The sequence below is a fragment of the Oceanibaculum pacificum genome, from assembly GCF_001618175.1.
Classification (GTDB): domain Bacteria; phylum Pseudomonadota; class Alphaproteobacteria; order Oceanibaculales; family Oceanibaculaceae; genus Oceanibaculum; species Oceanibaculum pacificum.
Window position 1 is genome coordinate 1 of sequence record NZ_LPXN01000099.1, and the last position, 46755, is coordinate 46755.

General features: G+C 67.7%; 36 protein-coding genes and 1 tRNA gene. 27 read left to right on the forward strand and 10 right to left on the reverse strand.

Going from position 1 to position 46755, the window contains the following annotated elements:
* Positions 1-54: 54 nt before the first annotated feature.
* Complete coding sequence (gene serB / locus AUP43_RS08075; RefSeq protein WP_067554915.1) at positions 55-951, reverse strand: phosphoserine phosphatase SerB; 897 nt, start codon at positions 949-951, stop codon at positions 55-57.
* An 81-nt stretch (positions 952-1032) separates the two neighbouring features.
* On the opposite strand from serB, the gene miaA reads away from it, so the two are divergent.
* The 14 genes from miaA (at position 1033) to AUP43_RS19565 (ending at position 14616) form a co-directional block, all read left to right on the forward strand.
* Positions 1033-2022: a tRNA (adenosine(37)-N6)-dimethylallyltransferase MiaA gene (gene miaA / locus AUP43_RS08080; RefSeq protein ID WP_067554920.1), complete on the forward strand. Its 990-nt coding sequence runs from the start codon at positions 1033-1035 to the stop codon at positions 2020-2022.
* Positions 2023-2108: 86 nt separating this feature from the next.
* Positions 2109-3893, forward strand: a complete 1785-nt coding sequence (locus tag AUP43_RS08085) for an acetolactate synthase 3 large subunit (protein WP_232314932.1) — start codon at positions 2109-2111, stop codon at positions 3891-3893.
* An 80-nt stretch (positions 3894-3973) separates the two neighbouring features.
* Entirely contained in the window at positions 3974-4510 is a 537-nt protein-coding gene (gene ilvN, locus AUP43_RS08090; RefSeq protein ID WP_067554926.1) for an acetolactate synthase small subunit, read from the forward strand.
* A 64-nt stretch (positions 4511-4574) separates the two neighbouring features.
* Positions 4575-5594: a ketol-acid reductoisomerase gene (ilvC, locus tag AUP43_RS08095; protein ID WP_067554929.1), complete on the forward strand. Its 1020-nt coding sequence runs from the start codon at positions 4575-4577 to the stop codon at positions 5592-5594.
* 105 nt (positions 5595-5699) lie between these two features.
* Positions 5700-5999, forward strand: a complete 300-nt coding sequence (locus tag AUP43_RS08100; protein ID WP_067554934.1) for a type II toxin-antitoxin system HigB family toxin — start codon at positions 5700-5702, stop codon at positions 5997-5999.
* A gap of 10 nt (positions 6000-6009) precedes the next feature.
* The gene (locus AUP43_RS08105; protein ID WP_067554937.1) at positions 6010-6429 is read left to right on the forward strand and encodes a helix-turn-helix domain-containing protein; all 420 of its coding nucleotides are present in this window, start codon (positions 6010-6012) and stop codon (positions 6427-6429) included.
* Between the two features lie 296 nt (positions 6430-6725).
* Positions 6726-8279 carry a 2-isopropylmalate synthase gene (locus tag AUP43_RS08110; RefSeq protein ID WP_067554940.1) on the forward strand — a complete coding sequence of 518 codons (1554 nt, stop codon included), beginning with the start codon at positions 6726-6728 and terminating at the stop codon, positions 8277-8279.
* Positions 8280-8372: 93 nt separating this feature from the next.
* Positions 8373-9413, forward strand: coding sequence for a rod shape-determining protein (locus AUP43_RS08115; protein WP_067554943.1), 1041 nt, complete (start codon positions 8373-8375; stop codon positions 9411-9413).
* Between the two features lie 63 nt (positions 9414-9476).
* Positions 9477-10352, forward strand: a complete 876-nt coding sequence (gene mreC / locus AUP43_RS08120; RefSeq protein WP_067554946.1) for a rod shape-determining protein MreC — start codon at positions 9477-9479, stop codon at positions 10350-10352.
* Entirely contained in the window at positions 10349-10858 is a 510-nt protein-coding gene (gene mreD / locus AUP43_RS08125) for a rod shape-determining protein MreD (protein ID WP_067554950.1), read from the forward strand. Before mreC ends, mreD begins: the two co-directional genes overlap by 4 nt.
* Positions 10859-10865: 7 nt before the next feature.
* Positions 10866-12752 carry a penicillin-binding protein 2 gene (mrdA, locus tag AUP43_RS08130; protein ID WP_067554953.1) on the forward strand — a complete coding sequence of 629 codons (1887 nt, stop codon included), beginning with the start codon at positions 10866-10868 and terminating at the stop codon, positions 12750-12752.
* A 4-nt stretch (positions 12753-12756) separates the two neighbouring features.
* Complete coding sequence (rodA, locus tag AUP43_RS08135; protein ID WP_067554955.1) at positions 12757-13902, forward strand: rod shape-determining protein RodA; 1146 nt, start codon at positions 12757-12759, stop codon at positions 13900-13902.
* Positions 13903-14022: 120 nt separating this feature from the next.
* Positions 14023-14098 (forward strand) — tRNA-Lys (locus tag AUP43_RS08140).
* A gap of 392 nt (positions 14099-14490) precedes the next feature.
* Positions 14491-14616, forward strand: coding sequence for a hypothetical protein (locus AUP43_RS19565; protein WP_269746871.1), 126 nt, complete (start codon positions 14491-14493; stop codon positions 14614-14616).
* A gap of 82 nt (positions 14617-14698) precedes the next feature.
* Here AUP43_RS19565 and AUP43_RS08145 read toward each other — a convergent pair whose 3' ends face one another.
* The 8 genes from AUP43_RS08145 to AUP43_RS08180 all read right to left on the reverse strand — a co-directional run bounded on the left by AUP43_RS08145 (position 14699) and on the right by AUP43_RS08180 (position 27361).
* On the reverse strand, positions 14699-16081 hold the full coding sequence (locus AUP43_RS08145; RefSeq protein ID WP_084462649.1) for a TolC family outer membrane protein: 1383 nt from the start codon (positions 16079-16081) through the stop codon (positions 14699-14701).
* Between the two features lie 14 nt (positions 16082-16095).
* Positions 16096-19068, reverse strand: coding sequence for an NHLP bacteriocin export ABC transporter permease/ATPase subunit (locus AUP43_RS08150; RefSeq protein ID WP_067554958.1), 2973 nt, complete (start codon positions 19066-19068; stop codon positions 16096-16098).
* 1 nt (position 19069) lies between these two features.
* The gene (locus AUP43_RS08155; RefSeq protein WP_084462650.1) at positions 19070-21319 is read right to left on the reverse strand and encodes an NHLP family bacteriocin export ABC transporter peptidase/permease/ATPase subunit; all 2250 of its coding nucleotides are present in this window, start codon (positions 21317-21319) and stop codon (positions 19070-19072) included.
* 3 nt (positions 21320-21322) lie between these two features.
* Positions 21323-22579 carry an NHLP bacteriocin system secretion protein gene (locus AUP43_RS08160; protein ID WP_067554961.1) on the reverse strand — a complete coding sequence of 419 codons (1257 nt, stop codon included), beginning with the start codon at positions 22577-22579 and terminating at the stop codon, positions 21323-21325.
* Between the two features lie 198 nt (positions 22580-22777).
* Positions 22778-24682 (reverse strand): TRAP transporter permease, encoded by a 1905-nt coding sequence (locus tag AUP43_RS08165; RefSeq protein WP_084462651.1) that lies wholly within the window; start codon positions 24680-24682, stop codon positions 22778-22780.
* Positions 24679-25635: a TAXI family TRAP transporter solute-binding subunit gene (locus AUP43_RS08170; RefSeq protein ID WP_198154851.1), complete on the reverse strand. Its 957-nt coding sequence runs from the start codon at positions 25633-25635 to the stop codon at positions 24679-24681. Before AUP43_RS08170 ends, AUP43_RS08165 begins: the two co-directional genes overlap by 4 nt.
* Positions 25636-25665: 30 nt before the next feature.
* A complete protein-coding gene (locus AUP43_RS08175; RefSeq protein ID WP_067554967.1) occupies positions 25666-26007 on the reverse strand; it encodes an AtuA-related protein in 342 nt (113 codons plus the stop codon).
* Positions 26000-27361, reverse strand: coding sequence for an acyclic terpene utilization AtuA family protein (locus tag AUP43_RS08180; RefSeq protein ID WP_067554969.1), 1362 nt, complete (start codon positions 27359-27361; stop codon positions 26000-26002). The genes AUP43_RS08175 and AUP43_RS08180 overlap by 8 nt, the downstream gene beginning before the upstream one ends.
* 98 nt (positions 27362-27459) lie before the next feature.
* Here AUP43_RS08180 and AUP43_RS08185 point away from each other — a divergent pair, with 98 nt between their 5' ends.
* Entirely contained in the window at positions 27460-28362 is a 903-nt protein-coding gene (locus tag AUP43_RS08185) for a LysR family transcriptional regulator (protein WP_067554972.1), read from the forward strand.
* Here the strand turns inward: AUP43_RS08185 and AUP43_RS08190 are convergent, their stop codons facing one another.
* Positions 28363-29355 carry a S1 family peptidase gene (locus AUP43_RS08190; RefSeq protein WP_198154852.1) on the reverse strand — a complete coding sequence of 331 codons (993 nt, stop codon included), beginning with the start codon at positions 29353-29355 and terminating at the stop codon, positions 28363-28365. It abuts the gene before it with no gap.
* Between the two features lie 148 nt (positions 29356-29503).
* Here AUP43_RS08190 and AUP43_RS08195 point away from each other — a divergent pair, with 148 nt between their 5' ends.
* The 12 genes from AUP43_RS08195 (at position 29504) to AUP43_RS08250 (ending at position 46641) form a co-directional block, all read left to right on the forward strand.
* The gene (locus AUP43_RS08195; protein WP_157089276.1) at positions 29504-31033 is read left to right on the forward strand and encodes a VWA domain-containing protein; all 1530 of its coding nucleotides are present in this window, start codon (positions 29504-29506) and stop codon (positions 31031-31033) included.
* Positions 31024-32403: an SrfA family protein gene (locus tag AUP43_RS08200; protein WP_067554980.1), complete on the forward strand. Its 1380-nt coding sequence runs from the start codon at positions 31024-31026 to the stop codon at positions 32401-32403. The genes AUP43_RS08195 and AUP43_RS08200 overlap by 10 nt, the downstream gene beginning before the upstream one ends.
* 100 nt (positions 32404-32503) lie before the next feature.
* The gene (locus tag AUP43_RS08205; protein WP_067554984.1) at positions 32504-35494 is read left to right on the forward strand and encodes a virulence factor SrfB; all 2991 of its coding nucleotides are present in this window, start codon (positions 32504-32506) and stop codon (positions 35492-35494) included.
* Complete coding sequence (locus tag AUP43_RS08210) at positions 35448-38159, forward strand: virulence factor SrfC family protein (RefSeq protein ID WP_084462653.1); 2712 nt, start codon at positions 35448-35450, stop codon at positions 38157-38159. Before AUP43_RS08205 ends, AUP43_RS08210 begins: the two co-directional genes overlap by 47 nt.
* Positions 38159-39160 (forward strand): tetratricopeptide repeat protein, encoded by a 1002-nt coding sequence (locus AUP43_RS08215; RefSeq protein WP_067554990.1) that lies wholly within the window; start codon positions 38159-38161, stop codon positions 39158-39160. Before AUP43_RS08210 ends, AUP43_RS08215 begins: the two co-directional genes overlap by 1 nt.
* A gap of 14 nt (positions 39161-39174) precedes the next feature.
* Positions 39175-41133, forward strand: coding sequence for a vWA domain-containing protein (locus AUP43_RS08220; protein ID WP_067554993.1), 1959 nt, complete (start codon positions 39175-39177; stop codon positions 41131-41133).
* A complete protein-coding gene (locus AUP43_RS19570; RefSeq protein WP_157089277.1) occupies positions 41130-41828 on the forward strand; it encodes an ABC transporter ATP-binding protein in 699 nt (232 codons plus the stop codon). Before AUP43_RS08220 ends, AUP43_RS19570 begins: the two co-directional genes overlap by 4 nt.
* Positions 41829-41831: 3 nt before the next feature.
* Positions 41832-43043 (forward strand): ABC transporter permease, encoded by a 1212-nt coding sequence (locus AUP43_RS08230; RefSeq protein ID WP_067554996.1) that lies wholly within the window; start codon positions 41832-41834, stop codon positions 43041-43043.
* Positions 43033-44577, forward strand: coding sequence for a formylglycine-generating enzyme family protein (locus AUP43_RS08235; RefSeq protein ID WP_067554999.1), 1545 nt, complete (start codon positions 43033-43035; stop codon positions 44575-44577). Before AUP43_RS08230 ends, AUP43_RS08235 begins: the two co-directional genes overlap by 11 nt.
* A gap of 35 nt (positions 44578-44612) precedes the next feature.
* The gene (locus AUP43_RS08240; protein ID WP_198154853.1) at positions 44613-45329 is read left to right on the forward strand and encodes a hypothetical protein; all 717 of its coding nucleotides are present in this window, start codon (positions 44613-44615) and stop codon (positions 45327-45329) included.
* Positions 45329-45823, forward strand: coding sequence for a hypothetical protein (locus AUP43_RS08245; RefSeq protein WP_067555005.1), 495 nt, complete (start codon positions 45329-45331; stop codon positions 45821-45823). Before AUP43_RS08240 ends, AUP43_RS08245 begins: the two co-directional genes overlap by 1 nt.
* Positions 45824-45903: 80 nt before the next feature.
* Positions 45904-46641, forward strand: a complete 738-nt coding sequence (locus AUP43_RS08250) for a GntR family transcriptional regulator (protein ID WP_067555008.1) — start codon at positions 45904-45906, stop codon at positions 46639-46641.
* Positions 46642-46755 lie beyond the last annotated feature (114 nt).

Below are 46755 nucleotides of genomic sequence, written 5' to 3' on the forward strand. Positions count from 1 at the left end.
CCCTGGATTGCCGGGTCAAGCCCGGCAATGACAGGTGTGGGTGAAACGCCTCTCCTACCCCACCAACTCCCCCTTTCGATACCCTTGCAAATACAGCAGGGCCGTAAGGTCCGCGTAATCCAGCCGGAAGCGCGCTTCTGCGGCGACGATGGGTTTGGCGCGGAAGGCGACGCCGAGGCCGGCGGCTTTCAGCATGGCGAGGTCGTTGGCGCCGTCGCCCACCGTCACCGCCGCGTCGGGGGTGATGCCGAGGTCGGCGGAGAGTTCGGTCAAGGCCTGCAGCTTGGCGTCGCGGTCCAGGATCGGCTCGCCCACCGTGCCGGTCAGCGCGCCGTTTTCGATATTCAGCACATTGGCGCGGTCGAGGTGGAAGCCGCAGCGCTCGCGCACCCGGCCGGTGAACCAGGTGAAGCCACCGGAGACCAGCGCGGTGTGCGCGCCGTTCGCGCGCATGGTCTGCACCAGGGTGCGCGCACCCGGCGTCAGCTCCACGCCTTCATAGGTCTTGTCCAGCGCGTCGGCGGATAGGCCCTTCAGCATGGCGACGCGCTCGCGCAGCGCGGTGGCGAAATCGATCTCGCCATTCATCGAGCGCGCGGTGATGGCGGCGATCTTCTCCTTCAGGCCGGCATAGGCGGCCAGCTCGTCCAGCGTCTCGCTGGTGACGATGGTGGAATCCATGTCGGCGAGCAGCAGCTTCTTGCGCCGGCCCTGGGCGGGCTGCACGCCGAGATCGACCGGCGCGCCGTTCAGCTGCGCGCGGATCGCGGCCTCCGCCTCGGCCGGCTGGACGCCGTCGAAGCCGATATCGGCCGCCTCGCCGGGGGCCAGCCAGTCGGCCGGGGCCGGCTTGGCCCCGGCGGCGCGGAGGGCTGAAGCGGCGGCCTCCATCATGCTATCGTCCAGCGCCGGACGGGACGGGTTCGCGATCAGGGTCAGTACGAAAGACATGGGTTTCCTCGAAATGGGCACGCCGGTATCCAGCCTTCCGTTATCTAGCCCCCGGGACGACGCAGGAAAAGGGAAGAAGCGATGACGAAAGGTACCGGGGCTACCGTCGCGCGCCCGGCAAGGCCGGTGATCGTGATCGCCGGCCCCACCGCCAGCGGCAAATCCGGCCTGGCCGTTGCCATCGCGCGCGCCTTCCGGGGCGTCGTGATCAACGCCGATTCGATGCAAATCTACCGCGATCTGTGCCTGCTCACCGCGCGGCCCTCGGAAGCCGAGGAGGCGCAGGCGCCGCACCGTCTCTATGGCGTGCTGGACGGGGCGGAGGCCTGTTCGGCCGGGCGTTGGCGGGATTTGGCGCTGGCCGAGATCGACGCCGCCCACGCAGCCGGCCTGCTGCCGGTGCTGTGCGGCGGCACCGGGCTGTATCTCGCCACGCTGATGCGCGGCATCGCCCCGGTGCCCGCCGTGCCGGAATCGGCGCGGGAGGAGGCGACGGCGCTGCTGCGGCGGCTGGGCAACGCAGCCTTCCATGCCGCGCTGGCGGCGCGCGACCCGGTGATGGCGGGCCGCCTGCATCCCGGCAACACGCAGCGGCTGATCCGCGCCTGGGAGGTGCTGGCGGCCACCGGCCGCTCGCTGGCCGACTGGCAGCGGGCCGCACCCGTCGGCGGGGCGGCGCATCTGGATTTCCAGTCCTTCACCCTGCTGCCGCCGCGGGACGCGCTGTACGCCGCCTGCGACGGGCGGCTCCGGCGCATGGTGGAGGCGGGCGCGCTGGATGAGGTGGCGGCGCTGATGGCGCGCGGGCTGGCCCCCGCCCTGCCGGTGATGAAGGCGCTGGGTGTGCGGGAGCTGGCTGCCTATCTGGCCGGCGCGGTCGATCTTGACGCGGCGATCGACGCCGCGCAGCGCGAGACGCGGCGCTACGCCAAGCGGCAGGTAACCTGGTTCCGTCACCAGATGCCGGAGTCGGAGATTTTCGAGACCGGAGTCGGGGCGCAATATTCGACAAGCCCACCCGATGAAATCTTTTCGAAAATTCGTCAATCTGGGTTGACCGATGCGATTTGACGGTCTAGCTTCCGCCCTCCCAAGCCCTGTTAGCATGGCTGGCAGGTTGCTTTTTGCCTTTCGCCAAGGACCCGAGGATCATTTCGATGTCGACGGACAACACGACCCTAGAAACCCAGGAGGATATGAGCGGCGCCGCGATGGTGCTGCGCGCCCTTGAGGATCAGGGCGTCGAGGTTATCTTCGGCTATCCGGGCGGCGCGGTGCTGCCGATCTATGACGAGATCTTCAAGAACAACCGCATCCGCCACATCCTGGTGCGCCACGAGCAGGCCGCCGTGCACGCGGCGGAAGGCTATGCCCGCTCCACCGGCAAGGTCGGCGTGGTGCTGGTCACCTCCGGTCCCGGCGCCACCAATGCGGTGACCGGTCTGACCGACGCGCTGATGGATTCCATCCCGGTGGTCTGCCTGACCGGCCAGGTGCCGACGCATCTGATCGGCAACGACGCCTTCCAGGAGGCCGACACCACCGGCATCACCCGGCCGTGCACCAAGCACAATTACCTGGTGAAGAACGTCAACGACATGTCGCGCACCCTGCACGAGGCGTTCTATGTCGCGGCCAACGGGCGTCCCGGCCCGGTGGTGGTCGATCTGCCGAAGGACATCCTGTTCGCCAAGGGCACTTACGGCAAGCCGGACGGCAAGCTGCACAAGAGCTATCGCCCGCAGGTGCAGGGCGACACGGTGAAGATCGAGGAGGCGCTGCGCCTGCTGGCCGGCGCAAAGAAGCCGATCATCTATGGCGGCGGCGGCATCATCAATTCCGGCCCGAAAGCGTCGGAGCTGCTGACCAAGTTCGTGCGGATGTCGGGCTATCCCTGCACGCTGACCCTGATGGGCCTGGGCGCGGTGCCGGCTTCCGACCCGCATTTCCTGGGCATGCTGGGTATGCACGGCACCTACGAGGCGAATCTCGCCATGTATAATGCCGATGTCATGTTGTGCGTCGGCGCGCGCTTCGACGACCGGGTGACCGGCAAGCTGACCGAATTCTCGCCGAATTCGAAGAAGATCCACATCGACATCGACCCCTCCTCGATCAACAAGAATGTCCGCGTCGACGTGCCGCTGGTCGGTGACGTGACGGCGGTGCTGGAGGAGATCGTCGGCCGCTGGGAGCGCGAGAAAATCTCGCCCGACGGCAAGGCGCTGGCCGCCTGGTGGAAGCAGATCGATAATTGGAAGAGCCGCGATTCGCTGAAATTCGGTCCGTCGATCCAGACCATCAAGCCGCAGCACGCCATCAAGCGGCTGTATGAGCTGACGCGCGAGCGCGACACCTACATCACCACCGAGGTCGGCCAGCATCAGATGTGGGCCGCCCAGCATTTCCATTTCGAGCAGCCGAACCGGTGGATGACCTCCGGCGGGCTCGGCACCATGGGTTATGGCCTGCCGGCCGCCATGGGCGTGCAGATCGCGCATCCGGGCGCGCTGGTGATCGACATTGCCGGCGAGGCGTCGATCATGATGAACATCCAGGAGATGTCCACGCTGGCGCAGTATAATCTGCCGGTGAAGGTGTTCATCCTGAACAATCAATGGATGGGCATGGTGCGCCAGTGGCAGGAGCTGCTGCATGGCGGCCGCTATTCGGAGAGCTATTCCGAGGCGCTGCCCGATTTCGTGAAGCTGGCGGAAGCCTTCCAGGCGGTCGGCCTGCGCGCCGAGCGCCCCGACCAGCTGGACGACGTGATCAAGGAGATGCTGGCGGTCGACCGCCCGGTCATCGCCGATATCTGCGTCGACCAGAAGGAGAATTGCTTCCCGATGATCCCGTCGGGCGCTGCGCATTACGAGATGCTGCTGGGGCCGGAGGATCACGCCGCGCAGCCCACCTCGGAAGAGGGGATGGTCCTCGTCTAAGGCGCGCCTCGGTCGCGCCGCCTCATCCCGTCTTGCCGCCCCGCGAATCCGCGCCGGGCGCCCCATCCTGGAGCCTTGTCTTGGAAGCCATCGAACGCCATACCATCGCCGTGCTGGTCGATAACGAGCCGGGCGTGCTCGCCCGCGTGATCGGCCTGTTCTCCGGGCGCGGCTACAATATCGAAAGCCTCACCGTCTCCGAGGTCGATTCGGTGCATGGCCTGTCGCGCATCACCGTGGTCACCAGCGGCACGCCGATGATCATCCAGCAGATCAAGGCGCAGCTCGACCGGCTGGTGCCGGTGCACAAGGTCGCGGATCTGACCGCCGAGGGCGCGCATGTCGAGCGCGAGCTGGCGCTGATCAAGGTCTGCAACACCGGCGAGGAGCGTATCGAGGCGCTGCGCATCGCCGATACTTTTCGCGCCCGTGTGCTCGACAGCACGCTCTCCAGCTTCACCTTCGAGCTGACCGGCACCGCCGGCAAGCTGGACGCCTTCATCAAGCTGATGGCGGCTTTGGGCGAGGTGGAGGTGTCGCGCACCGGCGTGGTCGCCATCGCCCGCGGCAGCGACGTCTCAATGCCGATGCTGCGGGACAAGGCGGACGGTCTTTAACATATCCGGCGGCGACGCCGATCCAACCCAACCAAAATCGAATAGGTAGAAGGAAGTTCAAGCCATGCGGGTCTATTACGATCGCGACGCCGATGTGAACCTGATCAAGGACAAGAAGATCGTCATCGTCGGTTACGGCAGCCAGGGCCATGCCCACGCCAACAATCTGAAGGACAGCGGCGTGAAGAACGTCGTCGTCGCCCTGCGTGCCGGCTCCGCCACGGCGAAGAAGGCGGAGGCCGCCGGCTTCAAGGTGCAGACCCCGACCGAGGCGGTGAAGGATGCCGACGTGGTCATGATGCTGACCCCGGACGAGCTGCAGGCCGACATCTACAATGCCGAGCTGGCGCCGAACATGAAGAAGGGCGCGGCGATCTGCTTCGCGCACGGCCTGAACATCCATTTCAATCTGATCGAGGCGCGTTCCGACCTCGACGTGTTCATGATCGCGCCGAAGGGCCCGGGCCACACCGTGCGTTCGGAATATCAGCGCGGCGGCGGCGTGCCCTGCCTGGTCGCCATCGACAAGAACAATTCCGGTAACGCGCTGGAGATCGCGCTGTCCTACGCCTGCGCCATCGGCGGCGGCCGCGCCGGCATCATCGAGACCACCTTCAAGGAAGAGTGCGAGACCGATCTGTTCGGCGAGCAGGTCGTGCTCTGCGGCGGCCTGGTCGAGCTGATCCGCGCCGGCTTTGAGACGCTGGTGGAAGCCGGCTATGCGCCGGAGATGGCCTATTTCGAGTGTCTGCACGAGGTGAAGCTGATCGTCGACCTGATCTATGAGGGCGGCATCGCGAACATGAATTACTCGATCTCCAACACGGCCGAATATGGCGAATACGTCACTGGCCCGCGCATCATCACCGCCGAGACCAAGGCCGAGATGAAGCGCGTGCTGAACGACATCCAGTCGGGCATCTTCACCCGCAACTGGATGCTGGAGAACAAGGTCAACCAGACCTCCTTCAAGGCGACCCGCGCCAAGGCCGCCGCCCATCCGATCGAGGAAGTGGGCGAGAAGCTGCGCGCGATGATGCCGTGGATCGGCCAGAACCGCCTGGTCGACAAGACCAAGAACTGATCCCGCCTTCCAGGCGAGACGGCAAAGGCCCGGGAGCGATCCCGGGCCTTTCTCTTTTACCGGTCGGGCGTTGTTCCCATATTGGGAACCTGATAGAGTTGTGAGATGCGGATCATCGCGCTCAAAACCTTACGCCTGCATTGGCAACGGCATGGGCGCGGCGACAGCGAACAGCCGCTTCGGGCCTGGTATGGAATGGCGGCCGAGGCTGACTGGGCGACGCCGGCGGATGTAAAGACGGTCATCGGCAATGCCAGCGTGATCGGCGACAATCGGATCGTTTTCAACATTGCCGGAAACAAGTATCGGCTGATCGTGAAGTTCAACTACGCCTATCGCATCGGCTATGTACGTTTCGTCGGCACCCATGCGGAATATGATGCCATCGATGCAGAGAAGATTTAGTGAGGCGCGCATGTTCAAGCCCATCACGCCCATTCGAAACGAAACTGACTACGAGGCGACCCTTGCAGAGATTGAGGGGTTGATGGATGCCGCCTACGGCACCGAGGAGGGCGATCGGCTCGATGTTCTGACCACGCTGGTGGAAGCTTATGAGGCCAGGCATCATCGCGTCGATGCGCCGGATGCGGTCGAGGCCATCCGCTATCACATGGAGGCAAAGGGCTTGCAGCAGAGCGATCTGGCGCAGCTGGTCGGCTCCAAATCGCGGGCCTCGGAGATCCTCAATCGACGGCGGGCGCTCACCTTGCGCCAGGCCTGGATGCTGCATCGTAATTGGGGGCTTTCGGCGGGCAGTCTGATGAAGCCCTACGCCCTGGCCGTGCCTGCCGCCGCCCATAAAACCGTTGCGCGGGGCCGGTCTCCATCGTAGAGAATGAAGAGCGACGCGCCCCTTGTCGGCGCGACCGAGGAAAGGACCGCCAAGCCCGTGTCTCGTCCTGGCAATGAACGGATTGTCCGCCGGCCCCGAAAGGGCGCTGTGGCCATGCCCGCTCGCCAGACCGATATGCGCCCGTTTTTTGGCCTTTCCCTGCTGCTGGGTCTGATCCTCGGCCTCGCCGGGCTGCTTCGAATTATCGGCCCCTGAGCATTACTGCTGCATCGGTGCGACAGGTGTTCAGGGGATCAATCGAAGCACGCCATCCGGTCGATAAGAGGAATTGAACCATGAATGCCGCCACCGACACCAACCGCATCGTCATCTTCGACACCACCTTGCGCGACGGCGAGCAATCGCCCGGCGCGTCGATGAATCTGGAAGAGAAGCTGCAGATCGCCGCCTTGCTGGAAGAGATGGGCGTCGACGTCATCGAGGCCGGCTTCCCGATTGCCTCCAACGGCGATTTCGAGGCCGTGAACGAGGTCGCCAAGCGGGCCAAGACCGCGATCATCGCCGGCCTGGCGCGCGCCGGGCAGAAGGATATCGACCGCGCCGCCGAGGCGTTGAAGCCGGCCGCGCGGCCGCGCATCCACACCTTCATCTCCACCAGCCCGCTGCACATGAAATACAAGCTTCGGCAGGAACCGGACCAGGTGCACCAGGCGGTGGTCGACAGCGTTGCCTATGCGCGCCGCTTCACCGACGATGTGGAGTGGAGCTGCGAGGATGGCAGCCGCACCGAGCATGATTTCCTGTGCCGCTGCGTGGAAAGCGCCATCAAGGCCGGTGCGCGCACCATCAATGTGCCCGATACGGTCGGCTACACCGTGCCGGACGAATATGCCGCGCTGATCGAGATGCTGCTGAACCGGGTGCCGAACATCGACAAGGCGATCCTGTCGGTGCATTGCCACAACGATCTGGGCCTGGCTGTGGCCAATTCGCTGGCTGCCGTGAAGGCCGGCGCGCGCCAGGTGGAATGCACGATCAACGGGCTGGGCGAGCGGGCCGGCAACGCGGCGCTGGAAGAGATCGTCATGGCGCTGCGCACGCGCAACGATTCCATGCCGTTCCAGACCGGCATCGACACCACGATGATCACCCGCGCCTCCAAGCTGGTCTCCACCATCACCGGTTTCGCGGTGCAGCCGAACAAGGCCATCGTCGGCGCCAACGCCTTCGCGCATGAAAGCGGCATCCATCAGGACGGCATGCTGAAGAACGCGCAGACCTACGAGATCATGACGCCGGAATCGGTCGGGCTGAACAAGTCCAACATCGTCATGGGCAAGCATTCCGGCCGCAACGCCTTCCGCACCAAGCTTGCGGAGCTGGGCTTCGAGCTGGGCGACAACGCCCTGAACGACGCCTTCACCCGCTTCAAGGATCTGGCGGACAAGAAGAAGACCCTGTTCGACGAGGATATCGTTGCGCTGGTTGACGATGCGGTCGGCAAGCATAACGACCATATCCGCTTCGTCTCGCTGCAGGTCGCCTGTGGCTCCAAGGGGCCGCAGACGGCGGCGCTGGAGCTGACGGTGGATGGCGCGCCGCTGGCCGCCACCCAGCAGGGCAACGGGCCGGTCGATGCCGCCTTCAACGCCATCCAGGCGCTGTGCCCGCACGAAGCCAAGCTGCAGCTCTACCAGGTGCATGCCGTGACCGAGGGCACCGACGCCCAGGCCAAGGTGACGGTGCGGCTGGAAGAGAAGGGAAAAACAGTCAACGGACAGGGCGCGGACAGCGATACCATCGTTGCCTCCGTTAAGGCGTATATACATGCGCTGAATAAATTGCTGACGAAGCGCGAGAAGAAGGCGCCGGAGGCGCTTTCGGCTTGATCGACAGGCACGCATCGCGGCATTTAGAAGAGACCGGCGGGCGCGGGCCCGCCGGTTCCGTATCAATCCTCGATGTGAGAAAAGATAGTACCCATGTTCGCTAACCTCCTCGGCATGCTGTCCGCCGATATGGCGATCGACCTCGGCACCGCGAATACGCTGGTATATGTCAAGGGTCGCGGCATCGTCCTGAACGAGCCGTCGGTGGTCGCCATCGCCAATGTCCGCGGCAAGAAGCAGGTTCTGGCCGTCGGCGAGGAGGCGAAGCAGATGCTGGGACGAACGCCCGGCAACATCCAGGCGATCCGGCCGCTGCGCGATGGCGTGATCGCGGATTTCGAGATCGCCGAGGAAATGATCAAGCATTTCATCCGCAAGGTGCATAACCGGCGCAGCTTCGCCAGCCCGCAGGTCATCGTCTGCGTGCCGTCGGGCTCCACCGCCGTCGAGCGCCGCGCCATCCAGGAATCGGCCGAGAGCGCCGGCGCGCGCCGGGTGTTCCTGATCGAGGAGCCGATGGCGGCCGCCATCGGCGCCGGCCTGCCGGTGACCGAGCCGACCGGCTCCATGGTCGTCGATATTGGCGGCGGCACCACCGAGGTGGCCGTGCTGTCGCTGGGCGGCATCGTCTATTCCCGCTCCGTGCGCGTCGGCGGCGACAAGATGGACGAGGCGATCATCGCCTATATCCGCCGCCATCATAATCTGCTGGTCGGCGAAGGCTCGGCCGAGCGGATCAAGAAAGAAATCGGCTCCGCCTGCCCGCCGGAAGACGGCGAGGGCAAGACGATGGAGATCAAGGGCCGCGACTTGATGAATGGCGTGCCAAAGGAACTGGTGATCAGTCAGCGCCAGATCGCCGAGAGCCTGGCCGAGCCGGTCTCCGCCATCATCGAGGCGGTGAAGGTGGCGCTGGAGCATACCGCGCCCGAACTGGCGGCCGATATCGTCGACAAGGGCATCGTGCTCACCGGCGGCGGCGGCCTGCTGAACAATCTCGACCTGGTGCTGCGCCACTCGACGGGGCTGCCGGTCTCCATCGCCGACGACCCGCTGACCTGCGTGGCGCTCGGCACCGGCCGCTGCCTTGAAGAGATGAAGACGTTGAAGAGCGTGCTGATCGGGTCCTATTAATCAGTTTTCATTTGCGTTATACAGTATAGCGGTCTCGATAGCCGAGGACTCGCGGGGGTCGAAGTGGCACGCCGATCCGGTTCGTTTAGCAGTATTACTGAACCGTTCAGAAGTTTCTGGCACCGATTCGCCTATGGCCTGCTCATCCTGGGCGCTTTCGCGCTGATGGTGCTGGGCAAGGCGGATGTGGTGCTGGTCGAGCGCGCCCGCATCGCCATCGCCGACGCCACCACGCCGATCCTGACCTTCCTGTCGCATCCCGCCGCCACCGTGTCGGACTTGCTGCAGCAGGGCCGCGAGCTGCGCGATCTGCGGGCGGAGAATGCCCGGCTGCGCGAGCAGAACGAACGGCTGATGCAATGGCAGGTGGTCGCCCGCCGGCTGGAGGCCGAGAACCGCACGCTGCGCTCCCTCACCGATTTCACGCCCGAACCGGCGGCCACCTTCGTGACCGGCCGGGTTATCGGCGATAGCGGCGGCCCCTTTGTGCGCAGCGTGCTGATCAATGCCGGGACGCGCCAGGCGGTCGCCAAGGGCCAGGCGGCGATGACCGGCCAGGGGCTGGCCGGCCGCGTCGCGGAGGTGGGCTACCAGCATGCCCGCGTGCTGCTGCTGACCGACCTGAACTCCCGCATTCCGGTGGTGATCGAAAGCTCGCGCGACCGGGCGATCCTGGCCGGCGATAATTCCGACCGGCCGCGGCTGCTCTATCTCGACGGCAACGCCAAGATTTCGCCGGGCGACCGGGTGGTGACGTCCGGCCATGCTGGCGCTTTCCCGCCGGGCCTGCCGGTGGGCGTGGTGATCTCGGTCAGCGACCATGATATCCGGGTGAAGCCTTTCGTCGAATGGCACAAGCTGGAATATCTCCGGCTGGTGAATTTCGGCATACGCGACGCTGCCGAGTCGGATCCGGGATTGCGGATACCGGCTCCATGAAAATGACCGTCGCCCAACGGCTCGACGTTTGGGCGCGACGTTCCCTCCCGGTCGTACTGACGGTGATGCTGGCCTTTATCGGCGCGGTGCCGACCGGCCTGCCTTATCTCGGCAGCATCGTGCCGGCCTATACGACGATGGCGGTGTTCTACTGGGCGGTCTACCGGCCCGACCTGTTTCCCGCCGGCGCGGTGTTCCTGATCGGCGTGCTGGAGGATGCGATCACCGGCACCCCGCTGGGGGTGGGCACGGTGTGCCTGCTGTTCGTCTATGGCCTGGCGCTGGGCCAGCGCCGGGCCTTTCTGAAACGGCCCTTCTTCATCGCTTGGATCGGCTTCGCCGTGCTGGCGGCGCTGGCCACCCTGCTGGCCTGGTTGATGATTTCGGTGTTGAGCAGTAGCTTCGTGGAGGCGCGGGCGGCGCTGTTCCAGTATCTGCTGACGGTTGCGCTGTTCCCCTGCCTGGCGATGCTGTTCGTCGCCATCCACCGCCATTTGATCCGCTGAGCTGCCGATGTTGAAGGATCGCGATCAGGAACGACAGAGGGTGTTCACCCGGCGCGCGCTGCTGCTGGGCGGGGCGCAACTCGGCATGGTCGGGGCGCTGCTGGGGCGGCTGTATTATCTGCAGGTGGTCGAGGCCGACCGCTATACGGTGCTGGCCGAGGATAACCGCATCAATATCCGCCTGCTGCCGCCGCCGCGCGGCGAGATCGTCGACCGGTTCGGCGTGCCCTTGGCGATCAACGAGAAGAATTACCGGGTCGTCGTGGTGCGCGAGCAGGCGCGCGACGTGCCGGCGACGCTAGAGCGTCTGGGCCGGCTGATCGACCTGCCGGAACGCGAGATGCGCCGCGTGCTGCGCGAGATGAAGCGCAAGCGCGCCTTCGTGCCGATCACCGTGCGCGAGAATCTGACCTGGGAGGATGTGAGCCGCGTCGAGGTCAACGCCCCCGACCTGCCGGGCGTCGCCATCGAAGTCGGCCTCAGCCGCTTCTACCCCTATGGCGAGACGCTGGCGCATGTGCTGGGCTATGTCGCCGCCGTCTCGGAATCCGAGCTGACCGGCGATCCGCTGCTGGAGCTGCCGGATTTCCGCATCGGCAAGAACGGCGTCGAGCGGGTCTATGATGAGTATCTGCGCGGCAAGGCGGGCACCAGCCAGGTCGAGGTGAACGCGCTGGGCCGGGTGATCCGCGAATTATCGCGCGACGAGGGCACGCCGGGCCGGCGCATCGAAATCACCATCGATACGGAATTGCAGCGCTTCGCCATGGAGCGGCTGGGCGCGGAGAGTGCGGCGGCGGTCATCCTGGACGTCCATAATGGCGACGTTCTGGCGCTGGCCTCCACCCCAGGCTTCGACCCGAACGCCTTCAATCGAGGCCTGACGCCGAAGGAGTGGGAGGAGCTGATCTCCAACGAGCGCGGCCCGCTGAACAACAAGGCCATCTCCGGCCAATACGCGCCGGGCTCCACCTTCAAGATGGTGGTCGCCTTGGCGGCGCTGGAGGCCGGCGTCATTACGCCCAAGCAGCGCGTCTTCTGCCCCGGCCATATGGAGTTGGGGGACACCCGCTTCCATTGCTGGAAGAAGGGCGGTCACGGCCATATGGACATGCATGACGGGCTGAAGCATTCCTGCGACGTGTATTTCTACGAGATCGCCAAGCGTCTCGGCATCGACCGGGTGGCGGCCATGGCCGAGCGCCTGGGGCTGGGCAAGGTGCTGGGGTTCGACCTGCCGGGCGAACGCGGCGGCATCATCCCCAGCCGGGCCTGGAAACAGGGGCGGATGGGCAAGTCCTGGCACCAGGGCGAGACGCTGATCGCCGGCATCGGCCAGGGCTATGTGCTGACCACGCCCTTGCAGTTGGCGGTGATGACCGCGCGGCTGGTGAATGGCGGCATCGCCGTCAATCCGCATCTGATCCGCCGGCAGCCGGGCGACGGGCTGGGCGTGCCGGGCGCCAATCTGGTGCCGGAGCTGGGCTTCCCCTCGATGGGGATCTCGGCCGAGCATCTGCGCATCGTGCGTGAGGGCATGTCGGCGGTGATGAACGAGCCGGGCGGCACGGCCTATCGCGCCCGCATAGCCGAGGCCGGCATGGAGATGGGCGGCAAGACCGGCACCGCCCAGGTGCGCCGGATTTCGATGGCCGAGCGCTTGGCGGGCGTGAAGAAGAACGAGGATCTGCCCTGGAAATATCGCGACCACGCGCTGTTCGTCGGCTATGCGCCGGTCGATCAGCCGCGCTATTGCTGCGCCATTATCGTCGAGCATGGCGGCGGCGGTTCGGCCGTGGCGGCGCCGATCGCCCGCGATTTGCTGATCGAGACGCAAAAGCGCGACCCGATGCGCGGCCGCCCCATCGCCGGCTTGCCGCGTCAGGAAGGATGAGGCCATGAGCTTCGGCGCCTTCTCCAACCGCGAAATGACCCTGGGGCAGAAGCTGCTGCAGCTGAACTGGATGCTGATCATCCTGCTGGCGGTGGTCTGCTCGATCGGCTTTGCCATGCTCTATTCGGCGGCGAATGGCAATTGGGAGCCCTGGGCCGTGCGCCAGATGGTCCGTTTCAGCGGCGCGCTGGTGTTGATGCTGGTCATCGCGATGGTGGATGTACGCTTCTGGATGCGCTGGTCCTATGCGATCTACCTGGTGGCGCTGGCGCTGCTGGTGGTGGTGGAGGTGGCCGGCGATATCGGCATGGGCGCGCAGCGCTGGATCGATTTCGGCATCATTCAAATCCAGCCCTCGGAAATCATGAAGGTGGCGCTGATCCTGGCGCTGGCGCGTTATTTCCATGGCGTCGGCCATGAGGAGACCGGCCGGCCGATGATGGTGCTGATGCCGGTGCTGATGATCGCCGCGCCGGCGTTGCTGGTGCTCAAGCAGCCCGACCTCGGCACGGCGGGCATGCTGATCATGGCCGGCACGGCGCTGCTGTTCCTGGCCGGGGTGCGGCTCTGGAAATTCCTGCTGGTCGGCGGCATCGGGCTGGCCTGCTTTCCCATTGCCTGGGGCATGCTGCGCGAATATCAGCGCCAGAGGGTGCTGACCTTCCTCAACCCGGAGAACGATCCGCTGGGCGCCGGCTATCACATCATGCAGTCGCAGATCGCGCTCGGCTCCGGCGGTCTGTTCGGCAAGGGGTTCCTGCAAGGCACCCAGAGCCATCTGCAATTCCTGCCGGAAAAGCAGACCGACTTCATTTTCACCATGCTGGCGGAGGAATTCGGCATGGTCGGCGCCTCGGGCCTTATCGGCCTGTATGTGCTGATCGTGATCTATGGCTTCGCCATCGCGCTGCGCGCCCGCAGCCAGTTCGCCCGGCTGCTGGGCCTGGGGCTGACGGTGAATTTCTTCCTGTATTTCTGCATCAACATCGCCATGGTCACCGGGCTGATGCCGGTGGTCGGCATCCCGCTGCCGTTGATCTCCTACGGCGGCACGGCGATGCTGACGCTGATGATGAGCTTTGGCCTGCTGATGGGCGTCTATATCCACCGCGACCTGCGCATCGGCCGGGGCGGCCTCGACGAGGATTGACGGGACGAGGATGGAGAGGCGGCCGGGGGCGGGTTTTAGCTCGACAAGCCCCAACCGCTTTGCTATATCGCACGCCTCCTTACGGGATGCGGGCCTCAAGGCTCCCGATCCCGCCCCGGGGGGCGCATAGCTCAGTTGGTAGAGCAGCTGACTCTTAATCAGCGGGTCGTAGGTTCGAGTCCTACTGCGCCCACCATTCAGAACAAGGGGTTAGGCCGGATCGGTCTGACCCCTTTTCGATTCAGGATCGAAATAGGTAACAAAGGACGCTTCCGGCCAAGCGCAGGATTGGGCGCGCGCGGAGAGACCGGCATGGAAAACCCCGCCAATTATGGCAGGGTAGGGAAACGTGACGGCCTACGGGGGCAGGATGAGCCTAGTCCATAATGAGAGGATCAAACTGTCCGCAACATGGCTGAATGGCTTATCCATCGCCATATTCGCTGTGGGCGGTTTCGCGCCCTTGCTAACCAGGCTCTATGACGGCAGGACGCTCGACAAATCATTGTTGGGAATCAGCGTCAGTTGTTTCCTGGCCGCTTTCGGCATACATCTTATAGCGCGTGCCGTTTTACGGAGGCTGAAACCATGACGCTGGAAACATTGGCGCTGTTGCTCATGCCTGCCGCCGGCCTGTTGATGGCCGTCATCATGCTTTACATCGTGAAGCGGGATAGCGATCAGGAGGACAAGCCCCGGCCCGGCGTGCGCTAATTCCGAATAGACTGCCCGCGGGTCCTTTCCCGCGCTGTGCAGTCTCTTATAAGCGCGTGGCAGGCTCGCATCCTCCTTTTTTTCAGTCGATGCCGGTGCCGAACAGCCGCCATCTGGTCGTCTCGTAATCGGCTTCCGGGTCGAAATAATCGGTCGGCAGTTGCAGGCCGCGCGCGGTCAGGCCGCCCAGGGCGTTCAGCAGGGCGAATTCATTCACCGTGGCGTTGCGCTGCTGGATGACCAGATTGACCTGGGCATCCAGCAGTTCCTGCTGGGCGTCGAGCAGGTCGAGCAGCGGGCGGCGGCCGATATCGACCTCGCGCTGGACGCTGGCCAGCGCCTGTTCGGCGGCGGCGACCTGCTGGCGATAGGCCTCGACGCTGGCCCGTGCAGTGTCCAGATCCTGCCAGGCGCGCACCACCTGTTCCTCCACCTTGCGGGTCAGCGAGATGGTTTCGATCTGTCGTTGGTTGGCCAGCTTCTTGGCCTCGCGCACGCGGGAATATTCCGCCCCGGACTGGTATAGAGGCACGGTCACCTGCAGTTGGGCGCTGGCGGATTCGCCGCGCGTGTCGGGCGTGGCGACGCGGTAATCGTCGCGCCGCAACTCGCCCACCAGATCGACCGAGGGCAGCAGCGCGCCAAGCCGGGCGCGCACCTGGTTGCGGGCCACGCGCTCCGCCAGATCGGCGGCGACCAGGGTGGGGTTCTCGCGCAGCGCGATCACCACCGCATCCTCGATCTGCCCGGGCAGGCCGCCCAGCGGTCCGGGCGCCTGCAGCGCGGCCGGGGCATTGCCGACGATCTGCCGGTAGGTGGCGCGCGTGCTGTCCAGCGTGCCCTGGGCGGCGATCAGCGCGGCGCGGGCCTGCGCCAGCCGGGTCTGCGCCTGCGACAGGTCGGCCTGCGTCATGTCGCCGACGCGGAACATCGCCTCGGTCGCCCGCAGCCTTTCCTCCAGCACGCGGATATTGCTGCGGTTCAGCTCGACGATGGCGGCGTTCTGGATGACGTCCATATAGATGCTGGCGGCATTCAGCAGCACCTGTTGCTCGGTGTTCAGCAGCAGGGCGCGTTGGCGCCGGATGGTATTTTCCGCCTGTGCCAGATTGGCCGACAAGGCGCCCCCGCGATACAGGCCCTGGCGATATTGCAGCGCCTCGCTGACGGTGCGCTGGTCGCTGGCGCCCAGCCGGTCGCCCTCCCGGCTGGTATCGTCGAGGGTGCCTTGCACGGTCACCGTGGGCAGCCAGCCGGCGATGGCCTGCGGGCGCTGCTCGTTCACCACGCGCAGCTCCTCGCGCGCGGCCAGCAGGTCGGCATTGTTCTGGTAGGTGGCGACCAGCGCCTCGACCAGGCTTTCCGCCGCCGCCGGCAGCAGCGGCGGCAGGCAGAGGAGCGCGGCGGCCAGGGGAACGGCCAGCAGGCCGCGGAGCGGGCGGGTCAGCCTCCAGGGCGCGGTCATGGCTGTGCCGCCTCCTAGAGGATCTGCCGGCGGGCCAGATCGGCGAATTCGCCGTCCAGCGCCATCAGGCTGTTGAAATCGCCGCTTTCGATGATCCGGCCGTGGCGCATGACGAAGATGCGGTCGACATGCTCGATGGTGGAAAGCCGGTGGGCGACGACCAGCCGGGTCATGTTCATCTTCGCCAGGCTGTTATTGACGATGGCCTGGGTCTGATTGTCCAGCGCGGAGGTCGCCTCGTCGAGGATCAGGATGCGCGGCTTGTGCACCAGGGCGCGGGCGATCATCAGGCGCTGGCGTTGCCCGCCCGACAGGGTGCCCGCTCCGTCCGAGAGAACTGTGTGCATGCCCATCGGCATCTGCTCGATATCCTGGGCGAAGCCGGCCATGCGCGCGGCTTCCCACGCATCGTCGAGCGTCAGCGGCAGGCTGCCGACGATATTGTCGAAGATCGACCCGGCCATGATCCGGCCATTCTGCAACACCACGCCGATCTGCCGGCGCACCGCCATCATGTCGAGGCCGCTAAGGTCCTTGCCGTCGATATAGACACCGCCGGATTGCGGCTGCTCGAAGCCCAGCAGCAGGCGCACCAGCGTCGATTTGCCGGAGCCCGACGCGCCGACGAAGGCGACATAGCTGCCGCTCTCGATCGTCAGCGACACGTCGTTGATCACCGGCGGGGCGGAATCGTCGTAATGGAAGATGATGCGGCTGAATTCGATATCGCCGTCGATGGCGCCGGGATCGGCCTTGTCGGCGGAGATTTCCGGCAGCGTCTCCAGGATCGGCTTCACGCGCTCATAGAGCGGCACGACGGCCAGCATCGTATTGGCGATGCCCAGCAGCCCCATCATCGCCAGGCTGAACTGGCCGAAGGCAGCGTTGAAGGACAGGAAATCGCCGATGCCGAAGCCGCGGGACTGGCCGGCCACAGCGGGCTGGTCCAGCATCCAGATAATCGCGGCGAACAGGATCATCGCGGCGATGACCGGGAATATCTCCACCATCATTTGTTGCAGGGCGTTGAGATAGCGCAGCTTGTAGCCGAGCCGGTTCACATGGGTGAATTCCTCGCTCCAGCGGGCGAAGGCGCGCGGCTCGCTGCCCGATATGCGCAGCTTCGATATGCCGGTCAACAGCTGGAAGACCAGCCCGTCGAGGCGACCGCTGAGGCCGATCATCTTGCGCTGATAGGGAATCTGCACGATAAGCAGCGCCGTGGAGATTCCCAGCATCAGCAGCACCACGCCCATCGCCACCGCCGCCAGCTTCCAGCTGTACCAGAACAGCAGCGCCAGGCTGAACAGCGAGAAGATGGCGTTCAGCGTCGCCTGCATCACCGTGCCGGTCATGATCTCGCGGATCGCGTTGATGCCGTTCGCGCGGTCGGCCAGATCGCCGGAGGAATAGGCGCGGAAGAACGGGATGGGCAGCGCCAGCAGCCGATCCCAGACGGCGGTCTGGATGCTGGAATCCATCCGCGCCTGGATCCGCAACATGGCGAAGCTGCGGGTGACGGTGAAGGCCGCGGTGCCGAAGGCCGCCAGGATCAGGCCGGCGATGACCATCAGATGCATGTCAATATCGGCGCGCGGCACGATGCTGGAAAACAGATAACCGGTGGCGATCGGCGTCGCCAGCGCGACCAGCCCGGCCAGCATGCCCATCGCCGCCGTCATCTGGAATTCGCGCTTCAGCCCGCGCGCGCCGAAGCGCAGCAATTCGCCGAGAGTCAGCGCCTTGGCCGGAAACGGGCGGTACAGCACATAGGCTTCGCCGGACAGTTCCTCGGCGATGCCGGCGGTCACCGGTACGGTGCGGCCGGTCGCCGGGTCGGTCATCCGGTAGGCGGCTATGCCGTCCGGCAGCAGGGCGACCGGGTGCTTTTCCGGCCCCAGGAAGGCCAGCAGGGGGCCATTGTCGCGCCGGTACCAATTCTCCAGCAGCACGACCCGCCGCACGCGGATGTGCGAGTGTCGGGCGATGTCGGCCAGCGGCGTTTCCAGCCGGCGCTCGTCGCGTTGCCTCGGGGCGACGATCCTGATGCCGACGGCGTGGCCGACCAGCATCATCGCCTCCAGCAGCGCATTGCCGGAAAGGCCGGGGGCGCGGACCGCCGATTCGCCGCCCATCAGCACGCCGCCGATTTCGCTCAGCGCGTGCTGGAAAATCCCGCGATTGGCGCTGGCCTTGGCCTCCAGCCGTTCGCTTTCCACCGCCAGGTCGCGGCGGCGGATATCGCGCACGATATGCACGACCAGATGATGGAAGCGGTCCAGATTGTCCCACAACTCGCCCCGGAACAGCGCGGTCGGCGTATAGACGGAGGACAGCACGCATTGGCCCCGGCAGGTCAGACCCATATTCTTCGCCATCGGCAGCAAGGGGCCGTCCGGCCGCAGCACCAGCCCTTCATCGCCCAGGATCAGCGCCTCGCCCTGCTCGATGCGGGTCCAGATCACGTCGCCGCGCTGCGGCGCCAGCACCGCGCCATCGGCATGGGCGATGTCCGGCTCCGCCTCCAGCAGCGCGGTGGGGCGCGCACCGCTGCCGGGTGCTACGATCTCCGACAGCTGGGTCAGCCAGCGGTCGATCCAGTCGACCACGATGAGGTCGAAATCATCCTGCTCCAGGTCGCGGCGCGGCGCGCGGAACAGCTCGGTGCCCATGATCGCCACGGCCCGCAGGCCGATCCGCCGGTCGGTGCCGTCGGGCGCCGCCAGATCGTCCTCGATCGGCGGCATGCCGAAGATCAGCTCCCCCGCCTCGATCCGCATCAGATGCCGGCCGGTGCCGGCCACGGCGCCATCCGACAGCGGCACGGCATAGATATCCACGCTGCCCTTCAGCACCAGCCAGACCAGGCCGGGATCGGTCGCCAGGAACGGGTTGTGATAGCCGACCGACAGCTTCACGCCGTCGATCTTGGCCAGCAGTTCGGCATCGAAACTGTCGTAGTTCAGCGCCGTGGGGTCGGCGGTCATCTCATGCCTCCCCCGAGCTGATCAGCCGGCGATAGGGGCCGTCGATCTCGACCATATCCTCGTGCCGGCCGCGTTGCGCGACCACGCCGCGCTCCAGCACGATGATCTCGTCGCAATCGCGGATCGTGCTGAGGCGATGCGCGACGATGAGGCAGGTGCAGCCACGCCGGCGCAGATTCTCGTCGATCTTCTTCTCCACGATGGGGTCGAGCGCGGAGGTCGCCTCGTCCAGGATCAGCACCGACGGGTTGTTGGCGAGCGCGCGGGCGATCTCCAACCGCTGGCGCTGGCCGCCGCTGAAATTGGCGCCGTTCTCCGCCACCGGCGATTCATAGCGCCCATGGCGGCTTTCGATGATGTCCAGAAGGTTGGCGTCGCGCAGCGCCTGGGTCACCATCTCCTCCGAGACGGTCGGATCCCACATGGCGATATTCTCGCGCACCGTGCCGGCGAACAGGAAGATTTCCTGGTCCACCGTCGATACCGAATTGGCGAAGTAGGCGTGCGGCATTTCAGACAGCGCGATGCCGTCATACAGCACCGCGCCGGACCAGGGTCGGTACAGGCCGCAGGCAATCCGCGCCACGGTCGATTTGCCGCTGCCCGATCCACCGATCAACGCCACCCGCTGGCCCGGCTCGATCACCAGGTTCAGCCCGTCGATCAACGGCTTGGCCGTGCGGTTATAGCCGAACACCAGATCGCGCAGCTCCACCCGCCCCGACAGTTTGGCCGGCAGCGGCCGGGCCGGCGTGGTGGTGGCGAACATCTTCTCGGTCTGGTCCAGCCGCTCCTCGCTGCGATATTTCAGCACGTCGTCGATGCGCGCCAGATCGCCCTTCACCGCCTGGATTTCGCCGCCCAGCCCGACCAGCGCCTCGATCGGCGCGGCGAAGCTGGCCAGCAGGCTCTGGAAGGCGACCAGCGCGCCAATGGTCAGCGCCCCCTCGATCACCCGGAAGCCGCCCACCGCCAGCACCAGCGCGGTCGACAAGGCGGCCAGCAGCACCGGCGCCACCGAGATCAGCGTGGTGGTCGAGGCCAGCGCCTGCTGGGCGTTCAGATACTTCGCCTGCAGGCCGGACCATTTGGCGAAGAAATCGCCTTCCGAACCGCTGGATTTCAGCGTTTCGATCAGTTGGATGCCGCTGATCGAGGCGGCGCCCAGCTTGCCCTGCTCGGTCACCAGGCGGCGGCTGCTATCCTCGCGATTGCGCGCGACGGCCCTCAGGGCGACGAAGTTCAGCAGGGCGAAGCCGACGCCGATAAGGGTGAGCACCACATCGTAGAACATCATCACGGCGGCGTAGAACACCAGCGTGACCAGGCCGATGACATTGGTGGCCAATTGCCCGGAGAGGATTTTCGCCACCCGCTCGTTGGCGGCCACCCGGCTGCTGATATCGCCGGCGAAACGCTGGGCGAAGAATTCGACCGGCAGGCGCAGCACATGCCAGAAGAATTGCGCCGAGGCGTTCAGCGCCAGCTTCATTTCCAGCCGGGCGAGGAAAATCTGCTGCATCCAGGTCAGCAGCGCGCGCAGGACCGCCGTGACCCCCATGCCGATCAGCAGGGGAGCCAGCCATCTTTCAGTGCCGCCGATCAGAACATCATCGACGAATATCTTGGAGAAGACCGGGATGACGAGTCCCGGCACCACCAGCAGCAGCGTCGCCAGCAGCACGAAGCTGAGGCCGACGCCGGAGCCGCCGAGGCGGCGCGCCAGCATCCCCCAGATCCCAGGCCGCTGGCCGCCGGTCTCGAACGCCGCGGTCTTCTGGAACGCCAGGCAGACGCCGGTGAAGGCCTGGTCGAATTCCTCCAGCGAGATCACGCGCGGGCCGCTGGCGGGATCGTTCAGCCAGACCTTTTTCGCCTTGTAGTCGATGCCCTCCAGAACCAGGAAATGATTGAAGTTCCAGAACAGGATCATCGGGAATGGCAGGTTGGCCACGCTGCCGGGCTCGCGCCGGTAGCCCTTCGCGGCCAGCCCCAGGCGGCGGGCGGCGCGCAGAATATTGGCCGCCTTGGAGCCGTCGCGCGAGACATCGCATTCCAGGCGCAGCACCTCCAGTGGCACCCAGCGCCCGTGATGGGCCAGGACCATCGCTAGGCTGGCGGCGCCGCATTCCGTCGCCTCCATCTGCAGGATGGTGGGCGTGCGGAACCGCTTGCCGCCCTTCGGCGCGTTGGCCCGCAGCGTCTCGGCGTCGCCCGGGCTCGGCGGCTGGAAAGGGTTTGTACCGCTCATCGCCTAGAAAAGACCGGTGAATTCGCGCAGCAGCGGCACCACCATGGTGATCGGCGCCTGCTCCGTCACGGTGATCTCGGCGCTGGCCAGCGTGCCCGCCGACAGCGCCAGCGCCGCCCCCTTGGCGGAAGACCAGCGATAGCCGCTGGTGGTATCGGGATCGGGGGCCAGCGTGATGCGCGCCACATAGGGCGGCCCGCCCTGGGAGAAGCTGCGCGCCAGCTCGTCATTCTGCAGCAGGGCGCGCATGCCGTCCAAGGTGGCCGGGAAGTCCGACACCGAGGCGACGGTGCCGTAGATCGTGCCGAACTCCTCGCGCTTCGCCGTGGCGGGGGAGATTTGCGCGGCCATGCCGGCCTCGATGCGCTTGCCTTGCTGCGGCGGGATATAGAGCACCAGATCGAGCGCCGCACCGCCCGACTGGAAGGTGAAGAGCGACTGGCCTTCCTGCACGAACTGGCCGGCGGTCGCCTTGATTTCCGTCACCACGCCGCTTTCCGGGGCCAGCACGGTGCGGGCGCGATCCAGGGAAACGCGGATCTGCGCGATGTCGCGCTCGGCCTCGGCTACCGAATCCTTGGCGGCGCGCACCCGGTTTTCCAGGCTGCTCAGCAAATCCAGCTCTTCGGCTTCCTGCTGGGCGATGGTGTTGCGCACCTCCGCGACTTCCTGGGCGGCGCGGTTATATTCGTCGCGCGTGCGGGCGACGATCTCGCGGGTCAGGATGCGCTCGCGCAGCAATTGCTCCTCGTCGCGCAGCCGCTGCTCCAGGAAGGTCAGGCGCTGCTGGCTGGCTTGCAGCCGGTCGCGCAGGGCGCGGCGGCGGCGCTCGAAATTCTCCTGCTTGATCTCGCGTTCCTGCGCCGCCAGCGTCTCCGCGCGGGCCAGCGCATCCTGGCGCTCCAGCAATACGGCGTGGGCATTTTGCAGCCGCTGTTCGGCATCGGTCTGGGTCAGCCGGGCGACGGTCTGGCCGGCGGCCACGGGGTCGCCGACCGCGACCAGTATCTCGCTCAGGCTGCCGGCCCCGGTGGATTGCACGCTGACGACGCGGCCGCCGCTGCTGATCAGGATGCCCTGCCCGTCGACCCGGGTGGGAATGCGGCCGAACACGCCCCACACAAGGGCCGCCAGCGCCATCACGATCAGCATGATCAGGGCCAGCCAGGCCTTCGGGGTGGTGACCGTCACCAGACGATCCAGTTGTTCCGGCGAGGACAGCCGCTCCAGCGCCGCCTTGCGGAAAACGTTACTGGACAATGGGTCGTTCCCCCTCGCTCGCCCTTATCGCCACCGGGAGTCGGCCGCGCCGCCCCGACCCTTCCTGCCTTTCGAAAAGGCTTGGCCGGTCGGCGAAGCCATTCGGAAAGCGGCGTTTCCCGCGATCCGCGCCCCGGCCGTCTTCGTGTCATCCTATTATGGCAAGCGACCGAAGGGATAGTGCGTTGTCGGCTTGGCTCAGCGCCGCGCCCAGAGGAAGATCAGCCCGGCGCCGATGATGGCGGAGGCGATCAGCCCGCCGGCATAGGGTGCTATGGCGAGCCCGGCCATGACCAGCGGCGCCGCGATGTCCACCACGCGCCAGCGCGTTATCCGCGCCCCGCCGAACAGGATGGCGAAGGCGATCACGAACAGCACGCCGGACAGCAAGGCCTCGCCGATGGCCAGCCAGCCGCCGGCGGCCAGCATGCCCGGATACATGAGGAACAGGAACGGCACCACATAGGTGACGGCGGCCAGCTTCACCGCCTCGATGCCGACCGGCAGCCAGGGCGTGCGGGCCAGCCCGGCGGCGATGAACACGGCGACGCAGACCGGCGGCGTGATGACCGAGATGGTGGCGAAGTAGAACACGAACATATGCGCCACGATCGGCTCCACGCCGGAGCGGGTCAGCGCCGGGGCCAGCACGGCGGCGACCAGCACATAGGCCGCCGTGGTCGGGATGCCCATGCCCAGCACCATGCAGATGGCGGCGACCAGCAGCGCCAGCAGGAAGATCGAATTGCCGGCCAGGCTGGCGATCAGGCTGGAGAGCGAGATGCCCACGCCGGTCATGTTGATCATCGCCACCAATATCTGCGCGCCGACCAGCAGCACGCCGATCAGCACCAGCCCGCGCCCGGCATCGTCCAGCGCGTTCACCAGCAGGCGCGCCATGTCCTTGGCGTCCTGCAGCGAACGCACGCGCACCAGCACATGCGCCACGACCAGGGCGGCGATGCCCCAGAAGGCCGAGGTCTGCACCGACCGGCCGGTGAACACGCCGATCAGCAGCCCGCCAAAGGCCGCCACGATGGGCAGCAGTCGGGCCAGGCGCAGCACCGAGGCCCAGCTTGGGATCTGATCCTCCGGCACCAGCGGCAGCCGGCCGCGCAGGGCGGCGACATGCACGGTCAGGAAGACGCCGAGATAGAACAGGAAGGCCGGCATGATCGCCGCGATCATCACGTCGGCGTAGCCGATGCCGAGAATCTCGGCCATCACGAAGGCGGCCGCGCCCATGATCGGCGGCGCGATCTGCCCGCCGGTCGACGCCACCGCCTCCACCGCGCCGGCGAAAGCCGGGCGGTAGCCGGTGCGCTTCATCAGCGGAATGGTGAAATTGCCCGTGGTCGCCACATTGGCCACCGCGCTGCCGCTGATCGTGCCGAACAGGCCGGAGGCGATGGTGGCGATCTTCGCCGCGCCGCCGGGGCTGCGCCCGCCGATGCGCGCGGCCAGATCCATGAAGGTCTGGCCGGTGCCGGTATAGAGCAGCATGCTGCCGAACAATACGAAGGCGGCGATGGTGGTGGAGGCGACGCTGGTCAGCATGCCCCAGATGCCCAGATCGCCCAGCAGCAGCGTCTCGGTGACGAAATAAATATCGAAGCCGCGATGCGCCAGCGGGCCGCTGAGATACTGCCCGAAAAAGGCATAGGCCAGCCCGGCCAGCACGATGCCGGGAAAGATCACGCCGACGGCGCGGCGCGCGGCCTCCAGCACGGCGATTACCAGCCCGACCGTCAGCCATATGTCGTGACTCTCCGCCATCGGCAGCGAGGTCATGATGACGGCGTGGTTCACGGTGATGTAGAAGCAGGCGGCCAGCGACACCAGCACCAGCGCCAGGTCGACGACAGCCCCCAGAGGCCGCCAGGGGCGGCCCGCCCCCAGCGGATAGAGCAGCAGCGTCACCGCCACCACGAAGCCGGTGAAGACGGCGCGCTGGATCAGGCTTTCGAACTGCCCGAACGCCGCCGTATAGAGAACGAAGAGGCCCAGCGATACCGCCAGCAGGCGGGTCAGCCCGGCAATCACGCGGGAGGACCGGCCCAGCGGCCGGCCCTCATCGTTCAGCTGGACCTCTTCGGAACTCATTTCGGCGCGATCCGCTCAGGCAGGGTTACGCCCTTCTCCTTGAAGTACTTGGCAGCACCCGCATGCAGCGGGATCGAGCCGTAATCGACCGTCACCTGCATCAGGTCGACGCCCTTCAGCTCGGCCATCGCGCCGGCCTGCATCTCCTTGTCTTCCATTGCCGCCTTGGTGATCTGGTAGGCAACCTCATCCGACATGTCGGGATGCGCATGCACGGCGATGCCGATGCTCCAGGTGGTGTAGGCCGGCACGCCCTCGGCAGCGCCCGCCGGCACGGTGACGACGCTCACCTCGGGCATGCCCTTGGCGATCTTGTCGGCCTCCTCCTTGGTCAGCGACAGCACCTTGATCGGCGAGAAGGTGTTGATGTCCAGCGTCGAGCCGTCGAGCTTGTTGCCGGCGCCGCTTTTCACATAGCCGATGGCGCGGTTGTCCTTCACGGCATCGACAATGTCGGTGGTGGAGCCGCGTACGGCATCGACCTCCAGGCCGAGTAGCTTGAACACCGCGTCGGTGGTCGCCTCGGTGGCGGAACCGCGCAGGCCCGGATTGAACTTCTTGCCTTTCAGCCCGGCGACGCTGTCGACGCCGCTATCCTTGCGCACCACGATGTTCTGCGGTGCCGGCACATAGACCCACAGCAGGCGGGTATCGACCGGCTTGCCCTCGAAGGCGGCCAGGCCGGCATAGGCCTGGTAGCCGGTATTGGTGGTCACCAGCCCCATATCGATCTGCTTGCGGGCCAGCCGGCGCAGATTGTCGACCGTGGCGCCGGTCTCGACCACCGAGGTCTCGACGCCCTTCACCTTGGCGTTGATGAGCTGCGACAGCGCGACGAAATAGCCGTAATGCGACGACGAGCTGCTGGTGGAGCCGATCAGCAGCTTCTGCTGGGCGGCGGCGGGCGTGGCGATCAGCGCGGTAAGCGCACAGGCCATGAAGAGTTTACGCATGGTTGGTCCTCCCTCGGTTTATTGGTTAGTTCAGCGGATCAGATGGGTAAGCGCCTCCGGCACGGTCACTTTCAGGTCGAGCAGGTGGAAGCTGAGGCACTTGCCGTGCGCGTCCAGATTCAGCGCCTGGGTCACGCCGCCATCCAGCACGCCGTCGAGCACGAAGTTCATCGCGTGCAGCTTCGGCAGCTCGTGGCGCGCCACGGCGCTGGGGGTGCGGTGGCGGAAATGCGCCGTCACCGCCTCGACAGTCACCTGCTCGCGCAGAGTCTCGTACAGCGCCGGGTCATAGGCGATCAGGCTGATGTTCAGCCGGTTGCCCTTGTCGCCGGCGCGGGCATGGGCGATGCGGTGCAACAGGGTTTCAGCCATGACGCGCCTCCAGCATCTCGATGCGCGGCCGTGCCGCCGCGCGCGGCACATAGCAGGAGATTGTGGAAATCCGCCGCCGGCTGCTGAGGCGGATGCCGCCGCCGGCGGCCGGGCCAGTGCAATACAGCGCCTCGATCTCCTGCAATCCGCGCTCCACCGATTCCTTGTCCGGGCCGCTCATGGCGACGCGCAGGCGCACATCGCGGGCGGCGGCCTCGTCGGGCGCGAAATCCCGCCAGGCGGCCCCGCCATCGTCGGCCAGCACGCTCATCACGCCGATCAAGTCGAAGCGCAGCTTCAGGCTCTGTGGCGCGCGGCGGCGCACCATCTCGCCGGCCAGCCGGGCGCGGGCGGCGGCGTTCGGCCCCATGTAGGAAATCTCGCCCTCGCCGATCCAGCCGCCATCGAAGCAGACGGTGACCTTCAGCGTCTCCGGCCGGGCATGGCCGCGAATGCCGTCGACGCGCACCCGGTCGCCGCCCAGCTCGACGATCTCCGCGCCGGTGATGTCGGCGGCTACGTCGGGCGTCAGATAGCCGGCGGGGTCGTGCACCTCGTACAGCAGCTGCTCGGTGACGGTGCGCCGGTCGACCAGCCCGCCGCCGGGCGGCTTGCCGATGACGAAGCTGCCATCGGCGTTCATGGTGGCGATGGGAAAGGTCGCCTCCTCGATATTCGGCACGTCCTTCAGGCCGGGATCGGCGAAATAGCCGCCGGTGACCTGGGCGCCGCATTCCAGCAGATGGCCGGCCATGGTGCCCTGCGCCAGCCGGTCCCAATCATCGGTCGCCCAGCCCAGATGGTGGATCATCGGGGCCAGCGCCAGCGACGGGTCGGCGACCCGGCCGGTGACCACGATGTCGGCACCCTCGGCCATCGCCTGGGCCAGCGGCTCCGCGCCCAGATAGGCGTTGGCGGAAATCAGCAGCTTCTCGTCCGGCAGGTCGGGGCAATGGGCGCGCAGCACCTCCAGCCCGTCGGCCTGCAAGAGATCGTCGCCGGTGATGACCGCGATGCGACCGTTCAGGCCGGCCTTCGCCATCAGCCCGTCGATCAGCCGGCCGGCGGCGGGCGGGTTGCCCGCGCCGAAATTACCCAGGATGGTGATGCCCGCCTTCAGGCAGTCCGGCAGAATCGGCTGCAATATCGCCGCCAGCTTCGGCTCGTAGCCAAGCTCCGGATTCTCCCGGCGGCGCAGCTGCGCCAGCGCCAGGGTGCGCTCGCCCAACGTCTCGAACATCAGGGCCGTGGGGCCGCCGCCGGTCATCAGCTCGCGTATCACCGGCTGGGCGGCATCGATACGGTCGCCGGAAAATCCCGCACCCGATCCAACGCGGATCGATTGGACTGGCATTCGCTTTCCTCCTTGCGCGGCGTCTACCGGCCACTTCACTTTAGGATTAGGAAAGCAATTCATAGGCGTCAAGCATTTATGTTCGGTATATATAAATCATGTCTATCAATCTGACGCTGCGGCAGCTGAAGGTGTTCGTCGCCGCCAGCCGGGGGAGCAGCTTCAGCGAGGCGGCCGAGCAGCTCGGCATCACCCAGCCCTCGCTCAGCAGCACCATCCGCAAGATCGAGGAACAGCTTGGCCTGCGGCTGTTCGACCGCACCACCCGCACGCTGGCGCTGACCACCGACGGGCGCGACCTGGCGGCGGTGGCGGAGCATCTGGTGCGCGATTTCGAGAAGACGCTGGAATCGCTGATCAGCCGCTCGTCCGGCCAGCGCGGCCGGGTATCGGTCGCGGTGCTGCCGTCGATCGCCGCGGCGGTGCTGCCGGGGGCGCTGCACGCCTTCGCCGCCGCCTATCCGGAGGTCGAGGTGACGGTGCGCGATTATCTGCAGGACCGGGCGATCAGTGCGGTGCGCGACGGGCTGGCGGATTTCGCGGTGACCACGCAGCCGGCGGTCTATCCGGAGCTGACCAGCGAGGAGCTGGGCACCGACGCCTTCCATCTGGTCTGCCGGGCCGATCATCCGCTGGCGGCGCAGAGCGAGACCACCTGGCAGCAGATCACCGCCTATCCCTTCATCGCCATGGCGGCTTCCACCTCGGTCCGGCGCTTCGCCGAGGGCGGGCTGGTGCAGGCCGACCGCACCATCCGTGCGCGCTACGAGGTGGAGCAGATTCCCTCCGCCGTCGCCCTGGTCGCCGCCGGGCTGGGCGTGACGGCGCTGCCGGAGCTGACCTTGCGCATGTTCCCGCGCGAGGGGCTGGCCTCGGTGCCGATCCTGGAGCCGGTGGTGCGCCGGCGCATCTGCCTGGTCACCGTCACCGGCCGCAGCCTCTCGGTCGCCGCCAGCTTCCTAGCCGACGAAATCCGCATTGCGTTCCAGCGGCTGGACTGATCAGCCGCATTCCGCCATGTCGAGGGCGGGCGCCTGGCCCAGCGCGCCGATGAAGGCGGCGATGCCGCGCGCCGACAGGGCGTAGCTGGCGCGGCCGGCATTCTCGGCGTCGATGCGGATGAAGCTGTTGATGCCGACCACCCGGCCGCAGGCATCGACCAGCGGGCCGCCGCTATTGCCCTGCGCGATATCGGTTGAATGCACCAGCACCTCGTCGCCTGTCGGCAGGGTCTGCACCGCCTGGATCGAGCCCTGGTTCAGAACCAGCGCCGGGGCGGCGGTCAGGTCGCCGCCCAGCAGCCGCCACATGCTGTCGTCGGCCATGGTGAGGAAGCCGGGATAGCCCGCCGCCACCACCGGCTGCAATGCATCGTACTGGCCGGTCAGGCCCAGCACCTGGGTCGGCTTGGCGTCCGGCACCCGGATCAGCGCATAATCGATGGCCCGGTCGTCCTGCTTTTGCGACATCGCCACCACCTGGCCCTTCACCACCCGGCCAATGGCGCGCGAGGTGACGGCGACCTCGCCATTGGTCGCCTCCTCCGCGACATGGCGGTTGGTCATCAACAGGTCGGGCGCGATGAAGAAGCCGGTGCCGGCGCTGTCGCCGGCCAGCACCATGGCGGTGGCCGCGCGCAGCCGCTCGCGCAGCGCGCTGGTGGACAGCGGTGTCGATGGCGCGGCGGCGAGGGCGGCGTTGCCCTGCTGCGCCCCGCCCTGCTTTACCGTACCTGGCGGGCACTCATCGGCGGCGATCTCGGCCTCAAGCTTGTCGGCTTCGGCCTGCAAGGCGGCGAGGCGGTCCGCATCCCCCTGATTCGCCGGATTTCTCTGATTCGCCGGGGCCGGCACATCGCGATATTCCACCGGCGGCGGCCGCAGCCACAGCCACAGCGCCAGGCCCAGGATCGCCAGCGCCAGCAACGCATAGGCGGCGATCCAGGGCGCGGTCAGCACGGGCTTGCGGTCGTCGGGGGCCGAATCGGCTGTCATCGTCAGGGGCGCACCGGTCGGTTGCGGGTCGGGCATCATAGGCAGACCGGCCCGGCGGGAACAATCGCCGATGGATTGCCGTCTGGTTGCCACCCGGCGGTTGCGCTAGGCTGCCCGCCGACGCATCGGATGGATGGCGACAGCAGACGTGGCAACCGCGACCCTGATCAGAACCGCTTCGCCGGCCGGGCGACGCCCGCTTGGCGTGCAGGGCCAGCAGGTGATCGATTCGCATCGCCAGATCGACGCGGTGCTGCGCGCCCGTCTCGGCGCGGACCATGCCGACCTGTTCGCCCGGCCGGAACGCAAGGGCGATGGCGGCTTCGACTGGTACGCCGCCTGGCCCGGCGCGGTGCGGCCTCTTTCCGATCTGCCGCCGGAGGAGCGCGCCCCGCATGAGGCGGATATTGCGCGCAAGCTGGCCGATATCCGCGTGCTGGCCGCCGAGCAGGCGGCGCGCGGCGGCTCCGGCGCGACGCTGGCCGAGATGCTGGAGCGCGCGACCCAGCTTGCCGACACGTCGGACGCCTATCTGGTCGAGGGCCGGCCGGTCCTGACCTTCTGGGGCTTCGCGCCGGAAGACCCGGCCCATGCGCCCGCCAGCTTCACCCCCATTGGCGCGGTGGCGAAGCCGGTCCTGCCGCCCGAGCCGGTCGCCCCGGCGCTGGCCGCGCCGGCCGCCGGATGGGGCGGCTGGTGGCGCTGGCTGCTTCTGCTGTTGCTGCTGGGAGTGCTGCTCCTGCTGGCGCTGCGGGCCTGCGAGCCGGTGCCGCCGGTGGTCGTGGAGCGCCCAGGGGAACGCCCAGTGGAGGCGGAACCGGCCGATCTTGCGGGCATGGAGGAGCGCCTGGCCGAACTGCGCGCTCAGCGCGAGGAGCAGTTGAAGGCCTGCATCGTCCCGCCGATCCCGCGTGGTGAGATACCGGCGATCCCGACCGAGCCGCCGGCGATTACCGAACCGCCTCCCGCCATGCCGCCCCCCGCCACGCCCCCGCAGCAAACCCCGGCATTGCCCGATTTGCCGGCCCTGCCGGAGATCGCGCAGGTGCCGGCGACCCCGCCGCCGACGCGCCAGCAACCGGCGCAGAATGCCTGCGTGCCGAACCGCCAACCCTATGAAGCGCCGGAGGTGGTGCTCGTGGTCGACGCCTCGGGCAGCATGCGCGACAGCATCCCCGGTGCGGCAAACCGGATGCAGGCGGCGCAGCGCTCCATCGGCCAGCTCGTCGGCGGACTGCCGCAGGATGTCGATGTCGGGCTGGTGGAATTCACCGACTGCACCCGGATCGACCGCGACCGTTTTTATGGCGCGAATGAGCGCGGGCAGCTGATGAGCCGGGTGAACGGCCTGTCGCCGCAGCGCGGCACGCCGCTGGCCCGCTCGGTGGAGCGCGCCGGCTCGGTGATTTCCAGCCAGGTCGACGGCGTGGTGGTGGTGGTGACCGACGGGGCGGATTCCTGCGGCGGCGATCCCTGCGCCGCCGCCCGCGCGGTGGCGCGCAGCAAGCCGAAAGTGAAGATCAACGTCATCGATATCAGCGGCTCCGCCGGCAATCCCACGGCGCAATGCATGGCGCAGGCGACCGGCGGCCGCGTCTTCCAGCCGAATAGCGCGGCCGACATGCAGGTCATGGTGCAGCAGGCCAGCGAACAGCCGGATATACGCGCATGCCGATAGGATTCGCCGGCCCCCTCCTGCGCAGTTCGGGCATGGACGAGTACCGGCCGCTGGGCGCGCTCGGTCAGCCGGCCTATCTCAGCCACCGCAAGCTGGTCGCGGCCCTGACCCCGCGCCTGGGGCCGGCCGCCGCGCATTATCTCGCCCGCCCGGAAATCGACGAGGCCAACCGGCAGGTGCATTGGCATGCCGAGATTGACGGCCCGGTGCGCCGCTGGGCCGATCTGCCCGAGGCGGAGCAGGCCCGCTTTGCGCCCAAGGTGGTGGAGATCCGCGACGGGCTGCTGCGCTTCGTCGCCGAGCTGGAGGCGCGCGAGGGGGTGACGCGGGCCGAAAGCGGCTTCGCGCATCTGGTGCGCCAGGCGGTGCGCTCGCCAGGGGGGGAGACGCTGTATCTGGTCGGCGACACGCCGGTGCTGACGCTGTGGGGCTTCGAGGGCGGCAGCGCGCCGTTCGATACGCTGAGCTTCAACCCGGTCGGCGTGCGCGCGCCGGCCATGGCCCAGGCTGCCGCAACGGCTGCCGCGCCGGTCGCGGCCGTCGCAGCCGCCGGCCGCCCCTGGTGGCATTGGCTGTTGCTGGCGCTGCTCGCCTTGCTGCTGTTGGGCCTGCTGTTCTGGCTGCTGCGCGGCTGCGAGATGGTCGGCGATGGCCGGCCGGCGGAGGAAAGACCGGTCGATACGGCGCCCGATCCGACCCTGCCGCCGGGTTCCACCGGCCCTGACGCGATCTTGCTGCCGCGCGGCGACGGCACGGTCGAGGGCGTCATCGCGGTGCCGGAAGGGACTGTGCCCGACGCTGGCGCGGTCCCCCCAGGTGCGCCTCCTGGCGCGGAGACGCCGCCGCCGGAGCCGCCGGCTGCTGAACCCCCGGCGTCCGAGCCTCCCGCATCGGAGCCGCCCGGGCCGGAACAGACGCCGCCGGAACCGCCTGCATCCGAGCTGCCCCCGTCGGAACCGCCGCCTTCGGAGCCGCCCCCGCAGGACCAGCCGCTGGATCTGCCGCCGCCCGATTCGCCGGCGGCGGGACAGGGCAGCGTCGGCTTCCTGCAGGGCGAGTGGAAATCCGATGGCGGGCTGGTCGACCAGAGCAGCGGCCGGCCGCTGGACCAGCGCTACCGGTTCGACGATCAGGGCCAGGGCCAGGCGGTGATCCGGCGCGCCGATGGCAGCGAGTGCCAGGCCCCCGCCACCGCCAGCCGCACCGCCGATGGCGGGTTGCGCATTGCCGAACAGGGCCCGCTCTCCTGCCCGGACGGCAGCAGCTACGCGCCCTCGGTCACCGAATGCCGTCCCGGCGCGGATGGGCGGACAAGCTGTGTCGGCGTGAATCCCGATGGATCGACCTACAATGTGGGGATCAGCCGTTGATCGCGCCTGTCGACAGGCCCAAGGCTGGCCCCGGTGTGGCTTGCATGCGCCGCGCCGGTCATCCTTTAATGGGGCGCAGGAAAGGGAGCCGGGTCAGTCCATGGTGCTGAAGGAGCGTTTACGTCACTCGAAGACGGTGTCGATCATTCCGCGCAGCGGGATCCAGTTTCTCGATTTCAGATTGCGCTCGACTGGGGACAAGCTGCCGCGCGACTGGGGCTGCCATGATGCCGTGCGCGCCGGGGCGACGCCGCAGCCCGGCGAATTCGCGCTGGTCAGCCGCGACGACGAGCCGGTCAGCCTGCAGACCCGCAGCATGGCGGCGAAATACACGATCGGCCGGCGCGAGGTGTTCGAGCTGTTCGGCGACCGCTGGACGCCGCTGCCGCTGCTGCGCCGGGTTGGCGACGGTTTCTATCGCGGGCCGTCCAACTGGGCGCGCATCCGCATCATCCCGCTGCCGGAGCCGGATGAGGACGGCAATGATTATCACCTGGTGCTGGCGCTCGACACCGACCTGATGACCCATGTCGAGGGCCGTCCCTACCTGGCCCCGTCGCTGGCCGATGCGGAGGCGGGGCTGCCCTTCGGCCTGGCGAACGATGCCGCCTCGGTCGGCTGGTTCCTGGCCGAGGAATGGGTCGTGCTGTGGGTCAACGAGCTGTATCGCGAGATGCTGCAGGCCCGCCGCCAGCAGCGCCAGGGCCGCCGCCGCGCCGACCCGGTGGCGCCCGAGGAAGTGGCAGAGGAACTGGCCGAGACCGGCTATGCCGAACCGCTGCTGCGCTATGCCGCCCTGCTCGACCTGCTGGACCGGGCCGAGGTGCTGCCGGAGAATGTGAAGCTGGTCGATACGCTGACCAGCCGCCGCCAGCCCTTCATCGATTGCGACCTGGTGCTGGATGTCGGCAATTCGCGCACCTGCGGGCTGATCGTCGAACGCGACCCCGACCATGGGGCCGATGTCGCCCAGGCGGTGAAGCTGGAGCTGCGCGATCTCGGCAACCCGCAATATGTCTATTCCGATCCGTTCGAAAGCCGGGTGGAATTCGCGGTCGCCAGCTTCGGGCGCAACCATCTCTCGCACCGCTCCGGCCGCAGCGACGCCTTCGAATGGCCGACGCTGACGCGGGTCGGCGAGGAAGCCGCCCGCCTGGCCGGCCAGCGCGTCGGCAATGAAGGCTCGACCGGCATGTCGAGCCCGAAGCGCTATCTCTGGTCGACCGAATCGCCGGCCCAGCCCTGGCGCTTCAACCACCGCACGCTGCGCGGCGATATCGAGCCGCTGGCCGCCCAGGGGCCGATGGCGGTGCTGGTGAACGATGCCGGCACGCCGCTGCATCGGGTCGGTGCGGAGGGCGACAGCCTGCCGGCGATGGAGGCGCGCTATTCGCGCAGCAACCTGTTCAGCTTCGCGCTGACGGAAATCTTCCTGCAGGCGCTGACCATGATCAATGCCGCCGCGCATCGCTCGCGCCGGCCGAATGGCGACAATCCCCGCCGGCTGAAGCGCATCATCATGACCATGCCCTCGGCCCTGCCACTGGCCGAACGGCGCATTCTGGCGGAGCGGGCGCGGGCCGCGCGCGACCTGGTCTACCTGGCGCTGAAGCTGGCCAAGGTCGGCGAGAATGGGGCGCTGATCTGGGAGGCGGACGGCGTTGTCGAGCCGGAAATCCTCCTGGTCTGGGATGAGGCCAGCGCCACCCAGGTGGTCTATCTCTATACCCAGATCGTGAAGAATTTCGCCGGCCACGCCCCGGCCTTCTTCGCCGCCATGCGCCGGCCGGAAAATGCGGAAGCCAAGGGGCTGCGCATCGCCACGCTGGATATCGGCGGCGGCACGACCGACCTGGTGGTCACCGAATTCACCCATGAGGGCGCCGGCAATACGGTGACGATCTTTCCGGAGCAGCTGTTCCGCGAGGGCTTCAACGTGGCCGGCGACGATCTGGTCTACCGCATCATCCAGGCGCATGTGCTGGACCGCATCGAGACGGCGGTGGAGGCAGCCGGCGTGCCGAATGGCCGGGCGCTGACCATCGATCTGTTCGGCGGCGACCGGGGCGACATGGATGTCTCCGACCAGGTGCGCCGCCAGCAATTCGCGCTGCAGGTGGCCGCCCCCATCGCGCTGGCCCTGCTGTCGCGCTACGAGGCGGGGCGCGAGGCCGGCAGCGAGGCGACCACGCAGCTTGGGTTCGCGGATATTTTCGGCCCCGGCGAAACGCCGGCCGAGGGCGTCATCGCCCGGCTGAATTCCGAGGTGGAGCGGCGCGGCGGCGTCGGCTTCGATCTGCGCGCGCTGGCCTTCCCGGTCGATCTGGACGCCATCGAGCAGACCGCGCGCGGCGTGTTTCAGCCGATTCTGGAGGCGATGGCGGAGATTGTCTGGCGCTATCGCTGCGATCTGCTGCTGGTCTCCGGCCGGCCGTCGCGCCTGCCGATGGTGAAGGCCTGCCTGGAGGAGGCGCTGCCGATGCTGGTCGGCCGGATCGTGCCGCTGCACCGGTTCCGCGTCGGCCACTGGTATCCGTTCCGCGATCATGAGGCGCGCATCGACGACCCCAAAACGACGGCGGCGGTGGGGGCGATGATCTGCGCTTTGGCCGAAGGCGGCATAGAGGGTTTCAATTTCCGGTCAGATCGTATCCGGAATCCGAAATCGACCGCGCGCTATATCGGCAAATTGGACGGTGCGGGGCGTATTCCGGCGGTCGATACCTATTACGCCGATATCGATCTGGAAGACCCCGACACCGACCTGCCGGAGGGCGGGTTCGAGTTTCGCGGCGTCATGGCGCTGGGCTTCCGGCAATTCCCGAACGAATGGTGGCCGGCGACCCGCCTCTACACGCTGGATTACCGCAGCGAGGAGGATCGCCGCCGGCTGCACGCCAGGACGCCCATCGAGGTGCGGCTGAAACGCGGCCGGGTGCAGCGCGGCGACGGGCTGACCGAGGCGATGGAGATCGACGAAGCGCGCGATGCGGCCGGCGGCAATGTGCGCCAGTCGCTGACCCTGAAACTGCAGACATTGAGTGATGGCGATGGCTACTGGCTCGACACTGGCATCCTCCGCCGTAGCTGACGCCGCCGGCGACTTGGCGGGCGCGGCCGGTTCCGCGCGCGGCTGGGTGCGCGAGACGGCGGCGGAGTCCGCGCGCATCAAGTCGGAATTCCCGGCGCTGATCGATCTGTCGCGCCGGGTGGAGAATGCCGCGCGCAAGCTGGGCAACGCGGCGGCCCGGCGGATGTGCGTCGGCATCTTCGGCCCCAGCCAGGCGGGCAAGTCCTATCTGGTCTCCCGGCTGTGCAAGAAGCCCGCTTCCGCCGGCGGGGCGGATGAGCGGCTGGTGGCCGATATCGGCGGCCGGGCGATGGATTTCCTGCGCGAGATCAACCCGCCGGGCGACAAGGAATCGACCGGGCTAGTCACCCGCTTCACCAAGATCGCGGTGCCGACGCCGGACGGTTATCCCGTCTCGCTGCGGCTGCTGGGCGAGACCGATCTGGTGCGCATCTTCGCCAACAGCTTCCTGCTGGATTTCGACGCCAACAATTTGTCCTTCGACCCGCCGGGCGAGCCGGAGACGCATGCGCTGCTGGCCGAGCTGCGCAAGACCGCCAAGGCCCCGCCGCTGCCGCATCTGGGCGAGCTGTCGATCTTCGATCTGAAGGAATATCTGGCGCGCAATTTCTCCAAGCGGCTGACGTTCCTGGAGCCGGCCGGTTACTGGGATTTCGCCCTGGCGCACGCGGCCGAGCTGTCGATCGCCGACCGCGCCCGGCTGTTCAGCGTGCTGTGGGGCGGCATCGAGGAGTTCACCGCGCTCTTCGTCCGGCTGGTCCAGGCGCTGGAGGCCATCGGCTACCCGGCCGAGGCGCATGCCGCCATCGCGGCGCTGACCCCGCGCGAGCGCAGCATCATCGATGTCGACCGCATCAAGCTGGAGCTGGGCACCGAGGCCGACGAGGCGGACTGCGTGCCGGTCAAGGGGACGAAGACCGCCGAGCTGCCGCGCGCCGTGCTGTGTGCGCTGGTCGCCGAACTGCGCATCGCCATGCGCAACGAGACCTGGCCGCTGTTCGACCAGGTCGACCTGCTGGATTTCCCCGGCGCGCGCTCGCGCGAGAAATACCGCAGCATCGCCGAGCGCGCGGAGGATGACGACGATCTCGCCCGCCGGCCGCGCGAGCTGTTCATTCGCGGCAAGGTCGCGGTGCTGTTCCAGCGCTATTCGGAGGAGCGGGAGATCACCGCCATGCTGCTCTGCATGGCCGGCAGCAATGCCGAGGTGAAGGATCTGGGCCCGCTGGTGCGCGACTGGATCTGGTCGACCCATGGCGAGACGCCGGCGGAACGCCAGCGGCAGCGCAACGCGCTGTTCTTCGTGCTGACCAAGTCGGACGCCGATTTCGTCACCAAGGAAGGCGAGGACGAGGAATCCCGGCGCGGCAAATGGTACCGCCGTGTCTATGCCTCGATGATCGAGCTGTATCAGCGCGATGGCTGGCTGGACGATTGGGACGGCAAGCCTTTCCGCAACACGCTGTGGCTGCGCAATCCGGGCATCGAGCAGACCCATCTGGTCAGCTATGCCACCGAGGAGCGGGGCGGGGCGCGGGTGCGCGTCGAGCCGCTGACCGAAACCGGCTATGCGCCGGACATCGCCGCCCGGCTGCCGGAGATACGCCAGCATCTGCTGGCCGATGAGCGCGTGACCCGCTATTTCGAGGATGCGCCGGCCGCCTATGACGCGCTGCTGGCGCTGAATGATGGCGGCGTGTCCTACATCGTCGAGAAGATCGCCCAGGTTTCCGATCCGCGCGTGAAGGATGGCCAGGTGCGCGGCCGGCTGCTGGCCCAGGCGCAGCATCTGACCGACGGGTTCCAGCGCTTCTACGATGCCGGGGCGTCGGGCTCGCGCGAGGAGAAGCTGCAAAAGGCGAAGCAGGCCGCCGAGGCCGCCGGCAAGGCGATCGTCGCCGACGAGTTCCGCAGCGCCGGCCGGCTGCTCGACGCGCTGAGCGCGCAGGAGGATGAGCTGCGCGGGCTGTATTTCACCGTGGCCAGCATGGCCGGAGAAGAAACCCAGGCGCTTGCCCCTGCCGCCGGGGGCAGCATCTTCGACGATTTCGAGGAAACGCCACACGCCCCGGCGGGCGTCAGCGAGGGCGACCGCAGCCAGGCCTTCGCCGAACGCGCGGTGCAGCACTGGATTCGCCGGGTCCGCGAATTCGCCGCCGACCAGACCCATCCGTTGCGCCGGAAGATCGACGGCGACACCGCCGATCTGCTGGCGCAGGAGCTGATCGCCGCGACGCTGCGCCGGGGCGTGGCCGGCAGGATCGCCGCCGAGGTGCGCCGCCAGGTCTCCATCGGCTCGGCCGATTGGGAGAATGCCTCGGCCCGCGCCGCCTGCGTCGCCGCCAATGCGATCAACGAGGTGGTCACCAGCTTCGGCTACACCGCCCTGCCGCCGGATGCCCGGCCGCCGGTGCCGCCCTTGCCCGAACCCGCCCGCCGCCGCGCCTTCGCGCCGCCGCCCGGCTTCGACGGCATGCCGGCCCTGGCCCAACGGCCGATGAAACTGGCGCGCGACTTCACGCAGGATTGGCTGGCCGCGCTGGTGCAGGCTGCCATCGACAATATGGGCGTGGCTGCGGCGCGCGAGATTTCCGAGGCGCAGAACGCCGCCCTGGGCCGGATTCTGGACCGCGCCCATATCGAAGCCCGGCTGGAGCAGGCGTAATGACGGTCATTCGGGCCTATCAGGATCTGGCGCTCGATCCGCCGGGCTGGTGCCGGCTTGCGATCGAAGGCGTGTCGCTGGACGAGGGGCCGGTGGAAATCAGCATCCGGCGCGGCGGGGCGAACCGCCCCTGGCTGGGGGCCGACTGGCAGGAGGACGAGGCCTGGAACCGGCTGGAGATCGTCGAGCGCACGGAAAACGGCTTCACCGCCCGCATCGGCCCGGACAAGACCGTGCCGCTGGGCGGCATCGCCACGGTGGCGCTCCAGTTCCGCGCCGCCGGCCAGCCCTTCCAGCCCGGCAACGGCACGCGCATCGCCTGGCCGAAGATCATCCTGCCCGGCGGCAACAGCGCCGGTGCGGTCCCGCCGCCGCCAGAGCCAGAGCCGGAGCCGGAACCCGAACCGAGGATTCTGGCGGCGGACCCCCCGCCGCCCATCGAGGTAAATCCCGACAAGCCCAATTTGCGGAAATGGCTGTGGCTGGGGCCGCTGTTGGTTCTGCTCGCCGTCGGCTATTATGTCTGGGATTCCGGCATGCTGGAGCGCGAGCGGCCGGCCGTGGCGACCGGCCCGTTCTATGACGAGCTGGCGATGCGGGAGTTTCTGAACGCCGAGCCCGACGGCCCGGCGGCAACCGCCAAAGCCGACGAGTTTCTTGCCGCCGGCCATCCCGATCTGGCGCTGCTGATCTATCGCCATGCCGACCGCAAGCAGGATGCGGCGGCGGCCTACGCCATCGGCCGCATGTACGATCCGGCGACGCACACGAAGGAGACATCCGCCTTCCCCGCGCCGGATGCGGAGCAGGCCGCCAGCTATTACCGCAAGGCGGCGGAGGCCGGGCGGGCGGACGCGCAATTCGCGCTGGGCCGGCTGCTGCTGTCGGGCGCGACCAGCGACGCCAGCGGGCCGGAACAGGGCACGGTCTGGCTGCGCCGCGCCGCCGACCAGGGCCATGCCGAGGCCAAGGAAAGCCTGGCCAAGCTGGGCATCGAATAAAGAGGGAGACGCGTATGCGCCGCATCCTGCCGCCCCGCACTTTTGCGCCCCGCATTCTGGTGCTCTGCGCCTTGCTGCTGTCGCTGCTGGTGACAGCCGAGGCCGTGGCGCAGGCGCGCCAGCCGCTGCTGATGGAGGGCAAGCAGACCCTGTTCCAGCGCGTGCTGACGCGCCCGGGGACGGCGCTGCTGGACAAGCCGGGCGGCAAGCAGGTGGCGGCGCTGCCGCCCTTGTCGATCTTCTATGTCTATGGCCGGCAGGGCGAGCATATCGAGGTGGGCAGCAACAGCGCCGGGCGCATCGCCGGCTGGGTGAAGGCGGACCAGGCGATCGACTGGAAGCAGTCGCTGGTGCTGACCTTCGCCAACCCGGCGGGCCGCGACCGCGCGCTGTTCTTCGCCGAGGAGAATGCCATGCTGGACATGGTGGAGGCCGACGATCTGGCGCAGCAGCTTGCCGCCATCCGGCGCGACATCGAGGCCAAGGGCGAATCCCCGTCGGACAAGATCGTGGCGGTGGAGCCGAAAGAATTCGTCGATATCCGCCAGCAATTCTATCTGCTGCCGATCCTGCAGGCGCGCGAGACGGCGCTGGCCAGCGGCTTTCGGGTGAAAAGCGTCGAGGTTGCCTCGGTGACCGCCAGGCCGCGGCCGCCGCAGATGTCGCAGCGGGCCAATGAGGGGCTGAAGGATTTCAGCGCCGCATTGGTCTTCGTCATCGACGCCTCGACCTCCATGGGCCCCTATATCGACGAGGCGCGCGCCGCCGTGGCGCAGATCTACGACCGCATCCAGGCCGCCGGGCTGGCCGACAAGATGCGCTTCGGGCTGGTCGGCTATCGCGACGACCCGAAGGCGGTGAAGGGCGTGGACTATCTGTCGCGCCTCTTCGTCGATCCCGCCCAAGTGCGCGACCGCGAGGCGTTCCTGAAGCTGGCCGCCGGGCTGGAGGCCTCGAAAGTATCCACCCGCAGCGTCGAGGAGGATGGTTTCGCCGGCCTGATGGACGCGGTGGATGAGGTGGATTGGTCATCCTATGGCGGCCGCTACATCGTGATGATCACCGATGCCAGCTCACGCGCCGCCAACCATCGCTTCTCCTCCACCGGGCTGGGGGCGGAGCAGGTGCGCGAGAAGGCGCTGGAGAAATTCATCGCCACCTATGTCGTGCATCTGAAAACCCCGGAAGGGGCGAAGGACCATGCGGCGGCGGAGGCGCAGTATCGCGTCCTCAGCGCCTATCCCAATGTCGGGGAGCTGTATTATCCGGTGCAGGCCGGCAGCGTCGCCAGCTTCCGGCGGAATGTCGACGTGCTGGCCGACGCTATCGTGAACCAGGTGGAGCAGGCGGAGAAAGGCAAGTTCGCCGCCACGACTGACGTCAAGGCCGGCGACCCGGCGGCGGACATCAAGGCCAAGACGGCGGCGCTGGGCTATGCCATGCAGCTTGTCTATCTGGGCCGCGAGAGCGGCACCCAGGCTCCTGACCTGCTGCGCGCCTGGACCATCGACCGCGATCTGAAGGACCCGTCCAAGACCGCGCTTCAGGTGCGGCTGTTGATGACCAAGAACCAGCTCAGCGATTTGCAGGCGGCGCTGCGGCAGATCGTCGATGTCGGCATCGCCACCGAGGTGAGCCGCGACAAGTTCTTCGATCAGCTCAAAAGTGCCGCCGCCGTGCTGAGCCGCGACCCGACGCAGATCGGCAAAACCGGCCAGACCAATCTGGGCGAGCTGGGGCTGATGGGCGAATATCTGGAGGATCTGCCCTATCGCAGCCGGGTGCTGGCCCTGTCGGAGGAGATGTGGAACCGCTGGAGCATCGGCGAGCAGGTCGCCTTTCTGGACGATCTCAGCGCCAAGATCAGGCTGTATCAGAGCTTCCATGACGATGTCGCCAATTGGGTGGCGCTGGATGAAGGGGCCTCGCCGGGCGATGCGGTCTATCCCGTGCCGCTGTCGGCGCTGCCGTGAGACTGATCGAGATTGCCGGGCTGGAATGCCGGCGCGGCGATTCCTTCCGGCTGATCGTGGCGCGTTTCGTCGCCCGGCCGGGCGAGCGCCTGGCGATCGTCGGCCCCAGCGGGTCGGGCAAGAGCACCTTCCTCGACATCGTGGCGCTGACGCTGGCGGCGCAGAAAATGGGGGCGACGGAAAAGCCGGGCCATTTCCGTTTCTCCGGCATGGATATCGGATCGCTGAACGATGCCGCTCTGGCGGAATTGCGCGGCCGGGATATCGGCTATGTGTTGCAGACCGGCGGGCTGCTCGGCTTCCTGTCGGGGCGGGAGAATGCGCGGCTGCCGCTGCGCCGGCTGGGCCGGCCGCTGGAGGCTGCCGACCGGCTGCTGGAGCGGCTGGGCGTGGCCGATGTCGCCGGGCGCAAGCCGGCCGCCCTGTCGATCGGCCAGCGCCAGCGCATCGCCATCGCCCGCGCCCTGGCGCATCGCCCGAAGATCGTGCTGGCCGACGAGCCGACCGCCTCGCTGGATCCGGACAGCGCCGGGAGGGCGATGGACCTGCTGGTCGAGATGGCGGCGGAGCAGGAATGCTGCGTGCTGCTGGTGACGCATGATGCCGCCCTGGCGGCGCGCGCCGGGTTCGAGGCGGTGGCGTGCCGCGTCGGCGGCGGCGCCGGCGCGGCTGTCGGCCTGATCGAGCGGGGCTGAGCGATGCGCGGCGCGCTGCTGATCCTCCGCCTCGCCATCGCCGACCTGAGGCATGACCGGCTGGTCAGCCTGTGCCAGATTGTCATGGCGGCGGCGGTCATCGCGCCCCTGCTTCTGCTGTTCGCGCTGAAGCATGGCGTCGCCACGACGCTGCTGGCGGAGCTGCGGGCCAATCCGGAGACGCTGCGCATCCGCCCGGTCGGCTCCTACCGGCTGGGGCCGGATTTCTTCCGCGACATGGCGGGCCGCCCGGAAACCGGGTTCCTTGTTCCCGCCACCCGGGCCATCGCCACGCAGATTTATCTCTCGAAGGCGGAAGGCCGCGCCCCGCTGGCCGATATCCAGATGCTGCCCACCGCGCCGGGCGATCCGCTGGGCCAGGGCAGCCCGCTGATCGCGGAGCGGGGGCAGGTGGCGCTCAGCACCGCCGCCGCCCGGCAGCTCGACGCCGGCCCCGGCGACCGGCTGCGCGGCATAGTCGAGCGCAGCCGCGACGGTCGGGTCGAGCCGGCTACGGTGGATCTGACCGTCAGCCGCGTGGTGCCGGAGGCGCTGTATCTTTCATCCACCGCCTTCGTGCATCCCGATCTGATCGAGGCTGCCGAGCGCTATCGCGACGGCTATGAAGTTCCGGCCTTCGGCTGGCCGGGGGAGCGCGCCTGGGAACCGATCGCGGAGTATGCCAGTTTCCGCCTCTACGCCCGCGACCTGTCGGATGTTGCCCCCTTGGCCGAGGCGGTACGCGCCGCCGGCATCGAGACCCGCACCGATGCCGACCGCATCGCCGGCATCCTGGCGCTGGACCGCAATCTGAACGCGCTGTTCCTGATCGTCGGCTCGGTCGCGGCGGCCGGGCTGGTCGGCGCGCTGCTTGCCGGCATGGTGGCGGGGGTGGAGCGCAAGCGCCGCGCGCTCGCCGTGATGGGGCTGCTGGGCTTCCGGCGCGGGCTGCTGGCCGCCTTCCCCATGGCGCAGGCGGGGCTGCTGGCGCTGGCCGGCTATGGCCTGTCGCTGGCGGTCTATGGCGCCGGCGCGATTGCCGTGCAGTCCTATTTCGCGCCGCTGCTGCAAACCGGGCAGGCGGCGATAGCGCTGGAGCCCTGGCATTTCGCCGCCGCCGGGCTGGCGACGCTGGCGCTGGCGCTGCCCTCGGCGCTGGCGACCGGCTTCCGCGCGGCGGCGACCGAACCGTCGGAGGCGCTGCGTGAGGTGTAAGACATTCCTGGCCGCCCTGGCCGCCCTGGCCGCCCTGCTGCTGCCGGCGGCGGCGCAGGCCGCCGATGTTTCCTGGAACGAGCGGCTGTATAACCCCGTCCCGCTGGCTGGCGACCTGATCCTGCCGATGCCCTGCGGCGGGGCGATGGCCTTCCGCCCGGTGCCGGTGCCGGCGGAAAAGCTGCTGGGCGACCGCAAGCTGGTGCTGGGCGGCACCGATGAGCGTTTCGCCTATGCCGAAAGCAGCCGGTCGGACCATATCGCGGGTTCCTTCAGCGGCGGCAAGGAAGGCGGGCGGCTGTATTATCTCGGCAAATACGAGGTGACGGACGACCAGTATGCCGCCTTGTCCGGCACATGCGGCCGCGCCTCCAATATCGGCCGGCTGCCCAAGACCGCCGTCACCTGGCTGGAGGCGATGGATTTCGCGACATCTTACACCGAATGGCTCTACGCCAACGCCGCCGACAAGATGCCGACGGAGGATGGCGCGCGCGGCTTCCTGCGCCTGCCGACCGAGACCGAATGGGAATATGCCGCGCGCGGCGGGGCGGCGGTCAGCGAGAGCGCCTTCGTCGCCCCGGTCTTCCCGATGGCCGAGCCGCTATCGGCCTATGCCTGGTACGGCGCGCCGGATTCGTCCGACTTCAAGCGCCAGCCGGTCGGGCTGTTGAAGCCGAATCCGCTGGGCCTGCACGATATTCTCGGCAATGCCGGCGAGCTGGCGCTGGAGCCCTACCGGCTGAACAAGGTCTCCCGCCTGCACGGGCAGAGCGGCGGGGCGGTGGTGCGCGGCGGCGATTTCTTCACCCCGCAGGATTCCATCCGCACCGCCCAGCGCCAGGAGATGATCCCGTTCGACGCCAAGGGCCAGCGACGGCTGGAGACGGTGGGCTTCCGCCTTGCCGTGTCCGCGCCGGTGGTCACCTCGGCCGACCGGCTGGCCGAGATCGAGGCGGAATGGCGCAAGCTGCCGGCGACTGAAAGCGCGCTGGCCGGCACCGCCCGGCAGGAGGACCCGTTGCAGGAGCTGGCGGTGCTGATCGACGCCGCCCAGGACCCCGCCTTCAAGGAAAGGCTGAAGGAGCTGCGCACGGTGATGCGCGCCAACATCGTCACCCGCAACGAGCAGCGCGACCGCGCGGCGCGCAACCTGCTGCGCTTCGGGGCGATCCTGGCGCAGCGCATCCTGGACGCCGACGGCATCCGCGGCGGCCGGGAAAAGGCGCTGGCGGCGCTGAAGCCGGCCTATCCCGCCGGATCGCCGGTGCTGACCGAACTGGCCGCCGATGTCGCCGCCGCCGCCCAGGATGTGGAAACCAATATCGTCCATTACCGCGACACCATCGTGGAATTGATCCGCGACTATCCGGACAGCGTGATCCAGAGCCAGGGCAAGGTGCTGGACGCCGAGCTTTCGGCGCGCGGGCTGAAAGCCTTGCAGCCGCTGGCGGAAACCTTCCGTCGGCATGTCGGCGTTTTCCGCGACAAGGGGAAACTGCCTTCTGCCGACATCGTGCGTGCGCTAAAGTAGCAACTGTGTCTGGCAGGGAAGTGCAACTCATGGTTATGGCAACATTACGCAAGCGCGGTCGGATCGTCTGTCTGGCGGCGGCGCTTGCCCTGGCCGGCTGCGAGACCGTCGGCGACCGGGGGCCGCTGACGGCGGACGAGGAGCTGCTGCGCACTCAGTCGAAAACCTTCGTGGCGGAGAATGTCGCCGGCGGCGCCGCGGCCGGCGCGGCCATGGGCTGCCTGCTGATCGGCATATTGGTGGTCGCCTCGCGCGGCGATTCCAGGGATATCGCGGCGGCCTGCGCCGCGGGCGCGGTGGGCGGCGCGGTGCTGGGCGGGGTCGACGGCTATATGAAGGCCAAGCAGGCGCAGTACAAGGCGAATGAAATCGCCATGCTGGAATCTATCGCCGCCGACGCCCGGTCCGACAATGCCCGCCTGTCGCAGGCGGTGGAGACCGCCAAGCGCGTGGCCGAGCTGGACCGCCAGCGGCTGGACAACCTGGCCGCGCGGGTCAAATCGAAGCAGATCACCGTGCAGCAGGCCCGCGCCGAGGCCGGGGTGATCCGCGACAATACCAAGCAGATCGAAACCATCCTGGAAGGCGCGCGCGAGAAGCGCGACACCTATGTGCAGGCCCGCAACGGCATGAGCGGCGCCAACACCGCCGCGCTGGATGGGGAGATCACCCGCCTGAACCAGGAGATCGCCGTGCTGGAGACGCAATTCACCTCGGTCAACACCTCGCTGCGCGTGGCGGGGCTGGGCTGATGGCGCGGATGTCCCAGGCGTTCGTCACGCCCGCCGCAATTGCCGCCGCCGCCCTGCTGCTGGCCGGTTGCGCCTATACCGAAACCTCGGCGAAGCTGGCGCGGGGCGGCTATTACGATACCCGGCTGACCACCGCGCAGCGCAATTACGAGAATGAGCAGGACCGCAAGACCCAGCTTGAGCGCGACCAGCAGCGCCTGGCCGACGAGCGCGCCAGCATCGAGCGGGATACGCAGCGCTACGACCAGCAGCTCGCCGCGCTGAACGCCGAGCTGAAGCAATCGAACGCCGATCTGGAGCGGGCGCGCAACACCAACAAGGTCTCGCGCGCCCAGTACGACAAGCTGAAGGCCGATCTCGACCAGCTTCGCCTGGAGGAGCAGGCGCAGTCCTTCTCCCGCGCCGATCCGGGTGAAAAGCAGCGCAAGCTGGAGGAGCTGCGCGGCCGGAAAGAGGCGCTGCAGGCCGCGATCAAGGCTTTGGCGGCCGGCTGATTCAGCCGATACTCCAGGCTCTGGGCGACGCCCCGACGATTTTCCCTTCACCGGCGACGCCGCCGTCGCAGGAACAGCGCATGACGCATCCTTCCGGCCCCACCCTCCCGCGCTATCAGGAGATCGTGCACACGCTGCTGGCCGAGGTGGAGCAGGGCGTGCACAAGGTCGGCGCGCGCTTCCCGACCGAGCAGGAGCTGTGCGCTCGCTTCCGCGTCAGCCGGCACACGGTGCGCGAGGCGCTGCGCCGGCTGCAAGGCATGGGCCTGCTGAACCGGCGGCGCGGGGCCGGCTCCGTGCTGGCGGCGCGCCAGGCCGACGGGCGCTTCCATAATTCGATCAGCGCCCTGGACGAGCTGCTGCAATATGCCAGCAGCACGCGGCTGGAGGTGCTGTCCACCGAGCGCCTGATCGTCGATGCCGTGCAGGCCGAGCGGCTGGGCTGCCGGGCGGAGACGCAATGGGTGCGCGTCAGCGCGCTGCGCCGGGCCGAGGGCGCGTCGGAGCCCTTCGCCTATACCGAAATCTATGTCGATGCGGCGCTGGGCGACGTGGTGCGCGATATCGGCCGCAAGCAGCGCGCCGTGCATGCGATGATCGAGGAGACCTACGGGCTGACCATCGCCGAAGTGTTCCAGACCATCGAGGCGATCCCGGCTGACGCCAACACCGCCTCGCGCCTGGCCCTGCCGGCGAACGCCCCGGTGCTGCTGATCGGCCGGCGTTATTTTGCCGAGGATGGCCGGCTGGTGGAAATCTCCGTCAACACCCACCCCGGCGGCCGCTTCCGCTACGAAATGACGCTCCTGCGGCGGTAAAGCCTTCGCGCCCTGCCTCCTCCCCCTTGAGGGGGCAGGGTCGGGGTAGGGGTGGAGCCCACCTTGCGCCGTCCGCGCCATACCCCCCTCCCCACCCTCCCCCGCAAGGGGGGA

What these genes read in the sequence shown, in the direction of transcription:
- serB (WP_067554915.1), bottom strand. Translation starts at nt 951, where the DNA reads ATGTCTTTCGTACTGACCCTGATCGCGAACCCGTCCCGTCCGGCGCTG.
- miaA (WP_067554920.1), top strand. Translation starts at nt 1,033, where the DNA reads ATGACGAAAGGTACCGGGGCTACCGTCGCGCGCCCGGCAAGGCCGGTG.
- AUP43_RS08085 (WP_232314932.1), top strand. Translation starts at nt 2,109, where the DNA reads ATGTCGACGGACAACACGACCCTAGAAACCCAGGAGGATATGAGCGGC.
- ilvC (WP_067554929.1), top strand. Translation starts at nt 4,575, where the DNA reads ATGCGGGTCTATTACGATCGCGACGCCGATGTGAACCTGATCAAGGAC.
- AUP43_RS08100 (WP_067554934.1), top strand. Translation starts at nt 5,700, where the DNA reads ATGCGGATCATCGCGCTCAAAACCTTACGCCTGCATTGGCAACGGCAT.
- AUP43_RS08105 (WP_067554937.1), top strand. Translation starts at nt 6,010, where the DNA reads ATGTTCAAGCCCATCACGCCCATTCGAAACGAAACTGACTACGAGGCG.
- AUP43_RS08110 (WP_067554940.1), top strand. Translation starts at nt 6,726, where the DNA reads ATGAATGCCGCCACCGACACCAACCGCATCGTCATCTTCGACACCACC.
- AUP43_RS08115 (WP_067554943.1), top strand. Translation starts at nt 8,373, where the DNA reads ATGTTCGCTAACCTCCTCGGCATGCTGTCCGCCGATATGGCGATCGAC.
- mreD (WP_067554950.1), top strand. Translation starts at nt 10,349, where the DNA reads ATGAAAATGACCGTCGCCCAACGGCTCGACGTTTGGGCGCGACGTTCC.
- mrdA (WP_067554953.1), top strand. Translation starts at nt 10,866, where the DNA reads ATGTTGAAGGATCGCGATCAGGAACGACAGAGGGTGTTCACCCGGCGC.
- rodA (WP_067554955.1), top strand. Translation starts at nt 12,757, where the DNA reads ATGAGCTTCGGCGCCTTCTCCAACCGCGAAATGACCCTGGGGCAGAAG.
- AUP43_RS19565 (WP_269746871.1), top strand. Translation starts at nt 14,491, where the DNA reads ATGACGCTGGAAACATTGGCGCTGTTGCTCATGCCTGCCGCCGGCCTG.
- AUP43_RS08145 (WP_084462649.1), bottom strand. Translation starts at nt 16,081, where the DNA reads ATGACCGCGCCCTGGAGGCTGACCCGCCCGCTCCGCGGCCTGCTGGCC.
- AUP43_RS08150 (WP_067554958.1), bottom strand. Translation starts at nt 19,068, where the DNA reads ATGACCGCCGACCCCACGGCGCTGAACTACGACAGTTTCGATGCCGAA.
- AUP43_RS08155 (WP_084462650.1), bottom strand. Translation starts at nt 21,319, where the DNA reads ATGAGCGGTACAAACCCTTTCCAGCCGCCGAGCCCGGGCGACGCCGAG.
- AUP43_RS08165 (WP_084462651.1), bottom strand. Translation starts at nt 24,682, where the DNA reads ATGAGTTCCGAAGAGGTCCAGCTGAACGATGAGGGCCGGCCGCTGGGC.
- AUP43_RS08170 (WP_198154851.1), bottom strand. Translation starts at nt 25,635, where the DNA reads ATGCGTAAACTCTTCATGGCCTGTGCGCTTACCGCGCTGATCGCCACG.
- AUP43_RS08175 (WP_067554967.1), bottom strand. Translation starts at nt 26,007, where the DNA reads ATGGCTGAAACCCTGTTGCACCGCATCGCCCATGCCCGCGCCGGCGAC.
- AUP43_RS08180 (WP_067554969.1), bottom strand. Translation starts at nt 27,361, where the DNA reads ATGCCAGTCCAATCGATCCGCGTTGGATCGGGTGCGGGATTTTCCGGC.
- AUP43_RS08185 (WP_067554972.1), top strand. Translation starts at nt 27,460, where the DNA reads ATGTCTATCAATCTGACGCTGCGGCAGCTGAAGGTGTTCGTCGCCGCC.
- AUP43_RS08190 (WP_198154852.1), bottom strand. Translation starts at nt 29,355, where the DNA reads ATGACAGCCGATTCGGCCCCCGACGACCGCAAGCCCGTGCTGACCGCG.
- AUP43_RS08200 (WP_067554980.1), top strand. Translation starts at nt 31,024, where the DNA reads ATGCCGATAGGATTCGCCGGCCCCCTCCTGCGCAGTTCGGGCATGGAC.
- AUP43_RS08205 (WP_067554984.1), top strand. Translation starts at nt 32,504, where the DNA reads ATGGTGCTGAAGGAGCGTTTACGTCACTCGAAGACGGTGTCGATCATT.
- AUP43_RS08210 (WP_084462653.1), top strand. Translation starts at nt 35,448, where the DNA reads ATGGCGATGGCTACTGGCTCGACACTGGCATCCTCCGCCGTAGCTGAC.
- AUP43_RS08215 (WP_067554990.1), top strand. Translation starts at nt 38,159, where the DNA reads ATGACGGTCATTCGGGCCTATCAGGATCTGGCGCTCGATCCGCCGGGC.
- AUP43_RS08220 (WP_067554993.1), top strand. Translation starts at nt 39,175, where the DNA reads ATGCGCCGCATCCTGCCGCCCCGCACTTTTGCGCCCCGCATTCTGGTG.
- AUP43_RS08230 (WP_067554996.1), top strand. Translation starts at nt 41,832, where the DNA reads ATGCGCGGCGCGCTGCTGATCCTCCGCCTCGCCATCGCCGACCTGAGG.
- AUP43_RS08240 (WP_198154853.1), top strand. Translation starts at nt 44,613, where the DNA reads ATGGCAACATTACGCAAGCGCGGTCGGATCGTCTGTCTGGCGGCGGCG.
- AUP43_RS08245 (WP_067555005.1), top strand. Translation starts at nt 45,329, where the DNA reads ATGGCGCGGATGTCCCAGGCGTTCGTCACGCCCGCCGCAATTGCCGCC.
- AUP43_RS08250 (WP_067555008.1), top strand. Translation starts at nt 45,904, where the DNA reads ATGACGCATCCTTCCGGCCCCACCCTCCCGCGCTATCAGGAGATCGTG.